We start from the raw sequence: 56617 nt of genomic DNA on the forward strand, positions 1-56617 counted from the left end.
TATTGGCGGGTTGACATTTACTGCTGCTAAAGATTTGACTGCAACAGAAGTTGCGCAAATGTTTGCAGATAAGACTGCTGCTTCAAGTCCCCATGATCCCCTGAATGGCGAAGGATCTTTTACGGGTTCATTGACAGGTTTTAATGGCACCAGCTCAAGCAATGCATTGACATTAACAGGTACCTCTTATGGCCCAATGAGTACGGTGAGCGTGAGTGGTAGTGTGACTGCTAGAGTTGCCTTAACTTCTTCAAATGTCACTACGCAAGCTGCTGGTTCTAATGGCACTGCGGGTGTCTACGCACAGCAAACAGTGAGCCTGAATGCATTAAACACTGGCGATGTTGCAACTATTGGCGGGTTGACATTTACTGCTGCTAAAGATTTGACTGCAACAGAAGTTGCGCAAATGTTTGCAGATAAGACTGCTGCTTCAAGTCCCCATGATCCCCTGAATGGCGAAGGATCTTTTACGGGTTCATTGACAGGTCTTAATGGCACCAGCTCAAGCAATGCATTGACATTAACAGGTACCTCTTATGGGCCAATGAGTACGGTGAGCGTGAGTGGTAGTGTGACTGCTAGAGTTGCCTTAACTTCTTCAAATGTCACTACGCAAGCTGCTGGTTCTAATGGTGTATTAGGTGTTCGTGCCGTTCAGACGGTCACCTTGTATGATCTCAATGCGGGTGATAGTGCAACAATTGGTGGTCTGACGCTGACTGCTAATACAAACTTAACGCCCTCTGAAGTCGCTTCATTATTTGCTAGCAAAATTACTGCGGGTAGAGAGCCAGGCTCAAATCTTGGAGCCTTCAGTGGCACATTCGTAGGTGGTTTTACTGGAGTCAGTACCGGAAGTACTTTGACCTTAACGGGAACCTCCTATGGACCAATGGCAACCGTGACTGCCAGTCAGATGGTTTCTGGGCAAGCCAATGCACCCAAAGCAATCGCTTTGATCAATCAATTTATTTCACAAATCTCTTCTACCCAAGCATCTTTGTCAGCTGCTAGTACAGATCTCAATAGCGCACTAGATAAGAGTACTAAATTGGTCACCAGTTCACAGAAAACAGTGGATGATATTCAGAATATTGATTTGACTGCCTTGCAAGCTAGCTTGCAGGCTTTAAGCACGCAACAAAGTCTAGATTTTCAGGTGATCTCGCAGATGAATAACGCGGCATCCTCCTTACTAGCGATTTTTAGATAATTCGCATCCAAAATTTTTGATGCACAAGAACTATTGATTTAGTTACTCAGTCTTATCTTCAGCATCTTCATCTTGATGGGCCTCAAATTGTTCGGGCAGGCCAGCAATCTTCAAAACCGCATTAGCAGTATGGTGCGAGAGTATTTTGCTATCTAAGGGGAAGTAGACACTGGTTACTGGTGAAAACCAAATATCGTGATTCCCTCTGTGAGCTGGCGCATGATAGTGGCAGCCAGCCTCTTTGAGTATTGCAACTAAATCTGTAGAAAAAGAGTTTCCCCGATAGGATCCGATGACTTTAGCCATGATTACGCCTCAGTTGGAATGTGAGCCGTAGCACATTTACGGGCCAGCACTTCATACACAATTTCAGCTTGATCCGTCAGTTTATTTAAGAGCATTAATTCTGGAAGCATGGAAGAGAGCTTATTAAAAAGGACTTCAATTGAATCAGCTTCGGTTGCTAATCCCACCACATCATCGGAGGTGGCCGACCAAATGCTGGCATCGCTGTCCCATTCTGCGCGGATGGTAAATACTTTTTGCATGTGATCTCCAGTAACTTGCATAGGGCAGCCTCAAAACGGCATCAAGGCAATGTAAAGATAATATAATAGATTGGCGCAGAAAATGAGCCCTCACACCATCTAAAATACCTATATAAATCAGTCACTAAGCTATGAAACCTACCAATATTCTAATCGTTGATGATACCGCTGAAAATATTGATTTACTAAAGGCTGTATTGGAGAGTCGTGACTATGCCGTCAAAACAGCCTCTAGTGGTGCAGAGGCTCTCAAGTTAATAGAAGAATCCATTCCCGACCTCGTGGTACTCGATGTCATGATGCCAGAGATGTCCGGATATGAAGTGTGCCAAGCCATTCGTAACAAACCACAAACTGCATTGTTGCCAGTGGTGATGCTGACAGCGCTTGATCCCACAACAGAGAAAGTCAAAGGTTTGGAGGCAGGTGCCGATGACTTTTTAAGTAAGCCCATCAATCAAGCAGAATTATTAGCCCGTGTAGATTCTTTGTTACGGATCGCTGGTTTACAAAAAGAGATCGCCGATAAAAATAGAGAACTGCTGCAACTGAATCAAGATTTAGAAAAAAAGGTTGCACAACAAGTTCAAGAAATTGAAAGCCTCAATAAGCTGAAGCGATCTTTACCTACTGATGTCGCTACCAAAATAGTTTCTGACAAGCAAGAGGGTCTGCTGCAGCCCCATCGCAAAGAAATTACTATTGCCTTTTTTGAGTTGCGTGGCTTTGGTAACTTAGTAATGGATAGAGAGCCAGAGGAAGTGATGATTATTTTGAGTGAGTTTCATCAAATCCTAGGTAAGCTCATTAGTCAATTTAATGGCACCGTACAGCGTTTTTCCTGCGATGAAATCGTCATCTTTTTCAACGATCCCATTCCAGTTGATAACGCTCCGATGCAGGCTATCAATCTCGCTAAACGCTTTCAAACCGCTTTTGCTAACCTCAAAGTACGATGGGGCCAAAAGGGCTATAACCCAGCCTTATCGCTAGGAGTTGGTGTTGCTACTGGTTTTGCAACTTTGGGTATGATGGGTTTTGAGGGTCGTGAAGACTATACCGCGATTGGGGCTGTCACTGAAATCGTTTCTCGCTTGTGTCGCGAAGCCAAGGCTGGTGAAATCCTCTTGGATATGCGCACTCAGTCCCGCTTAAATGCAGATTCTGGTGCTAAACCCCGTGGATCTATTATGTTTAAAGACATTGATAAGTCTATTGAAGCGTTCAAAATTTCTCAGTAGCCATCTTTTGCAATTTATCTCATTAGGAGTAATTGGTGCAGACACCTGAAAATCCAAAAAATGAGTCAGAAAGACTGGCTGGATTGCGTCAGCTTGAAATTTTGGATACTGAACCTGAAGAGCGTTTTGACCGAGTTACTAAATTAGCGCGCTCAGTATTTAATGTGCCTATCGCACTGGTTTCATTGGTTGATAAAGATCGGCAGTGGTTTAAGTCTAGCTGCGGCTTGGATGCCTCAGAAACTCCACGGGATATTTCCTTTTGTGGCCATGCAATTTTAGGTGAGGGTATTTTTCTCATTCCTAACGCGCTAGAGGATAGTCGTTTTAAAGATAATCCATTGGTCGTTGGCAAGCCATTTATTCGTTTCTACGCTGGTATCCCGCTTTATCTTCCTGGCGGTCTTGCTGCTGGCACGCTTTGCATTATTGATACTGAGCCGAGAACCTTTTCCGAAAAAGAGCAAGAGCATCTCAAAGATCTTGCGCTGGTAGTAGAGCAAGAACTCATAGCCCATTTTGGCAACTAGTGCGCTAGAGCTTGAGAATATTTCCCCTGATTGCAGCCGCCCAATTGAAAAATAATCGTTCAGTCATTATTGCCTCTGGCGTTGCGTTAGGCCTATTGGTTATTGCAATAGCGATTGCTGTTAGTTTTTATCTGAAGTTCAATGCTGAATCTGATTGGAAGCAGCAGACCGATAATATCTCTCTCACGTTGTCGGAGCATGCTGCGCAAACGTTTATTTCTGCAGAAGTCGCTCTCAATAGTATTTACAGTGCCTTACCGCAAAGTAGCTTTTCCAATGAAGCAACATTTAAGCAATATGCTGCACAGAAATCGGTTCATTTACTGCTTTCTGAAAAGATTGGCTCCAATCCCTTAATTGATGTGGCGTCTATTGCGCTCGATGATGGTCGTTTAGTGAACTTCTCGAGATCTTATCCGCCCCCTCCGATTAATTTATCTGAGCGTGATTATTTTCAGGAGCAAAGAGATAACCCAGCAGGTAAAATTTACTTCAGTCTACCTGTCAAAAATAAAGGCACTGGTAAGTGGGTGTTTTATCTTGCTAAAAGATTGCAAACCCCTAGCGGTGATTTTTTAGGCACCTTGCAGGTTGGCGTGTCAGCCGAAAACTTTTCTGAATTTTACAAAAAGGTGATTAGCAATCTAGGCGATGGCGCTTCTGTTTCATTGTATCGGGATGATTTTTCCTTAATGACGGCATACCCTTTCAAGGATGATTTAATCGGTAAAAAGATTTTGACTGGTAGTACTTATAAACTGCTGTCGGATCCAAAAATTGATCATGTAGTTGCAGAAGTAAATTCCCCAAGAGCCATTCAGGACAATCTTTCAGATACACGCATCGTAGCTCCAAGACGAGTGGCTAATTTCCCCTTCATCGTTACTCCAGTAGTTGCTGACAATATTTTTCTGAAGACTTGGCTGAGAGCACTTTCTGCAATTTGGTTCATTGCTATTCTTAATTTAGTCTTGCTATTCATTTTCATCAAAATGATTCTGAATCGCAATGAGCAAATTCATAATGAGTTACTACAAATTAGTAAGGCTGAAAGTGCCTTGAGGGAGTCCAATGAAATTATTGAGAAGCAGAATCGCGATTTAGATCACAAAGTACGTGAGCGTACTCAAGAGCTCGAGGATAAACAAATTCGCTTACAAGAAAGCAATCTTTTATTAGATAGTGCCAATCGGCATAAGTCTGAATTCTTAGCCAATATGTCGCATGAACTTAGAACACCTCTGAATTCTATTATTGGTTTCTCAGAACTTCTGAAAGAAAAGATTTTTGGTGAACTCAATACCAAGCAGTCAGAATATGTAAAGAATATTTTTAATTCCGGCAAACATCTGCTCGATTTAATTAACGATATTCTCGACTTATCTAAAATTGAATCCGGTGAAGTAGAAGTGTTTCGAGAGATCTTCTCGCTCAATAAAACGATTCAATCTTGCGTGGCTATAGTCTCAGAGCGAGTAAAGAAGAACAAGTTAAAGCTAAATGTCTTCATTAGCGAGGGTGAAAATCTTGTTTATGCAGATGAGCGCAAGATGAAGCAAATCTTGCTCAACTTACTGACCAATGCTGTCAAATTTACGCCTGAGGGTGGCGACATTACTGTACGAGCTGAATCTACTGATGCCGGCATCAAGATTGTTGTCAAGGACTCAGGTATTGGTATTGATCCTAAGGACCAGGAAAAGATCTTCGAAGAATTTAAGCAGGTTGAAAATGACTACACCAGAAAGATGGAAGGTACCGGTCTTGGCTTAGCGATCGTGAAGCGTCTCATTCATCTCCAAAATGGTTGGCTCAAGCTGGACTCTGTATTAGGAGAAGGTGCAAGCTTTACCTTCTTCATCCCCAAGGTAGAGTCGGGAGTTTCTGAATGAAGCATGTATTGATTGTGGATGATAGCCCTCTCAATTTAACCTTGACCAAAGATATTTTGCAGTCCTCTGGATATGAGACTAGTGAAATTGAGTGTGGCGAGGACTTGCAAGCACAACTTGAAAAGCAGCGCCCAGATTTGGTGTTGATGGATATCCAGCTACCAGGTATGAGTGGTTTTGATTGTTTGAAATGGATGCGTGCTGATGCTCGTTATGCCGCTATCCCCGTTGTTGCTTTTACAGCTTCAGTGATGCAAGATGACAAGCAGGCAATCATCGATTCTGGTTTTAATGGCCTGATTGAAAAACCTATCGGGTTTAAAGAGTTTCTCAATACTATTTCATCTACGCTGCAAAATTCGCTTGCTTAAGTTATACATTTCATTCGCCAGAATTTCTGCTCTAGAATGAAGTTTTGCCAAATCGGTGGGTAAATCTATAATTCGACCTTATGACTAGCTCCAATCATTCCCCCGATATTAGCAATCAAGCGGCGAAGTTACTCGAGGATCCCTCTTTCTCCATTGTTGATCGCGAGGAATTTGTCAGGTTGGCTGGCGTCGTGATTGCGAATACGAATGATATTGTCGTGATCACAGATATTCCCACTGACGATCAAGAGCCTCGCATTGTGTATGTGAATGAAGCTTTTGTACGCGAAACAGGTTATGCGCCACACGAAGTGTTAGGAAAAAATCCTCGCATGCTTCAAGGGCCAAGATCTGACCCGGAGACTAAAAACAGAATTTTTAAAGCTCTGGGAGAGTGGAAGCATATTCGTGAAGAAATCTTAAATTACAGAAAAAATGGTGAAGAGTTCTGGCAAGAGCTCAATATTTTTCCGATTGCCAATGAATCCGGTTGGTTTACCCATTGGGTTTCGATTCAGCGTGATATCACTGAGCGCAAAGTATCCGAAAAGATTATTTTTGAAACCAAGAATCGCTTAGAGCTAGCTGCTCGTGCGGGTGGTGTCGGTATTTGGGATTACGACTTCTTTAATAATCGCTTGGTTTGGGATGGGCAAATGCTCAAGCTCTACGGCATTACTCGGGATCAGTTTACGGGTACCTATGCTGACTGGGCTGAGAGGCTTCACCGGGACGATAGGGAGAGTGCGGAGTCGGCAATTACCAAAGCTCTCGAAGGGGCTAGTGAATTTAATACTCAATTTAGAACGATTTGGCCCGACGGTAGCATCCACTTTATTCGTGGTTTAGCACTTGTAGAAAGAGATGCTGACAATAAACCCCTGCGGATGGTCGGCACTAATTGGGAAATTACTGAGCTAGTGCAGGCAAAGACCGACGCTGAGTCTGCACTCAATATCAAAACCCAGTTTTTAATGAACATGTCTCATGAGATTCGCACTCCTATGACGGGGATTATTGGCTTATCTGCTTTGGCCTTGTATGAGCCCTTAAGCCCGGTAGTTCGAGAGTATTTGCAAGGCATTGAATCTTCAGCCAAGTTACTCCTTGAGATTGTGAACGACATTCTGGATTTCTCTAAATTAGAAGCCGATAAGGCGCATATTAATACTGCGCCATTCACCATTGAAGACCTCTTTACTAGGGTGCGTGCTTTATTTTTAGAAAGTGCAAAGGCTAAGGGCTTGCAATTGAATCTTATTTGCAACTTAGAACCTAAAACACAATTGATTGGTGATTTTTTTAATCTCAGTCTTGTAGTTAATAATCTGGTTGGTAACGCAATCAAGTTTACTGAGCAAGGTTCAGTAGATCTATCGATTCAGACGCTTAAGCTAGAGAATTCCACATTGACTTTGCGCTTTACCGTCAAAGATAGCGGGATTGGTATTTCACAAGAGGCTCAACAAAAAGTACTTGAGCCATTTGCTCAAGCCGACGGATCAATCTCTCGGCGCTTTGGAGGTACGGGCTTGGGCTTGACGATTGGCAATCGTATTTTGGAGCTGATGGGTAGTAAGCTCAATATCCACAGTATTGAAGGGCAGGGATCAAGCTTTAGTTTTGACCTGGTATTGGTCCAAGAGCGTCGTAAATAAAGAATGTCTAAACAAACTTGCTAGCTTATTTAGGTCTGCACAAATAAGTAAACGCTTTGAAATTTAATACATTGGGTGGAATGCTGATCCAATTTTCTGGTTTGTTAGATGAAAAGATGCGATCACCTTCCCCATTCTTTTCGGTATAGGCATATTTTTCTAGAAAACGGGCTTTATTTTCTGTGCAGTCATATTCGTAAAGCGCTACCCCAGAATAAAAATCTCTATCGCCTTCAAAGATTTGTTGTGGTTTCTTAAGGTCGTATAAAACCCAAGCTTGAATGGAGTAGGGGTTACGTTTAATCGTGCTGGTATCGATCTTGATCACGGCGGTATCGTTGCTACCCAGTTCTAACCAATTAGCCATAGCTACAGAACTAAAGCAACACAGCATGATGATGACTAATTTTTTCATTGAGGCGCTCTCATTCAATTGAAGAATTGGATACTTCAAAATATTTTATTCTGTATTTTATGATCAATGTAGTCCTCATCTTTGATTTGGGTCCAAGCCATTCCCTGGAAGAGGGTATCAAGCCAATCTGGATATGACCTCAAAGAGGAAAAGGGTTCGGATTTAGTGCAGATAAACGGCTAAATTATGAGCCAATTGTGGTAAAAATGAGGTTAATGCTTTACTCTTTTTTATTACTTTAGTTATGGCACTCTTCAAGAAAAAAGCGCAATCTGAACCAATTCAGGCTCCCAGGGGGCCTGAGAAAATTGCGCCTGAAAATCCTTATCTTGGACGTGAGCCCATCATCAATAGAGAACAAGCGATTATTGGGTATGAGCTTTTCTTTCGACCAGGTACCACACTCAAAGCTAAACGGCTGAACGATCGTAATGAGGTATTGGCACAAATTGCTAAACGCCTAGCTGAGGACCCTAAAGCCGAAGTAAGTTACCCAGAAGAGGTGACTGACGCCAACCTGAGAGATGACGATGGAAAAGAGGTGACCCAGGTCACTCTCCCCGAAATCTTTTATTCCCTCAAGACTAAGGGTGTCACCCAATCTCTAGGTCAGCATTTAGGTTTTATTGATATTCGCGTCGATCAACTAGGTGATGAACTCAGAGGTTTTCCGGCGATTAAGTTTCCGCTGCAAATTCATCTTGCAGAGATCTTAGAGGCAATCAAGACAGAAGCAAGTCAGGCTGCAGAAGCTGTAGAAGATCCTGAGGCCAAGAAAGATCTTGATGATTCTGGCGAGCCCCCCGTTCCTGAAATTTTGCAAAAGCTTGAGCGACTGAGAAGTGCTGGCTATAAATTCGTATTAACGGGACTGACCGAAGTCTTTGATGGCCTTGATGACATATTGCCCAAATTTCGTTATATCAAATTGGATCTACAAAAAGTCGCTAAGCCATCCAGTCTGATTGATTACTGCAAAGGCATTCCACTGCCGCGCGATGAAAAGTCTAAGGGTGCTACCAATATATTACAAATTATTGCAGTGAACGTTCATGAGCCAGAAGAATTTCATCAGGCGCGTGATGTAGGTTGTGATGCATTTGAAGGTTTTTACTTTGTTAAGCCCGATCCTGAGCTTTCTTTGCATCGAGGTGAGGAGTATCGCAAGTTATTACAGCTCTTGACCTTGTTACTTTCTTCTCCAGAGTTAAAAGACTTGGTGACTGCAATTGAGGCTAACCCAGTCGTTTCTAAGCATCTGATGGTGATTGCAGAGATTGACTCGCGTCGCAAGCGCGATAAGCCTGAGAATATCCGAGATGCTGCTGTGATCTCTGGGGTCAAGCGGATTACTCGCTGGACGCAGCTTTTGCTTTATGCAGATGCTAAGGCCAAGGTGGCTTTGGATGCTACACCTTTGTTGCAACTAGTTTGTGTGCGAGCGTTCTTTATGGAATCTCTGTCAACCAAGTTGGGTGCAGGTGGCGGTTTAGGCTCTAGCGATTTAGCCTTCTTGGTAGGCGGCTTATCCTTAATTGATAATCTGTTTGATGAGTCAGCACGTGAGTTGCTATCGCACTTCAATCTTCCCGGTGTGGTGGTTGACGCCATTGTCGATCGCTCAGGCATTTTGGGGCAATTGCTCTCTCTAGCTGAAGCGGCAGAAGTGGGTGATCTGGAAAAATGTCGCCACCTGTGCGCCGATGAGTTAAAGACGGTTACCTTGGATGATGTTGCCCAAGATTCATTATTGGCGATCAAAAACTTCGTTGCCCAAACCCAGTTTGCACCTGAAGAGGATGTTTGGGAAAACGCCAATTCGGTGCCTGAGGAATCAAGCCAAGAGCTATGAGGCCGTTGAACGCCCGATCACTCATGCTGAACCTAAAAATTGTCATCCAATTGAAATACTTGCATTGTGACAATTAGTGTATACACTATCCTAAGTTCATGATTGTTATGGGCAATGTGCAGCAGGATCCGGTTTTCCATATCCACTATTGATGGTCATGACTGCTATAAATTTGATTCGACATCAATTGATTTGGCGATGGCGTTGTTGGGCAAGCAATCGATGATTTGCTAACCCTTTAAGGAGATTTTGTTGTCCGACAAGCAGAAAAATCCATTGCCCAAAATACTGGGAGAGCGTTTTAAGGATGCTAGAGAAACTCTAGGCTTGTCGGTCGAGGAGTTAGCAAAAAAAGCCATTCTGTCGAATAGTCAAATTCGTCAAATTGAAGGTAAAGAGCAGGGCGCATTTTATTCACCGCTCATCAAGTATTCGAGCGCTCAAAAGGTTGCCAAAATTCTGGGGCTACCTGAAGATCAAGCATTTGATGCAAGCCAAGCAGTGCTAGAAGATGAGCAAACACTGCAAGAGCAAAAAGAGCTGAAAGAGATTGAAGCTATGTTGGCTCAAAAAATGATCAATGAGCTTAAATTTGAGAGACCTAGCTTGATTCAAAAGATCATTGGCAAGCAAACCTCTGCGCAATTGCCAATCCAAGGCATTGAGGTGCCCAAAACTACTCCATCTAAATCATTTATTAAGCTCGCCGTCTTTATAGTATTGTTGATTGCAGCGCTGGGATTTGGATATTGGTTTCTCAACCCCTACTTAAATATCTCTTAAGCAAAAACTCATGCTAGGTATCTTCAATACATTAGGGAGTCATTTCTGCGAAGGGTTGGCACGTGATTAAACGATTTTTGTTGCTTGTATTGATGATGTTTGCTGGCCTGGCCTACGCTGATTGGACTAAGGTGACCGCCAATCAAGATATTTCTGTTTATATAGATGCTCAGGCTATACAAAGGAATAAAGGCCTAGTCAAGGTCAAAGTATTAGTCAATGAAGCTAAGGAATTAGTTGTCGATAAAGACAAGTATTCCTACCAATCTTTTAGAACTTACATTGAGTACAACTGCAAAAAAGACCTCCAAAGAGCGCTTTCGACTAAATGGTTTTCTGAGCCAATGGGGGAGGGCAATATGATTTATCAAGATAAGCACCCTTATCCCTTTGCGCCTGTAGCTGAAGGCACCCTTGGCCTAGTTGTAATGAAGCGTGTTTGTAAGGGAAGTTGATGCGTAATCCCTTGCCAGTTGAACTCCAGACTGCTCTGATATTTAATCCATTAACATCTTCTGATTCTTTTTATTTCTGCTAAAACATGCAAACACCAGTCAATCTATACCTCCCCATTGGCATTGCAATTGGAATTCTTCTCATCGCTGCCTTTTTGTATTGGTCTTGGTCAAAGGTTATTTCTCAATCTAGCACTGAAATTAAAGATCTTGCTACTGGGCTTAATGGCAAGGATGCCGCCGGCAGGGATATTTTCACAACAGCTATTGGGTCGACAAGCAATACGCGTATCATCGATTTACTCCAAGAGAGTCAAAGAAATCTCATTACGATTCGAGGGGATTTGGGGTCTAAACAATACTGCCTGAAACCCTACTCAGATATTTGGACGGCCAGAAACATTCTAGCGGGAAAAATTAATCTCTCGCTCTATGAAACCATGCCCAATATTTTGATTGGTGTGGGCTTGATGTTTACCTTCATATTCCTGGCATTAGCATTAAATGATGCAGGTCAGGCAATGACAGGCAATCAAGAATCTCGCGATGCAGCGCTCAAGGGCTTGATTGCCACAGCTGGTGGAAAATTCATTACCTCGATTGCTGGCTTGCTGTCTTCCTTAGTCTGGAACTGGGCTGCCAAGCTCACGCTGGAAAAGTTAGAAGCATCGATTGATGATTTACAGACTCAGCTTAGAACAATCGTTCCTGATAATGCCCCGCAAGCAGTCATTCAAGCACAGCTAGGCATGTTCCATGAAATGCTGCAGCAAAACCGTGAACAAGTAAATCAATTAAAACGTTTTGAAACAGATTTTGCACTCTCGATCTCTAAAGCAATCGGTAATGCTCTCGAGCCTTTATTTAACGATCTCAGTGTCAAGCTGATTGACGCTTTTGATAACTTAACAGAGCGGATTAGTCGCATTAATGAAGAAGCTCTGAAAAATATTATGGAGAAATTCTTAGAGGCGATTAAGGGTGACTCTGCAAAAGAGATGGAGCAGTTCAGAAAAACCTTGGTTGAAGTGACTGAAAAACTCAATACTGCTGGGGTAGGCGCTGGAGTCTCGCTTGCCCAGGCTGGCGATTCTTTTGGAAGCGCCATTAATGCCCTCGAAAAAACGGTTACTAAGACTAATGAAACCATGCTTGGCTTAGAGTCTGGTTTGCAAAGAGCAAAAGAGTTCACCAGTGAAGGGGCTACCAAATTAGAGTTTGTCTTGGGTGGATTAATCGGTTCGGTAAACGGCATTGATAAAGTCATTGTGAATGTCGACTCTTTTGTGCAAAAAATTCAGTCGAGTACAGAGTCTCTTGGTTTAATAGCTCGCAGTTTAGATGGCACAGTGGCCTCGCAAGAAGTCATTAGCAAAGAGTTTGGGGTGGGTATTCCTGCGATGTCGAGTGCCCTTAAAGATGCTGTTAATGAAATTAAGCTAGGCACTGACGCTTCTCGTGCGGCGCTCAGTTCTTTGCGCACCGAGTTTGAATCGACTAAGAGTTCGATTGATCAAACCGTCAATCATTTAACTAGCGGAGTATCAGATTATTCCAATAAGGTAGTGCAGCTGCACTTTAAGTTAGATGAAAAATTAGCCCAGGCCATTACATCGATCCACACCACCATTACGACCCTAGAGCAAACGATGGACGATTTTGTTGAATCATTGCCCAAAACCTAATCAAATCTAAAGTAAAGTTAGAGTATCGCAATGATCTTTTTGCCATCTAGTCATAATAAGCAAGCTGAACGGGTTGAAGAGGCGGGTTATCTCGCCTCTGCGAGTGATTTGATGATCGGTCTATTGTTTGTGTTCATCATCATGGTAGTGATGCTCTCTCAAAGAGTGGATTCTATTCAAAGAGGTGAGAGTGTGAATGATCCGCTGGCTAGTGCTGTGCTGATCATTGGGCAAAAGTTTAAAGAAGCAGGTTTGAATGTGGTGATTGACCCGCAATCAGGCGTTATTGGTCTACCAGCAGATGCCTTGTTTGGATTTAATAGTGCTGTCCTGAATGACAATTCAACTCAAACCTTAAAAAAGGCTAGAGAGTCCCTCATTAAGATTCTGCCTTGCTATGTTCACTCTGAAAGAGCGGCTAGACCACTAGACTGCCCACCCAATGATGAGCAAGCCGAAATTGAAACTATATTCATTGAAGGGCACACTGACTCTAAGCCACTTCAACAAGGCAATTACACTAACTGGCACTTAGGCCTAGATCGTGCGCGGGCGGTATACGAAGTTCTTACTGAAGGTAAGCCTCAGTCCTATCAAAATGAACGCAAGTTAGATGTCTTTGGTATTAGCTCTTATGCCGATAAGCGGGTAGTCAAAAGCTTTGGTTTAGAAGATGCAGAAAAAAGCCGGCGGGTAGAGTTGCGCTTTATCTTGGCGTTCAAACCCGATTCTAAAAAAGGCAAAGCGGCGAGAGATGCTTTGGATGCTGCTAGCAGTCCATCGACTCCCCTAACTCAAACAGCGCCCATCATGCCTGCAGCTACTGTTGCTCCAAGCTCTAACAGTAAGCCCATTGCTTTGCCAAAATGAACTTAGCAGCATTACCAGAAGATTTTCCTCTGCTAGCTAGTGCTGCACAAAGTATTGCTTCACAAAAAATATCAATCGAAAGAATTGGTCTGCCACCGGATATTTTTGCAGTGGGTGAGCGCACTTTTATTCGTTTTTCCTTAGCGCAGCTCTCGGGCCATCAAGTCGATCAACGCTATTGGCGTTATTTTCCCTATGCGATTTGGCTGGAGCCAGAGCGCAGCTTATCCACCCGAGCTGATTATTTAAACGAATACTTCGAGATGCATCTTCCTCGTTCTCTGAAGATTGCCAAAAGAGCGATGAAATGGGCTGAGCCCCTATTCTATGTTTATCTCTATCACTTTAAGCTAAATGATCCCGTGTTTGAAAAGCTGGCTCAAACAGCACAGCGTTTTTTTACCAGCGGTGCCATTAAATCTGGTTCTCCACTGAAATCCTTAGCGCATGAGTTAAATTGTTTTAATACTGCTGATGGCCCGCGTTTGGTAGCTGAGTCGATCCTTAAAACAAAACGCGGATTAATGGGGTGGATCAATCAATTTGATCTCTGGCCCGGATTTACAACCACTCCCTTTGCTAAAAGTGCCTTCATTGAATTGCTGAAATTTCCTAAAGAAAAAAGACGGCAAACAGACTATATCCATCTAGCATTTGATTGGGGCATTGATGCACAAAATCAATTTCGCTATCCTGAAGTGAAAGCACTCTTTACTGATGCCTTGCTATTAGCTTGGAAGGGAGTAAAGCCGCCAGAGGATTTGAAGATAGCGATGAGTGCAAAACTGACCAGTGTGATTGGTGACCCCAGGGTTGATCAAGAAGCCTGGCTTGGTACTAGTAATGAGGCAGTGCAGGTACTCGTGGGCTGGGTGAATACGAAAACAAGCTAAGAATCTTCAGTAAGTAGTCAAAATTGATTCATGATGATGATTTAAATCACATGCTGACATGATTTCTCCGCATACTAGAGGTATGCTGAGCTAGTTACTTTTAATCAATTGTGGAGAGCGTTATGACAAAAGCATCAAAATCGGAATCAAAATCAGAGTTAGGCCCTGATGGCCTGCCAGGTCACGATTATTTCCTAGATGCCGTCAATCATATTGATGAAGCAGTAGCCAACCAGTCGATTGCAATTGGTGCTGCAAAGGGCATTGTATTTAGTCTAGTGGAAACATTGGGTGCCATGGTTGGAGACCCTGATTTACCAGCTCACCTCAAGTCTGGTTACATGGGAGCTCTTGATTTGGCTGTTGAGTTAGAGGCAAAACTTTCTAAATAAGTTGTAACTAATCTGCGAGGATTTTAGAGTTAGGGCAGCTTCGGCTGCCCTGATACATTTAAAATCGAGAATATAGCCATTTAATTAAAGTTAATGATCAACATTCCAAAACGCCTAGCAGTTGCTCCCATGATGGAGTGGACTGATCGTCACTGCCGATCTTTTCATCGGACGCTCACTCAAGAGGCAGTTTTATATACCGAAATGGTCACAACAGGAGCGCTGATGCATGGCGATGTGCCACGTCACTTGGATTATTCACAGGATCAACATCCAGTGGTACTTCAGTTAGGTGGTTCAGAGCCTAATGATTTAGCAAGGTCAGCTGAGTTGGCACAGCAGTGGGGCTATGATGAGATTGATCTCAATTGCGGTTGTCCCTCAGAGCGAGTGCAACGCGGAGCCTTTGGTGCTTGCTTGATGGCTGAGCCTAATTTAGTAGCTGAGTGCGTTAAAGCAATGAAGAACGCGGTGGATATTCCGATCTCAGTGAAGCATCGCTTGGGTTTGGATACGATGGATGCAGCAAGTTCACAAAAAGATTACCAATTTGCCTTAGATTTTATATTGGCAGTAGCTGCCGCAGGTGCTAGTCAAGTCACCATTCATGCACGTAATGCGGTGCTCAAGGGACTTTCGCCGAAAGAGAATCGCAGCAAACCACCGCTACATTATGAAGTGGCTGCCAAACTCAGATTGGATGCTCAAAAACAATTTCCTGATCTTAAAGTCTTGCTGAATGGCGGCCTAGAAACCAATGAACAGATTGCTGGACATTGGGATGACTTTGATGGCTTCATGGTGGGTAGGGCGGCGTATCACTTCCCGGCAATGTTGTTGGGTTGGGATGATCTGATAAATACGAATGGAGATGCCGCTGGTTATCTCTTTAGTGAAACTGAATGGCATCGTATACAGATTGCGTTGGTAAGACAAGTACAGTCATGGTTTGAGGAATGCCAAGCAAAACAAAAACCGTTTTATATAGGCGCATTCACAAGACATATTTTGGGTTTAGCTCACGGCAGAGCAGGGTCGCGCTACTGGCGTCAACGCCTCTCGGATCATCATGCTTTAGCTAAAGTGCAGAGCAAAGCAGCCATTGCAGATTTCTTTCTAGATGCCAGCTTATGCCTTGGCGATTGGGCTGCTTTTGACTTAGAAACCGCAGATTAAGGCTGTTTTAGTGGGATTTCTCCTAAAAAGGATATAATTTCCTCTTCTACAACGGCGGACGTAGCTCAGTTGGTAGAGTCCCAGATTGTGATTCTGGTTGTCGCGGGTTCGAGCCCCGTCGTTCGCCCCAAAAAATTCCCTGAGAGCCTCCATGAGGAGTTTTATTCAAAAGGGTGACCTAATCAGTATTGGCTAGCCTTTCATTTTCTGGCATCAAATAGTTGATTCGCTCATATGCAAGTCGTTGCTATCAACTGATCATTTGATTTTTAAATTTTGAATGCATCCACGATTTTTTGGCTACCGTCTAAAAAAACTGAGCGTTGACGAACAGGCGCTAAATCTGTTTTTAATTTGGATGCGGTACGGGCATCAATCAGAACTTCTCCTGCTTCTGCCTCATGGCATAACTTCAAAGCAAATTCTCTGACATCTCCAAGTACGGTATAAAACTCTTTATCATGAATTTTTGTCATCTTTAGCGTGGCATAACCTGTGGCTATACCTATGCTCAAAAATAAAGGCTCACTATAGCCCTTTTGAGCCCAGCGCATTTTGAGATTGGTGAATGCAGTATTAAACCGTTTGGCTAAACTTGCTGCATTTAACATGGGGTTATCGATGGGGGTAGGATCATTAAAAAGGATCACGAATTCATCGCATGAGAAGCGTTGAACTTTACCAAAAAACTGACCAATCAGTTTACCGAGAACTTGATGCACCTCACTTAAAATGATTGCCACTTCTTCGGTTTGCCTACCTGTTACAAACTGACCGAAGTTGTGTAACTCAATGACAACCATCGTCACCTCACTCCGATGCGATTCCTCGGTATTTACTTGGTTTTCATCAACCATGATATCTGAGATTTCGGGTGACAAAGATAGCTTGAGGTTATTCAAATTTTCAATTTCATTTCCCTGTAGTACAACTTTTTGCTCTAATTCTTTGCGTATATTAGAAATTCTGAGTAAGGAGTCAATCCTGGCAAATAATTCAGCTTGGTTTAGGGGCTTACCTAAAAAATCATCTGCTCCAGCCTCCAAACCTTTGACTTTTTCAAGGACTGGATCGAGCGCTGATAGCATGACTACCGGCAGTAACATCGTCGTTGGGTCTTGTCGAATGGCTTGGCATACCTCATAGCCGGACATCTCCGGCATCATCACATCGAGCACCACTAAGTCGGGAATGGATTCTTTAATGGATGCAAGTGCTTGGAGGCCGCTGGAGGCTGTTTTGATTTCATAGCTGTGACTTTCCAATACCGCTTTTAGTAAATCGATATTTTCAGGTGTGTCATCGACTATTAAAATAGTGCCAAGCTTCATGCCGTATCCGTTCTTTGTTTAAAAATTCAAATTAGGCAGCAATTTGATTGCGACCATTTTGTTTCGCTGCATACATGGACATATCAGCCTGATTAACTAGATCACTAAGCAGAACATCTTGAGCTGTATTTAGATGATGATGTGGATTGAGCATTGCTAATCCAATACTCATCGTAATTTGCATTGGTATGGATAAGCTTGTTTTAAATGTTGCTTTAGCGACATCAGATCTAAGGCGCTCAGCAATTTCTATTGCACCCTCAATATTGGTTTCTGGCAAAAGAATGAGAAACTCTTCTCCACCAATACGGCCCATGGAATCAGTAGAGCGAAGGGTTGTGTGGATATGTCTCACGAGGCTAACTAAAACTTCGTCTCCTACTTGATGTCCATATTGATCATTTATATTTTTAAAGTAATCAATATCCATGACCATTAAAGATAAATAGTGTTTATTTCTTTGTGAGCGATCAATCTCAATAGAGAGTTGATGAAGGATTTCGGTGCGACTGAAGGATTTTGTTAATGGATCGTATTTGGTCAGGGTTTCCAAAAGATTTAGATTTTTTTCGGATTCTCTATGGATGTTGGCAATTCTGAGTAAGGAATTAATCTTGGCGAACAATTCCGCTTGACGAATTGGTTTACTTAAAAAGTCATCTGCGCCAGCCTCTAGGCCCTTGACCTTTTCAAGGTCTGGATCAAGCGCTGATAGCATGACCACTGGCAATAACATTGTCTTTGGGTCTTGCCGAATGGCTTGGCATACCTCGTAGCCCGACATTTCTGGCATCATCACATCGAGCACTACCAAATCTGGTATCGAGTCTTTAATTGCTGCAAGAGCTTGAGCACCACTAGAGGCTGTTATGACTTTATAGTGACGACTTTCCAGTAAGGCTTTTAATAATTCAAGATTTGCAGGGGCATCATCGACTATCAGAATTGAAGCGTTTTGCATATATTTAACACCGCTTCTCATTACATATACTTACTTGATTGATACTAACTTATATATGTATTAAATAGTTTTATATTTTTGTAATACCGGCTTATTTTTTTACGTAGGTAATCAATAACCCTTTGTTTTAGGCTTTAAAGAGCATTTAAACCATCTTTAGGGAATTTTTGTTCGGCTTTAGGACGGTTTGCTATCAAATCCCAAGCAGCTTAATCAGGCTGAGGTTTATTGTTTAAAACGACAAAACAAGATCATAAAGTAGTATTCTCGATGATTATAAATTTTTGATGGAATGCTTTTGTATTTTTCAGTTAAGAGCAAGTTTTTCTTAGCCCTCATTTTTGCCCTATCTTGGATGGGTTTTTCCTTTTGGTATTCCCAGCCCTGGTATTCGGATCTTAGTAATGAAATAGGTAGCATATCTGCTTATTTCCTGATTACTTTTATTGCCATTATTCCTGGATTTATGAATGCCTTTGTATCGATTGCCTTGTTCTTGGATAAAAGACCAAAAGTCATTGATCAGCAAAAGTATCCACCTGTAACGGTATTGATCGCTGCATATAACGAAGAAAAATCAATTGCCTCAACCTTATCAGGAATTTTTTTACAGGATTATCCAGAGAGTATTCGCATTATTGTTATTAATGATGGCTCAAGTGATAAAACCGTTGATTCTGTTCGCAATCTTCAGGCTTCGCACCAAAATTTAGAATTGATTGATTTAGGTCACAATGGGGGTAAGGCTTCTGCACTTAATCATGGTTTAAGAGAATGCAAAACAGACATCATTATTTCTATTGATGCAGATAGCTATATTCTGCAAGATGGAGTGAGGAATCTGGTTGGTCGCTATCTTTCTGATCCAGTGAATACCAAAGCAGTTGCTGGCGAGATCTTAATAAGAAACTCTCGAGAAAATTGGATTACCAAGGCGCAGGAGTGGGATTATTTTTTGGGGATTGCTACGATCAAGCGAATTCAGTCCTTATTTCAGGGGACCTTGGTGGCCCAAGGCGCATTTTCTTTGTATGACCGAGAAACAGTGATGGACTTGGGTGGGTGGCCTGAAATGGTTGGTGAGGATATTGTGCTTACCTGGAAAATCCTTGCTGCTGGCTATAGGGTAGGGCATGCCGAGAATGCCCTAGCATTTACGGATTGCCCAGATACCTTAAGTAAATTTATTCATCAACGGCGCCGTTGGTCTAGAGGCTTAATTGAAGCTTTCAAAGAAAATCCATCTATCTTATTTAAGCCAAGATATTCAACTCTTTACGTGTGGTGGAACACCTTATTTCCATTGATGGATATTGCCTTTACCTTTGGATTTATACCCGGAATTATATTGGCTTGTTTTGGTGTTTACTGGATTGTTGGCCCGATGACTTTGTCTCTCTTGCCGATGGCATTTCTTCTTAACTGGCAAATGTATTTGAAGGGAAAGACAATGTTCAACGAACAGAACCTTAAAGTGAGGGCTAATATTTTAGGTTTTATGTTCTATGTATTAGCCTACGGCTTAATTTTGCAGCCAGCATGTGTGTACGGCTATTTTTCTGAAATTTTTAAGCTGCGTAAATCTTGGGGAACCAAATGAAATCTTTTGTAATGGTTGCCCAGTCATCTTTAAGTATCTTATTAATCATATCTGTTGCTAATGCTGAAGGGTTGCCTTCAGCTAAGATGGCAATATCAGCTCCTAATACTTATATTGCCTCAGATAGTGAAGGCTTCTCTACCTATAAATACAATGCTGGTTTACTACCGCTTTATGAGCATGGTGAAAAATATACTGGGATTAGCTACCAACATAATTACTTTACGCAAGGTGGCTGGGATTCTTCAGCAGAGGTGTACACCATACTCACTAAAGCGATTAACCCAAGAACGGGACTTGGTTATAACGTTAATCTTGGCTACAACCTAGAGAATGGTCATAAACTCATTACCACTGATAGTAATTACGGATTTAGGGTGACTGATTCTACCAAGACAGAACTAATAATTAACCGAGATCGCGTTGAGACACAGAATTCTCTCAATAATGGCATCTACTACACTATGGGTGCTGTTAGTGTCGAGCAGCAAGTAATTGAGCGTGTCACAGCGACTGCGATGGTTGGTAATATGTATTTCTCAGACACCAATACAAGACCTATGGTTCGTGCCAAGCTCATCTATGATTTAGTGCCGGATTACGGCTTAACTGCACAATTGCGCTATAGGCAATATCGGGATAGCAACACAACAGTGCCGAATAACTATTTCAATCCAGATCATTACAGTGAAACTATGGTAGCTTTTGGCGCAAGAAAAAGAATCTCTGGCTGGATGCTGAGTGGTACAGCAGGGGTTGGTCGGCAAAAGGTGAGTCAAGATTCCAGTACTACTACTCAGCTATATGAGTTAGCAGCAACTAGTCCTGTAGCTTCAAATAACTTCTACTTTAAGACTAGGGCGGGTTATGGAAAATCGGCTGGCTTTTTAGGGCCCAACTATTTTTATCGCTACTTCATGGAAGAGTTAATTTTTCCGTTCTAAGCCGATTTAACTTCTGAAATAGCAAATCTTTTTTCTGCAAACAGCTTAAATAGACAGCTACTAACTTTGTATCATAGAGCGTACCATGACGCTGTTTGATTTTAGTAACAGCAGTATCAATCACATCTGAGAAAGTAATAATTATTGATATAAGTCAAAATTCTCATGAGAATAAGATTTAAACTTAAATAATAACTGCCACCCTATGATTAAGTTTCAAATGAAAAAAATAGTAACGACTGATGATGAGATAGCACATATGGCTGCTGATCTTGTTATTGCCAATAAAGAGCTACTTTTCCAAAACGAAGAGAAGGCTAAACGTGTAGCTGAATTGGTTCTTGCCAATATCGAAAAGGCTAAGCGTGTGGCGGAGCTTGTGATTGCGAATAGTGAGAAAGCGAAAAGAGCTGCAGAATTAGTGATTGCCAACGAAGAGCTCGCCTTTCAAAATAAAGAAAAAGCTAAACGAGTAGCAGAGCTAATTATTGCCAATGAAGAGAAGGCTAAACGTGCAGCAGAGTTAGTCATTGCTAACGAAGAGAAAGCCAGGAGAGCAGCTGAGTTAGTAGTCATTATGGATGATAAGGCCAAAATTGTTACTGAATTAGTAATCTCTAAACTTGAAGCTATCCACAATGAAAAGCTACAACTGTCTTTAATGGAAACCATAGACATCACAAGACAGTTAGTGGAATTACGAGATCCCTATACTGCTGGACACGAAAAGCATGTAGGTGATTTGGCTAAAGCTATTGCTCAGGAGATGGGTTTAGATAGCATTCATCAAGAGGGTCTCATGGTGGCTGGTTACTTGCATGATCTTGGCAAGATTATTGTTCCTGTTGAGATCCTATGTAAGCCTACCAAGATTTCGCCGGAAGAATATAATTTGGTGAAAAATCATGTTCAAGCGGGCTATGACTTACTGAAAAATGTAACTTTCCCTTGGCCTATTGCTCACTCTGTATTGGAGCATCACGAAAGGCTTGATGGTAGTGGTTATCCCAATGGATTGAAGGGAGATCAAATCAGTATAGAAGGCCGCATCTTAGCTGTATCTGATGTCATGGACGCAATGTCCTGCAACCGTCCTTACCGTACTTCGCCTGGAATTGAAGAGGCATTGGCCGAAATTGAAGGGGGTAGTGGCAGAATCTATGACGAGAGGGTCGTCCATGCTTGCCTGACCTTGTTTCGCGAGAAGGGTTACAAAATTCCGACTGCTTTAGCTTAACCTTTTAATTAGAGTCAGACATTCTGATTTCTGGTTGATTCCATCAAGGCCCGCTAGGAATCACGATACTTGCATTACAGTGTTAGTAAGCGGTCTTCATAAAATTAATATGACCCAATTCCACATCGGTCGATACCAGCTTCACGCGTAACTTGTTCCCGATCGAGGCATCTCGTGGAAGCTTTAATAACATGCCTTCTGCTGGCGGATTAAAAATTCTGACCCAGCCATAATTGGGAGTAATCCCAGTTATCACGCCATCAAAATCTTTGCCAATATAGGGTTCCAGAAAGAGAGCTGCCTCAGATTTTCGAACTCTGCGCTCGACTTTGCGGATAGCATCTTCTTGGGTCGTGCAGTGAAGTGCTAAGGAATACAGTTCCTGATGATCATAAGGGCTGGGGCGATTGGCAATAGCATGCTTGAGCATACGCAAAGTAATCAGGTCAGGATAGCGGCGATTTGGAGCGGTGGAGTGCATGTAGTCTTGCACTGCGAGTCCAAAATGACCTATCGGTTCGGTACCAGGGTTCTCAAGAACATATTCACCAGGACCCATGAGTTTGACTACGATTAATGAAAGATCAGGAAAGCGTAGGGGGTCAGCAAGATGCCGCTTCGCTAAAAACTCAGAGAGGGCCTTAGAGTCTGGATCGTTTGGGAGCGCCTCTCCATATTGCTTCGCAAGCTCAACAATTCTGAGCCAACGATCTGGGCTACGGACAATTCTGCGCAGGGATGGAATCCCCTTTTTTTGCAGAAAATGAGCAGTCGATTCATTCGTGGCAATCATGAATTCTTCAATCAGTTGTCTGCCACGGTTATGTTCTTGCTCTGCGATGCCAATAATTCTTTCACCTTCAAAAATGGCCTTAGGTTGAAATATTTCCAATTGCAATGATCCCGCTTGATGTCGCTTGACTCTCAGTTTTTGCGCAATCTGGTCTTGGTTTTTGATCTGGATATCCATACCTGGCACAGAGGTGATGCCTAGGGGTGCAGGTGCGTTTCCGATAATCCAACTAGAGACAGCATCATAGGCCAACTTCGCTTTGTTCAATACTTTGGCGCGATAAATGGTAGAACCCTGTACATCACCATCATTACCAATCACTATCTCTGTAACCAGGGCTAAGCGAGGCTCATTAAAATTCAGTGAAGTTAAATTGGTTGACAGCTTTTCCGGAAGCATCGGGAAAATACGTGCTGATGTATAGACTGATGCGGTATTAAATCGCGCATGCTCATCGATGGGCGTATTCTTCTTAATGAGCACATCGACATCAGCGATTGCGATGAATATTTTATAAGAGCCATTACCGATTTCAGTACAGGTGGTCAGCTGGTCTAGATCTCGAGAGTCATCGTTATCCAGGGAGCACCATAGCAGGTGAGTCAGATCTTGTATCTTCGGGTCATCATCAACGCCAGGTGCATTGATAGTGCTTAATTGAGCATGTACTTCTTTTGAAAAATCAGGCTCAAGACCTTTCTCTTTCATCACAATGACAGAAATTCTGGATAAATCAGAGCGTGTATATTGTTTTTGCTGATGCATCTCTTATGAGTATATTAATGATGTGTTATAGGACACAGCTGCAATTTCTACCAGAGTCCTTTGCCAGATACATAGCTTGATCTGCTTTGTGAACTAATTCTTTTAAGAGTTCTTGCTTATTGCTGCCAATACAAGCAGAAATTTTAAAGCTAGTAATACCAATACTCACCGTGATTTGTATGGGCTCGCTCCAGCTGGTGTGATGTGAGATGCTAGCTATATGGGCACGAATGCGTTCGGCTACCTGTAGAGCTTCAATTTCTTTCGTTTCAGGCAGCAAGATTAAGAATTCTTCCCCCCCAATTCTGCCCAGAATATCCAGGTCACGCAATGATTCTTGAATATGCTTGACTAGGCTAATTAGTATCTCATCGCCAACTTGATGGCCAAACTGATCATTCACTTTTTTAAAATAATCAATATCAATCTCCAGGATTGAAAAAGTATTACCCGTTCTAAGAGTGCGCTCAATCTCATTGGCAATTTTTGAAAATATTTCCGTACGAGAAAGACAATTCGTCAGGGGATCTAAAGCAGACAGTAATGAAAGGACTTGATTTTTAGTTTTTTCTGATTCAATGAGTTTGGTGATGCCGTATATGCCACCAGATATGCAAATTGAGATTGCTAATGCAAAAAAGGCGTCTATTAGCTTGAAGTTACCGCTTGTATAGATATCAATCACCGGGAATATCCTTCTTGATAGCATCAAGGTAAGTCCAATCGTAAGGCAGACCCATGCCCAACGAAACGCCCCAGCAATCTTAAAGGTGAGGGTAATGCAGATATAAACCGCAACTATTTGAAACAGAAAGGACAGTGCGTAGCATAAAAATGCCAATAATTGCATTAGCCCCCCCCTTTTTTTACCTGACAGTGATTGATCATGTTGCGTAAGTTTTATTTATATCACTGGGTTTATTGAATTTACATGCTCACTTATAAATATTGAAATCAGTTTGATATAGATCAAAAAAGATTAGATAGCACTTGAAATTTCTGAAGCTAGGCTTTGTGTTGCGGACAAAAAGATTATACTTTTCTTTTTTCAAAGCCCTCAGGATAGGTAGGTGCTGCCCCCTTTTTAGAATTATGCTTTTCTCTTAGGAAGGCAGAATCTAAAAACTCAAATATCGGCTTTCTGGAGACGAATTCAATATGACGATTAGTGGATTTGATGGCGCCCACTTTTTCTAATTGGGTAATAGAGCGACTCAGAGTTTCAATTTTGACACCCAGGTAACTTGCTAAATCAACCCGATTCATTGGTAAGGTGAAATTATCGCGATCAAAGCCAACGGTGCTAATTCGGTTGGCATATTCAATTAAGAAATCAGCCAACTTTTCTGTGGCATTCAGATTCACTAGATCAAAAATATGGACATTAGTGGTATTGAGTAGGGCGCTTAAAGAATTCTCGAGATTATTCATCAGCGCTGGAAATTCGCTAGTCAATTTTTTCAAGTTGGTATACGTTATTGAACACACTTCACTATTACTAATGCTCACTGTATCTACTTGATGCTTACCATTGGCAATCCCATCTAGTCCAAGAAGCTCACCAGGTAATGAAAAATGGGTGACTTGTCTCATGCCATTGGACATAATCATTTCGCTCTTTAACGATCCAAATCTCAAGTTATAAACATGAGTGAGGGATTCTCCTTTGCGATAGAGAAATTGCCCCTCCAGTAAGGTTGAACGGATGATAAAATTTGCTGGCAGACTATTGACTTCCTCTGTAGTCAATTTGCCATTCAGACACTGGCTTCGAGTGCTGCAGTTCACGCACACCGCCTTTGGGTGTTGGGAGACTTTAGAGAGACCATTGAGTGCAGAGTTCATAGTTCATTATAGTTTTTAAATTAAATAATCTTTAATTATTTTTACCACTGGTGTGCTGTATAGGAATTTAGTTTTGGGGTATGAAATAAATGGCCCTGGAACTGCGAAATACCGATGCTGGTCAAATATTGAAAGTCTTTTTCATGTTCAACGCCTTCAGCTACTACCGAAATCGCTAAACTATCAGCGCAGTCATGTATGGCTCTGACAATAGACTGCTTAGGACCGCTTGATGAGATTGATCCGATCAGACCACTATCGATTTTTAGTATGTCTGGTTGAAATTGAGCTAAAAGTGAGAGACCCGCATAACCGGCGCCAAAATCATCTACCGCTAATTCAACACCACTGGCCCTTAATTTTGCAATGATATTTGGTGCTAGATGATGATTTCCAATGAAGTCTGACTCTGTAATCTCAACTACCAATTGATTAGGATTAAACCCATACCGCTCAAGCATTGCTCCTAGCTTATCTACGGTATCAATCGATTGAAAGATGGTATTTGGGCTAAAGTTCACTGAGAGTTTCTCAATGCCAAGCTGCGCGGCAAGACTGATGGCATCTTCGGTTGAGTGCATGTCATAGTGTGCGAATTCAGCCTGACTCATGCTAGAGAGATACTCTTTAGCGCCCTGACCATCAGGCCCTCTAGCAAGTGCTTCTACGAATACTGTTTTTCGTTGACGGCAGTCGATCACTGACTGGAAGGCAAATACATATCCATTTGGAGGCTCTGCTGTACAGTTTGAATGTTCTTGTATAACGGGATAAGAAAATTGCTTCAATCCGTTAGCGATTGCATGACGCAGATTGCTTTTGTATTTGTACTCTATGAACTGGCAAATAAATTTCTCAATTTTAGAATCAAAATTATTATTTGCTGGATTCAAATGATTTTTCTCGCGATATTCTGCTAACGACAAATCGATACTTTTTATCTTCTCAATATCCAGGAAATGCATTCCCAGGTTCGGATATTGACGTGCTTTAATCGTTTCATCTACAAGTAACACCACATTGCTGTGTCTTGGGTCTTGCAAGATTTTCCTGTACAAGGCTTTGATGGATTCTTGAGGGCCTTCAAGCACCTGAAAGAAAAAAGGCGCATCAAAAAAAAGCAGACCTGAAATCTCCCGCTTTTTATTGCGATGATTAGCATTTTTAACCACTTCCATAATCATCTCTTTATCTACATTCTCGATAATTTGGCTGCGGTATATCAAGCTAGCTAGCATGTTTTTCCTGATCTTTTGAATTTAGTCGTTGATTGGTAAATGCTGGCGTTAATACTGTTTAATGCTCGTTAATGCTCACTGTCTAAGGATGCATTTTCTAACGAGAAATAGACCCGTTTTTGATTTAAATCAAAAAAGGTTCAGTAATTACCAATAGACTGCACTGGTGTGATGAAGGAGGGTTGTATCAACCCATCATGAATCACTGTATATCAGAGCATTGCTATTTATTTTGGAGTGAAGTTATGCATACAAACCATGCAGTCATCTGGGTTGATCATCATGAAGCCCATGTCTTATTTTATGATCCAGAGCACAATCAGATCATTCGTAGTAATGCCAAGCAAGCGCACTTACACCATAAAGCCAATGTTATAGGCAGCGGTAATGCGCCCGAGGATCGTCATTTTTTCGACGAAATCCTTGCTCAAGTCGCTGATGTTAGTGAAATCTTGCTTGTGGGGCCTGGGTTTGCGAAGGGCGAGCTACAAAAATATGCTACTGAACATCATGCTGCGATAGCTAAAAAAATCATTGGCGTTAAAACGGTTGATCATCCAACCGATGGCCAGGTATTAGCCTATGCTAAGGAATGCTTTCAGCGCTTTGAGCAACTCAAAGGCTATACATAATAGCTGGGATGACATGATGAAACTGCGCATTACTCAAGGGACCTTATCCCGCAAACATGGAGCAGATGGTCAAGACCTTGGCTTCATGGTGCTATTTGCTGGAGAGTACCCTGCATCCATAGACGATTCTGGAGAGCTAGAGATCAAGATTGGCGAAGAGCAGCGTGCCTATCTTTCCTTGCGCAAGATGGAAAAGAAGATTGAGCAAGGTGAGTTGGTTGTGATTGAAGCTTAATGACTCTTGATCTCCATGATTAGTAAGTAAACAATAGACTAGGAAAATATTATGAAAATACTTGTAGCTGTGGATGGTTCATCGAATTCTTTAAGGGCTGTGAAGTTTGCAGTCAATTTAGTTAAAGATCTACGCTCTAAATCCTCTATTACCTTGATTAATGTGCATGACGATGATCCGCTAGGTATGGTGAAGCGCTATGTCGGCAGTCAAGTGGTGAAAGATTATTTAATTGAGATGAGTCAAAAGGAATTGAAGTCTGCACTTAAAATTCTAGATAAATCTCAAGTTAAGCATAGCGGCATCATCGAATTAGGGCATGTTCCCACGATGATTTGTAACATCGCCAAAGCTGAAAAGTCTGACATGATTATTATGGGCGCCAAAGGCCGTTCCAGCGTTAGTGATATCGTCCTTGGTTCTGTTTCTCAAAGAGTCTCTGTTTTAGCCAAGCAAGCAGTGCTACTGGTCAAATAAATGCGCGCTAAAAAATACTGGTGTTGTCATTGAGCGTGTAATGGGTCTTCATCGGTATTAACCTTCATTAAATTACCCTAACTAGTGCGTTTTGGAAGGCTTAACTACTTCCTACAACTTAAATGGTTATTTCGCAAAGGTTTCGGCGAGCATTGGGGTCGCTATTTATCTGGTAGATAATGTCAGCTCTGCCTATGAATTAATTGCCCATGCAGATGAGGCGATGTATAAGGCTAAAGAATTGGGTAAAAATCGCTCTTATTTTTATTGCTAAACATTGAGCTAATGCGTTGGAATACCGGTGCACAAGCTATTTTCTTTGATGATCACTTGATGTGCTAACGAGATTCTTTCATTAGAATAGTTTCTTTGCCCTAGCTCACATTCCTATATGAAAAAGTTTGATATTTACCAAATCCTTTTTGGACTATTGCTCACAATCATTGCTCTGTATTTCATGCTGCGTCCCTCTAGTGGTCAAAGTACTCCTGCATCCTCTATTCCTACTGTGCAAATTGGCAATCTCATTTGGGATCAAACCGAGATGAATATCGCTGATGTCAAAGGCTTTGCTGCTAATGGGTTTGTGAGTGCTGCCGAGAAGAATGGTGGGGGTCTTACTTATGAAGGTGGCTTTGTGCAAAAGCTAGGGTGGACTTGGAAGACACCTTATGGTGTTCCTGCAGGAGATTTTGAGCCTGCAGTGCATCTCAATCAAAAAGAAGCAGAGTCAATTTGTCGTTACTACGGCAAACGTTTGCCAACAGAGGCTGAGTGGATTTCAGCGGCATTCCTAGAGCAAAGAGCGAATCCGCCTGCTGGATATACCAAAGGACAGCGTTACCCATTTCCAGGTGGCAGTACACCAGCAGTTTCTCATTGCCTAAGCGGCTGTGGTGACTATAAGGGTTTAGCTCCTGCTGGGGCTCTGAATCGCGGTACAGGGCATGTCACCACTAAAACGACTAACCCTGGTGTCAATGGTATGTATGACATGGGCGGTAACGTTTGGGAGTGGACTGCTACTGAGCGTAACGGTGGATACATCACCCGCGGTGCTTCATGGTGGTATGGCCCAGAAAGACAGCAAGAGTCTGATATCGAATCTAAATCAGGTGATATTGCCGTGGTGTATATCGGATTTCGGTGTGTAGCCGATGCCGTGAAACAATAGGGGATGACTAGTCCTGTAGTAGATTCATCCGAAATTGAAGTTACCCCCGATTACGAGGCGGTAATAGAGGCCATTGAGCGTCATGATCCTTATATCTTTGTCAGCGGTAAAGCCGGCACTGGTAAGACAACTCTGATTGGTTACCTCCGAGAAACGATTTCTGGCAACGTTGTCGTGGTGGCGCCAACAGGCGTTGCAGCACTCCAGGTAAAAGGAGTGACGATTCATTCCTTCTTTCGTTTACCACCCCGTTTAATTTTTCCAGAAGAAGATATCAAGCCATTGCGTGATAAGCGTCTTTATAAAGATATCCGCTTACTCATTATTGATGAGATTTCAATGGTACGCGCCGATGTGGTCGATGCGATGGACTTGTTCTTACGTGAGAACGGTCCACAAAAAGGCAAACCTTTTGGGGGTATTCAGGTGATGTTTGTCGGGGACTTATTTCAATTGCCGCCAGTCGTATCGAGCGGTGATATGCAAGTCCTGGCTGATCGTGGCTACGAGGGGCCTTATTTCTTTTGCGCAATGGCTCTGCATCGCAAAGAAGTCACCATGGTGGAATTGTCGAAGATCTTTCGTCAAAAAGATGAGCACTTTGCCAGTCTTTTGAATCGCATCCGCATTAATCAAGATGTCGATGAAGCTATCGATACGCTCAATGCTCAGTGTTATCGAGCAAATCAAGCAGTAGATGAAGAAACGATCACACTGACCACCACCAATGCAAGAGCAGATCAAATCAATGGAGCAGGATTGCGTGCCATTGATTCAGATATTAAGGTGTATGCCGGTAAAACGACCGGCAAGTTTAATGTTGATGAGCGTAACTTACCTTCAGCAAATAACCTAGCGCTAAAGGTAGGCGCTAAGGTGATGTTCACTGCAACTGACCCAGGTTTTCCGAAGCGTTGGGTGAATGGCACGATTGGGGTTGTTAGAGAATTGCTTGCCGATAAAGTCAAGGTGATGGTTAAAAACGGACCATATTCCAATACGGTTGAAGTTACTGTTCATCAATGGGAATCATATCGCTACGATCATGACATGATGTCTGGCAAGATCTCTCCCAGCATTATTGGTACCTATGTACAGATTCCCTTAATGCTCGCTTGGGCAGTCACTATTCATAAAAGCCAGGGTAAGACGCTTGATAAGGTGAAGGTGGACTTATCTTCTGGCGCCTTTGCATCAGGGCAGGTCTACGTAGCACTCAGTCGCTGTAAAACGATTGAAGGGATTTCTCTGCAAAGACCGATTGAGCCCAGAGACGTCAGCTGTGATCAAGAGATCAAACGGTTTTATATGAACTGCTTACCCTCTAAATAGGGGTATTCGCTCTTATTTGACCTCTTTCGGTTTATGTAATAACATTGTTATTACTATGAATAAAAGCTATAAATCTAATGTTGCAACCAGAGTACCACTACAGGTGGCTATTAGGGCTATTGGCAACTCTAAAGGTGTGGTCATTCCAAAGATTATTCTTGAGCAATCTGGAATACAGGAGCTCGTTGAGATGTCGGTCGATGGAGAAAAAATCATTCTAAGCAAGCCAAAAAATACCGTGAGAGAAAATTGGTCTCAGGATGCGCAAAGTCTTGCAAAATCTGGCGAGGATAAATTAGTGCTTGGAGATTTTTCTAATGATGAAGATGGAGATTGGGTTTGGTAAGAAGCATTGTTTCTCGTGGAGAAATTTGGCTTATCAATTTAGACCCAACAATTGGGAGTGAAATTAAAAAAACACGCCCATGTATCGTGGTGTCACCCCAAGAGTTAAATGACCATTTGCGAACAGTCATTATTGCTCCCATAACAAGCAAGGGCAGGGCGGCAGGATTTCGAGTGCCTATTACGCATGATGGCAAGAAGGGTCTTATTCTTTTGGATCAAATTAGAGCTGTTGATAAAGCACGCTTAGTCAAAAAGGTGGGGAAGGCTAACCCTAAAACCTTAACAGCTAGTCTTGGCGTACTGCAAGAGGCTTTTGCGATTTAGTGAGAACTTAAAAACCAGCTGCTAATCCATCTCGGCGGTGGTCACTACCAGCGATATAGGCAGAGTCAATCTCTTCGCTTAACTTCGCAATTGCTTGAGCGCTGCCAAAGTCCAAGCTATTAGCGGGCTGTATAGCAACTTCATGACCCATTGCGATTAGTCCATCTACTATGCTTTGAGGCATGGATGCTTCAACAGTGAGTTTTCCTAAGTCATCTATACGCCATCGTGGAGCATCAGAACAAGCTTGGGGATTGAGGTATTCATCGACAAAGCGCATGACAAATTGAATATGACCTTGTGGTTGCATATTGCCACCCATCACCCCAAATGCCATGCTAGGTTTACCAGCCTTGGTGAGGAATGCAGGCAAGATCGTATGGAAAGGGCGCTTACCAGGTGCCACTTGATTGGGGTGACCAGCAACCAAGCTAAAGCTCATACCGCGATTATGAAAGGCAATACCACCAGGAGCAACAACACCAGAACCAAAGCCTTTAAAGTTCGACTGAATATAAGAAATCATCATGCCCGATTCATCAGCAGCGCAAAGATAGACTGTACCTCCACAGTGCGGGTCACCAGCACCATAACTACCAGCTTTAGTGTGATCAATCATGGCGGCACGGCTTGCGAGGTAATCTCTATCTAATAGGCTAGATACCGGCACCTCCATTGAGCGTGCATCTGATACATAGGCATAAGCATCGGCAAATGCCAGGCGCATAGCTTCAATCTGTAGATGAATGCGCTGTGCTGAATTGGCGGGATATTGCTTGACATTGGCAGCTTGCAAAATTCCTAAAGCCATTTGTGCGGCAATGCCAGAACCATTTGGTGGAATTTCTAAGAGCGTGTAGTCACCATAATCAAAGGTGAGGGGCTCAACCCATTCTGGTCGGTTATCAGCAAAGTCTTGCATGGAAAAGCATCCGCCGGTTGCCTTAGCAAAGTCGACCATGCTTTGGGCGAGAGGGCCCTTATAAAAAGATTCACCTTCGGTTGCGGCAATGTCTTTTAAGGTTTTTGCTTGAGCGGGGTATTTCCAAATTTGTCCTGCTGCAGGTGCTTTGCCATTGATTAAAAATGATTCACTAAATCCCGGTTGATTTTTCAGAATCGGAATGGCTTCGCGCCATTGACGCGCAATTACTGGAGAAACCGGAAAACCGTTTTCTGCGTAATTTATGGCGCGCTTAAATAATTGTGCAAAGGGGAGCTTGCCAAATTTTCTAGAGAGTTCAATCCAGCCAGCGACCATGCCTGGCACTGTGACCGTATTCCAGCCAATGAGATCCATCGCAGTCTTACCTGCAAAATATTCTGGAGTCCATGCTGCAGGAGCACGACCTGAAGCATTGAGGCCGTGAATTTTTGTGCCATCCCACAAAATTGCGAAGCTGTCACCACCAAGACCGTTCATAGTAGGCTCAACAACGGTCAGCGTAATAGCAGTTGCTAGAGCGGCATCAACGGCGTTGCCGCCATTTTGTAGCGCCTCAATACCTGCTTGAGTGGCTAAGGGCTGAGAGCTTGCAACAGTATTTCTGGCGAGAACAGGGGCGCGGCCGCCACCAAAAGGAGGAGAAATAAGCATGGATTTAGTAGTCAGAATAAAAGGTCAATCAACTTTGATATTGGCTGACTTTACTACTTTCCCCCACTTATTCGCTTCGTTGGCGGTAATTTCAGCGAGTTTTTCTGAGTTAGCAAACTCTGGATGAATACCTTGTGCCGCCATACGCGCCTTAAAGTCAGGGTTAGTCAGAATCTTGCGAATCTCTCTTTCTAACTTAGCAACAATGGCTGGGGACGTTCCTTTCGGCACATAAACAGCATAGAAATTTTCCACGTCAAATTGCTTCATACCGTCTTGCCCTAGTGTTGGGACATTGGGCATCAATGGTGAGCGCTCTGCAGCAGCAATGGCAATGGGGCGCAGTTTGCCACTCTGAATATGGGGCAAAGAAGCCGTGACACTGTCAAACATCATGAGTGTGTTACCAGCAATCAAGTCGGGCAGAGCAAAGCTGCTGCCTTTATATGGAATATGGGTACCCGTAGCACCAATGCGTTGCATAAACAAAGTGGACTCTAAATGCGAGAGGCTGCCATTACCTTGCGAGGCGTAATTGAAGTCACCCTTCTTGGATTTAATGTAGGCAATTAACTCAGGCAGATTTTTTGCAGGAACAGTTGGGTTGATGACGATTAAGTGAGGCACCGTTCCAATCAAAGCTACTGGTACAAAATCCTTTTGTAAATCAGCAGGCGGGTTTTTAAATAGCGCCGAAGAAATCGATTGGTTGGTGAGAGCGCTAATGTGAATCGTGTAGCCATCTGGCACTGCTTTAGAGGCGGCTTGTAAGCCAATCATGCCGCCAGCACCAGGTTTGTTTTCTACTACGATAGATTGGCCAAGCGCTTCAGCTAAAGGGGCGGTTACGCTGCGTGCAAAGATATCTGTAGAGCCGCCAGCTGGAAAAGCGAGAATAGCGACGATCGGTTTTTTAGGCCAATCGGTCTCTGGAGCCGCGAAAGCAGAGCTGAGAAAGCCAAGCAGGGTACAACTGATCAACAGAAGGGATTTAAAGATAGTCATTTCATGGTCCGCAAGGAGTCTATGGTGTTAATGGGTAATATAGTATGGGATATTCAAATAATGTTTCAACCAGACTCTAAGAGACGCTCATGACAGCAGCAAATCAAACTGTAAATGGTGTAGATATGTCAGCTTACTGGCTGCCGTTTACACCAAATCGCTATTTTCATCAGCATCCCAAGATCATGCAGTCTGCCAAGGGAGCTTACTACTATGACGACCATGGGCGGAAGCTGTTTGATGGCCTTTCTGGGTTGTGGTGCTCCCCCTTGGGGCATGCTGATCCACGTATTGGTGCAGCGATCTCCAAACAATATGAAACCATGGACTATTGCCCAGCTTTTCAGATGGCAAGTGAGGCTACATTCAGTCTGGCCACTCGCATTGCCAAAATGGCACCAGCCGGCTTAGATAAAGTCTTTTTTACGAACTCCGGTTCTGAGGCAGTAGATACTGCACTCAAAATTGCGATCGGCTATCACCGGGTGATGGGAAATGCCTCACGCATTCGGATGATCGGTCGTGATCGTGCCTATCACGGTGTTGGTATCGGTGGCATCTCTGTTGGTGGGATGGTATCGAATCGCAAAATGTTTGCGAGCATGATGATGCCCGGTGTCGATCATTTGCCACACACCCTCAATCTCTCACAAATGGCTTTTTCAAAAGGTCAGCCCACTTGGGGCGCGCACCTCGCAGATGAATTAGAAAAGATCGTAGCTTTGCAGGATGCCAATACGATTGCTGCCGTCATTCTTGAGCCGGTGCAAGGATCTACTGGTGTGATCGTTCCGCCAGAAGGCTACTTACAAAAAATCCGTGAGATCTGTACTAAGCATGGCATCTTGTTGATCTTTGATGAGGTCATTACTGGCTTTGGCCGTCTAGGTGCGAATTTTGGCGCTGATCGATTTGGCGTAGTCCCTGACATGATTACCTTTGCCAAAGCCATTACGAATGGTGTGATTCCATTGGGTGGTGTGATCGTCCGCGGTGATATCTATGACAGCATTATTGCCGCTGGTGGACAAGATCAAGCGATTGAATTTTTTCATGGCTATACCTATTCAGGGCACCCCATTCCAACGGCTGCTGGTCACGCAGTGCTGGATATTTTTGAATCAGATGATTTAGTCAATCGCGCAAAAGCATTGGAACCCATTTTAGAAAATGGCCTACATGCCATGAAAGGCAAAACAGGGTTGCTCGATATTCGTAACTTTGGTTTATCTGGTGCAGTAGAGCTAGACCCCATCCCAGGTAAGCCTGGACTGCGCGCTCTTAAAGTCCTGGAAGCCTGTATCGAAAGAGGCGCCTTAGTGCGCGTTGCAGGAGACGTTATTGCAGTAGGCCCCCCATTCATATCAGAGCCTAAAGAAGTGGAGTTCTTGTGTAGTGTATTGGGTGATGCAGTTGATGCTGCCATGAAGATCAATGCTTAACAATCAATTGGCAATGAGACCAATATAGAAATCGGGAGATACATGACTACGCAAAGAGCTTTATTTAATGAGCGATTAAGCAAACCAGGCTTAATTGTTGCACCTGGAGTTTATGAGATGGTTTCATTGAGGCTTGCTGATCGTATGAACTTTGATGCTCTCTACATGACAGGTTATGGCACCGTTGCCTCATTATTGGGTTTGCCAGATGCTGGCTTGGCAACCTACACCGAGATGGTTGGTCGAGTCACTGCAATGGCTGGTATGGCAAAGACTCCCTTAATCGCGGATGGCGATACTGGTTACGGTGGATTACTTAATGTGCGTCACACCATTCATGGATATGAAGCTGCTGGCGCAGTTGCTATTCAACTTGAAGATCAAGAGTTCCCTAAGAAATGTGGACATACGCCTGGTCGTCGAGTCATTCCGTTAGAGGACATGGTAAAGAAGATCGAGGTTGCAGTCGCAACGCGCACTGACCCTCATTTCAAAATTATTGCCAGGACAGACGCAAGAACTACCCTCGGATTGGATGAGGCGCTAAGACGTGGCGAGGCTTATGCACGTGCTGGTGCTGATATCTTATTTATTGAGTCTCCTGAGACCCAAGAAGAAATGCAACAGATAGGGAAAACTTTCCCTAACCATCCTTTGATTGCGAATATGGTGGAAAAGGGTAGAACACCCGTCTTGTCTAAAGCGGAATTAGAGCAATTAGGCTACAAGATTGCTATCTTTCCAGTCACTGCTTTGCTCGCTTCTGTGCAAGCAATGACCCAGGTTTATGAGCACTTTAAAGACTCAGGATCATCTATCAATAATCCAGTAGATTTATATGACTTTGGAGATTTATCAAAGTTAATGGGCTTTGAGGACGTTTGGGAATTCGAAAAACGTTTTGTAGAAACGAAGTAAAACTCAATAAAGGGTCAGCATGAAATTGCATCGTTACCTATCATCAGCTATTTTTTTACTTACAGTACTTGTTTCGACTGCTAGCTTTGCTCAATTGAATTACCCCAATCGCCCGATACGCTTAATCATTCCCTTTACTCCGGGCGGTGTCACCGATACCTCGGGCCGTTTTATTGCTGAGCAACTTTCATTAAAGCTAGGCCAGCAAGTGATTGCGGATAACAAGCCAGGCGCCTCTGGAAATATCGGCTCACAAATGGTTGCATCCGCCGAGCCTGATGGTTACACCTTGTTGTTGGGATATGCCGGTACGTTGTCGATTAATCCCTCGCTCTTTGATAAGGTCCCTTTTGATAGCGTCAAAGACTTTGCGCCAATTGGAAAAATTGGTGATGCTATTTTGATCGTGGTCGCTAACAATGATTTCCAAGGTAAAACTTTGGCCGATGTCATTGCCATCTCTAAAAAGGATCCCAACGGCCTTTCCTATGGGACCTCAGGATCAGGTGGTACACCCCATATTGCTGGCGAGCTATTTAAGCAAAAGACTGGCGCCAATTTAGTTCATGTCCCTTACAAAGGGGGAGGTCAAGCTTTATTAGATTTATTGGGTGGCAATATTCCTTTGGTCTACACAGCAGTTGCAGGAGCAAATCAATATGTTGCGACAGGGCGTATTAAAGCGATTGCAGTCTCTAGCGCAAAGAGAAGTCCCAGCATGCCCGACGTGCCTACTTTTATCGAGAGTGGCGTGAAAGACTTTGTGATTGATGATTGGGTGGGTTTACTGGCTCCAGCAAAAACGCCTAAACCAATCATTGCCAAATTGAACCAAGCATTAAATGAGGTATTGAATTCACCAGAAGGTAAAGCCAAGCTTCTATCGATGGGCATCTTTCCATCTCCTGGTACTCCCGAGAAATTTGGTGAGCAAATTAAGGGTGATTTAATTCGCTTTGCACCAATTGTGAAAGCCGCTCAAATCAAGTCTGAATAATTAACCATTGTTGTTTTGTGTGCATATATTGCTATTTAATAGTGTAACGTTATGCTATACAATATGGTATGATCAAATCGTTCCGTCACAAAGGGTTGCAGCTATTTTTTGAAACGGGCAGTAGGGCTGGCATCCAAAGTTCGCATGCGTCACGTTTAGCTAGACAGCTTGCAAGATTGAATGAGTCAAGAACCTGGGAGGATATGAATTTACCTGGCTGGCGCCTTCATTCTCTTCAGGGAAAGTCTGTGGGCCATTACTCAATTGTTGTTAGTGGGAATTGGCGAATCACATTTAGATTTGAAGGAGAAGATGCAATACTGGTGAATTATCAGGATTACCATTGATGATAAAAATGAGAAAAATGCACAACCCACCTCATCCAGGGCTCACATTACGAGATGATGTCTTGCCTGCTCTTGAGTTGACTGTTACAGCTGCAGCTGAGCAGTTAGGGGTGACTCGTCCTGCCTTATCACGTGTATTGAATGGTAGAGCCGCAATATCCCCAGAGATGGCTTTGCGCATTGAGGCTTGGTTAGGTGTTGAGAATGGCGGTAGCGCCACCGTTTGGTTAGCTCAACAAACTGCTTATGACTTATGGAGAGCAAGAAAGACTATCAAGCCCAAAGTAAAACATGCCCGAATTCCTTTACTACTTGTTAATTAGACTCACTGATTAAATAAGCGATAAACCATCGGGATTGCAACAGCGCTAATGACACCGTTCATTCCCATTGTCAGGTTTCATAGGTGCTGAATGCTAAATGCACGTGAGATGCCGATCCCGATGTCAAAACCTCTTCCCACTAAGCTTTCATCCCTAATACATCCAAAATAAACAAGGTCTTGAAATAGGTTGATCTGGACAAGGCCTTAAATCATCTTCAGCCTTGATTTTATGTTGCATCGCAATATATCGATTCTTGTTTAATATAAGCACAACATAAGTAGGGTATAAAAAAACAGAGGACTTATTCTGAGAAGAAAATTTCCTGCGATCTAACACTAATAGGAGACCGCTCATGGCTGAGTTAAATGTCAATGGTAAGAAGTACAAAGTAGATGTAGATCCAGATACCCCATTGCTGTGGGTCATCCGTGAGCAAGTTGGACTCACTGGCACTAAGTATGGATGCGGTATCGGTGTTTGCGGCGCTTGTACTGTCCTATTTGAAGGTCAAGCTTTACGTAGTTGCTCACTCCCTGTTTCTGCAGCCTTTGGCAAAAAAATTGAGACCATTGAGAGCCTAGAAAAGAGTGGTCAGCTTTCAAAAGTACAAAAAGCATGGGTTGATAACCAAGTGCCACAGTGTGGCTACTGCCAGTCCGGCATGGTCATGGCAACTACTGCTTTGTTACGTAACAACCCCAAGCCAACGGATGCGCAAATCGATGAGTCGATTACCAATATCTGCCGTTGTGGCACATTCCAACAAGTGCGTGCAGCGATTCATGCTGCTAGCAAGGCTTAAGGAGGCATCATGACTACTACTATTAATACCTCCCGCCGCCACTTTGTGGTTGGCTCCAGTGCAATTGCAACAGGTCTTGCAATTGGTTTTGATCTGACATTGATGTCTTCGGCTAATGCTGCTGTAGGAACAGGTACTACCGCTATGGCACCGCTGGCCAACCCTGAGATTGGTGTTTGGGTTGTGGTGAAGCCGAACGATGATGTGATCGTCCGTATTGTTCGCTCAGAAATGGGTCAGGGCACGATTACTGGTTTGGCACAAATGGTCGCTGAAGAACTCGAGTGCGATTGGAAAAAAGTGTCATATGACTACCCATCTCCAGCTGAGAATCTAAAACGAAACAAAGTATGGGGTAGTTACTCCACCGGTGGTAGCCGCGGTATTCGCACCTCCGAACAGTACGTTCGTAAAGGTGGTGCAGCGGCACGCATGATGCTGATTCAGGCGGCGGCCAATCAGTGGAATGTGCCAGTAACAGAGTGCGTAGCAGCCAATAGCGTGATTACGCATACTCCTTCTGGCCGTAAGACCACTTTCGGTAAAGTTTCTGTTGCGGCATCGCAATTACCTGTACCTACTGAAGTTCCATTGAAAGATCCTAAAGAGTGGAAGCTCATTGGCAAATCAGTTAATCGTATTGATGGAACAGCTGATAAGGTGACTGGCCGTCAGGTCTATGCCATCGACTTGAAGATGCCTGGCATGTTGGTTGCCAACATTAAAGAATCACCTGTGTTTGGTGGTAAGGTCAAAAGCTACGACGCCGCTAAAGCACAGAGTATGAAGGGTGTTAAAAAAGTGGTTCAGGTTGGTGACTCTGCTGTTGCGGTTGTAGCAGAAACTTTCTGGCAGGCTAAGACTGCATTAGATCAAGTCAATATCGTTTGGGATAACGGCGCCAATGGCAATGTTTCAAGTGCCTCTATTAAGAAGATGCTTGAAGACGGTCTGAATGCGGATGACGCCTTTGTTCACAATAGTAATGGTGATGTCAGCACAGCTTTTTCTAGTGCATCTAAAAAAATCGAAGCCACTTATTTCTATCCGTTCTTGAATCATGCCACTCTAGAGCCACAAACGGCTACTGCTAAGTGGACTGCAGACTCTTGCGAAGCATGGGTACCCACTCAAGACGGTGAGGCATCATTAGCAGCAGTTATTGCAGCCTCTGGTTTACCTAGTGAGAAATGCAATGTGTACAAGGTGAACTTAGGTGGTGGCTTTGGTCGTCGCGGTGCATTCCAGGATTACACCACTCAGGCCGTCAATATTGCCAAGCAAATGCCTGGCACACCTATTAAGTTGATCTGGACTCGCGACGAGGATATGACGCAAGGTCGTTACCATCCTGTGATGATGTGCAAGATGTCCGCAGCCATTGATGACAAGAAAAATGTCACCGGCTTGAATATGCGTTTATCTGGTCAGTCGATTTTGGCTGCAGTACGTCCTGCGGTGGTGGCTGCAAATAAAGGTAAAGATCCTTTGGCATTCCAAGGTGTTGAGCCTACTGGTGAGCATGGCATTACGTATAGCTTCCCTAATCTCAATATTGATCACGCTATGCGGAATACGCATGTGCCTCCAGGATTTTGGCGTGGTGTGAACGTTAACCAAAATGCTGTCTTTATTGAAACATTTATGGATGAGTTAGCTGAAGCTACTGGCATGGATGCTGTAGAGTTCCGTCGTAAGCATATGAAAGAGTTCCCGCGCGCGGTGGCTGTACTGAATGCGGTTGCAGATGGCATTGGCTGGACTAAACCTGCTGCACCAGGTGTATATCGTGGGGTTGCGCAGATGCGCTCCTTCGGTAGTTATGTTGCTGCTGCGTGCGAACTCTCTGTAAAAAATGGTAACGAGGTAAAGATTCATCGCATTGTTGCTGCTACTGATCCAGGCTATATTGTCAATCCTGCTCAGGTAAGTCGTCAGGTTTCTGGTTCATTTGTATATGGCCTTTCTGCCTTGTTCGAAGAAGAGATCACGATTGAAAAAGGTGCAGTAGTGCAGAAGAACTTTGATACCTTTGGTTCTATCCGCCTTGCGCAAATGCCCCCTGTTGAAACCATTGTTATTCAAGGTGGTGGTAAGGACTGGGGTGGAGTGGGCGAGCCTACGATTGCCGTTGCAGCACCAGCAGTACTCAATGCGTTCTACCGCGCTACCGGCAAACGTTTGCGCACTGTGCCATTGAAAAACAGCGGTATTAAGTTGGTCTAATTTGAGTTTAGTGACTCGACGTTTATGAGAAAGAGGTGCGCACTAGCAATGCTGTTGCTAGTCGCCCTCAATTCCCATTGGGTAGTAGCGCAAACAATTGTGAATGGCGTCATTGCTGAGCCACTCACTTCAACACCAGGGGATTCGATGCGGGGACGCGCTATTGTGGCGAGTCGTCAATCGGGTTTGTGCCTCTTATGTCATAGTGGGCCGTTTCCAGAGGAGCGCTTTCAGGGTAATTTAGCCCCTGAACTCGGTAGCAGCGTTGCTCGATATACAGCACCTCAACTGAGAGCCAGAATTGTGGATGCAAGTTACTTTAATTCCAAGACCATCATGCCAGCGTATTACCGTACCGATCATTTAAATCGAGTAGCTCCGAAATTTGCAGGTCAGACTATCCTCAATGGACAAGAGATTGAGGATGTTGTGGCCTTTTTACTGACCTTAAATACCACGGTCCAATGATGCGTAAAGATTTCATCGTTCAAAAGAGTCGGCGTGCTTGGCTTAAGAAACTTCAAAAGTTTACTTTTTTAACTCTCGGTGCTTGGTTTAGTCCCTTCACTGTATTTGCTAAACCTGAAGATGCAACGAAGGCGATTACAGAGATTACGGGTGGCAAGCCAGTAATCAATGGAAAAGTGAATTTGGTTATTCCCCCGCTCGTTGAGAACGGTAATTTGGTGGTACTCAAGGTGAGTGTTGAGAGCCCCATGACGCCTAATGATTACGTAAAGGCAATTCATGTCATCGCTGAAGGTAATCCATTGCCTAATATCTTCACTGTCTACTTAACACCCCGTTCAGGTTCTGCCAATATTACGACTCGTGTGCGTCTAGCAGATAGTCAAATTGTCAGAGCGATTGCGCAGATGAGTAATGGAAGTTTTTATCAAGGGCAAGCTGAGACTTTAGTTACTCTCTCCGCATGTACTGAAATGGTGTGAGGAAAGATTATGAGTAAAACTTCCCGTACATCCATCTCTATGCCATCGAGCGCTAAGAAAGGCTCAATCATTGAGATCCGGGCGATTGCCCAGCACGACATGGAATCAGGCTTTCGTTATACAGAGGGTGGTAAGTTAATTCCACGTGACATTATTCGTGTCTTTACTTGCACCTATAACAATGTCGAAGTCTTCAAAGCAGATTTTTATTCTGGCATCGGCGCTAACCCATTAATTATTTTCACTACGCTTGCTACGGAAACAGGTACTCTAGAATTTAAGTGGACTGGTGATGATGGATATGAGGCGGTAAATCAAGCGAATCTCACTGTTACATGAAGCAGTGGCAGCTTCTATTCACTGGCTGTTTAATCTTTAGTGCACCGATTGTTTTTGCAGCAACGGATGCTGGAAAGCAAAAACTACAGTCAAGCTATGAGCTCATGTCTGCTGAAAATAAGGCTATGCAGGATGATCCCAGTCTAAACCCAGCGATGTTTTGGGTGGGTGATGGCGAAGCTCTTTGGAATAAACCTTCTGCTCAAAACAACAAATCTTGTGCTAGTTGTCATGGGAATGTTCAGAAGTCAATGCGTGGCGTTGCAACAGCATTCCCGAAAATGATCAAAGGACGGTTGCAGACGCTCGAGGGTCAAATCAATCAATGTAGAGTTGGTGCGCAGGGTGCTCCAGTACTTCCCTATGACAGTAAGGAGCTTCTATCGCTAACAGCCGTGATTGCAAATCAATCCAAAGGAATGCCGATTACTGTTAGAGAAACACCTGAAAATAAAGCAGCCATGCAAAAAGGGCGCCAATCTTTTTACGAGAGAATGGGTCAGTTAAATTTGTCCTGCGCCCAATGTCATGAAGAGAGAGCTGGCTTGAAATTAGGTGGTAGTTTCATTCCCCAAGGTCATCCGAACGCTTATCCCATCTATCGCCTAGAGTGGCAAACCTTGGGTTCACTTCAGCGTCGCTTACGAAACTGCATGAGCGGTGTCAGGGCGCAGCAATACGAATATGGCTCGCCAGAAATGGCTCAACTCGAATTATTCCTGATGTGGCGCGCGCGCGGGCTCCCTATGGAGTCCCCAGGGGTCAGACCTTAATTAGTCAGAGAAAACGACAGAAGTAGTGCCGTTAATTAAAACCCGATCGTGCAAGTAATAGCGCAGAGCGCGTGAGAGAACTGTGCGCTCTAAATCACGTCCTTTGCGTACTAAATCATCTGGCGTATCGCCATGAGTAACGCGAGTCACGTCTTGTTCAATAATTGGACCCTCATCTAAATCGCTCGTAACAAAATGCGAGGTCGCCCCAATTAACTTAATACCGCGGGCATGGGCTTGATGATAGGGCTTAGCTCCCTTAAAGCTAGGCAGGAAAGAGTGGTGTACGTTAATGCAACGTCCTGATAATTTGGTAGACAAGTCATCTGATAAGATTTGCATGTAGCGCGCCAAAATGACCATATCTACTTTAGAGTCAGCCATGATTTCTAAAAGCTTGGCTTCTTGCGCTGGCTTAGTTTCTGGCGTTACTGGCAAGTGATAAAAAGGAATGTCTGCAAAATCAATTCTGGCATAAACCTCTTGAGGATGATTAGAGACAATGCCGCAGATGCTCATTGGTAATTCACCAATCCGCCAGCGATACAGCAGATCAACTAGGCAGTGATCCAATTTAGAAGCCATGATCAATACCCGCTTCAAGTCTTTCACCGCACGCAGATTCCAGGTGAGCTCAAAACGTTTTGCAATCTCCACAAAACCAGAGCACAAGGTATTGCCATCAGTCGGGCAGCTAAAGCTCACGCGCATAAAAAATCGTTTGGAAGCCTTATCGTCAAATTGCTGGGCTTCCTCAATATCGCCGCCTGCCTGAAAGATATAAGTTGAAACTGCAGCTACGATGCCAGGTTTATTAGGGCAAGTAAGGGTGAGGTAATAGTTTTCTATAGTCATTACTTAAATCATTCATATTGCTGGTAATCCACCATTTTAGTCTGTGATGGCCGGTATTTAGATAATGCGATTACTGTTTGGCAGTCTCTTTAATCTTTTCTTGGGGACCTAGTAGCGGACTACTGTTATCAATAATCTTGGGCAGAACTACCTCTTCACAGATGGGCTTAGGTCCTACTATATTCATAAAGTTACATTCTTTTTTAGTGGCTGCAGAGGCAGCATGTTCTAAAGGGGATTTACCGGTAGTGGCGGTAGAGGCAATACTGGTTGCCGTTACTGGGTTTGCTACTGCAGCACTTGTTACTGCACCACCTGCTGAACTAGCTGCGGCAGTTCCGGTGCTACCGAGAGCAGCTAAGGGAGCCGCACATCCTTGCAGTAAAGCAAGGTTAAGAGATAAACAAATCCAAATCCAGGGCTGTGATGACATTCAAGAGGGAGTTACTTTGCCTTGCACACAGAATTAAATACGCCTGCCGTCCAAGTTTCACTTAATACGGCCTCAAACTTGCTATCGGGCGTATTGTTATCGGACACCACTTTACCCGTCCCTTTGCTACCAGAAAATTCTTTAAAAGCGATTGGGCGATAACTCACCGTAGGACAGTCATATTCATTCAGACCAATGATGGAACTGACGGGTTGCTTATTGTTTGGATTAACGCCAGGCTTTTTGAAATCTAACATCGACAGGATTTGTGTTTTTTCACCCTGAGTCTGAACAGTTTCCAGATCTACATACACCACCATTAATTCATTTGCACCCAATTCTTTCCATGCAGCATTGGCATTGCTATGAGCACATAGGAGGGTTGAAGCGGTGATGCTAGCAAGCAGAATTTTTTTCATTGGATGTCTTTCAAAAAGAGCTTTCAGGTGCTTTGGAATATTTTATACGCCTCATGACTTATGCAATCATTTATTGTTGAGCTCTAGTGTGCGTTTACTGGTTTCAGGTTTCATTTGCAAAGGGAGGTATTCATTCTTAGCCCACAGCGGGTTCATATTGCGATACAGCTTGCTCTGGACCCATCCAGATTGGCCTGCCTGATAGATAAATAGCGATTTTTCAAGATCAGAAAAGTCGTAAATGGCTCGTAGGCTTGGGGCTTGCAAGGTTTGATAGGGATTGTTTGAGCGTAATAATTCTAACCTGCCGACGTTAATTGAATTACTGTCCCCTGGAAATGGCGTTTCTATATTAAATAACTTACCAAGAACGGGAATTTTGCTCAAGGGGCGATGCTCTGAGATAGCAATATGCGCTTTGCCCCATGACCATTTTTTAGGATCATTGCCATATTGATTGCTGATATAGTCAAGTGCTTTGTTAAAGGCATCATTAGAAGACTCAAGGCAGGTTTCGATCGCATCCGTTTTTGCATTGTCACACCATGGGCTATTGGGGTTCTGAACTTGGGCAATTAAGGCGCCTCGATAATTGCGCTCACCATAATTTTCAGAGAATAAATAGCTCAATCGAGAAAAGAGATTGCGTGTTAATTGATCAGCCCAGGCATTGAATATGAGTGCGGCAGCACTATCTATTTGCATGTCACCATTAAAGTCTTTTGAGATCTCCAATGCTTGTGCTGCCAATGGATGAGTTGGCGCGCTAGATTTAAATAGCTCTAAGAGTGGTGTGGCACCCAAAGAAACAGTATCCGCCTGCATTGTTTTCATGTAATCAGCATCATGCGAATTGCGAGCTTTAATTAAATCTACGATGCGGTCATAACGTGCTGATAAATCCCAGTCAGCTGTTAAGGGGTTTGGATCATTGGTGGCAATGATCCGTTGATTGGCTGTCGCTATCCAACCTTGTTCTGGATTATTGCTGGCGGGTAATTGTTCAAAAGGTACGTAGCCATTCCAGTCATACTGTTTTTCCCATCCCGGGGCTGGAGCAACGCCATATAGACCTTGATGTAATAGGCGCTTTGGAGCAATGCCAGCCGCTTGGTAGGCAATATTGCCATCGCTATCCGCCATCACTACGTTTTGCATGGGCGCATAATTTTTACGTAGTGCTTGCTTAAAAGCATCTATATCTTTAGCGCGATTTATTTCCAATAAACCAGCGACCGATTGATTTTCAATGTCGAGAGCAGTCCAACGTAATGCCAGGGCATAGCGACTGGTATCAATGGCGCGTTTAGCCCGTGCATATGAATCAGAAATCACTGGACCATGACGTGTCTCTTTCACAATGAAATGGAGGGGTGGCGCACCTTTGATATCAATAATCTCTTGACGAACTTTAAATGGTAGCAAGCCATCAGGTCCGCGATACATGCCAGGATTTTTTTCATCGATCTGCTCAATATACAAATCTTGTACGTCGGGATTAGTGTTTGTAAAACTCCAAGCAAATTTATCGGTCCTCCCTAAAACTACCGCCGGAATTCCAGGCAGGGTTGCGCCCAGGACATTTAAGCCGGGGGCGTCTAGATGGGCAAAGTACCAAATGGCAGGTGCTGATAAGCCTAAATGGGGGTCATTTGCTAATAATGGTTTGCCACTGGCAGTGAGTTTGCCGCTAAGAGCCCAGTTGTTTGAGCCAACACCATCTTTCCCTCCCATTAGGTCAACATGACTTAACTCTGTTGCTGGAAGATTTTTAGATCTACTGTTGATGGGTCCAGCCTTGGGGTTAAAGACCTTGAGGTCCTGATAGATCTTGGCAAAATCCATATTGGTCACAGGCTCACCAACTTCAAATGGTGGCATGACCTCCCAAATCTGTTTAGTCGTCAAAAATTGAGATAGCTCGAGCCTTTGTAATTCTTTATGCCAGTTGCCTCCAAGATCGTAGGCCATCATCAGCATCCAGGCGACACTATCGGTCGGAGACCAGTGACCTGGCTTGGAACCAGTTAAGTAGTACTCCACTGGGAGTACCCAGCCAAGTTGTGTATTGCCAGCATTGACACCATCAGCATAGGCTTGCAGTAAGCGCTTTGCGGTCACTGGGTATTTATCGAATTGCTGTTCAGCAGCGTGCTTGACTCCAAGTGTGCGAATGAATCGATCAATGCTGACAGTTTCGCTACCTAAGATTTCAGAGAGGCGACCACTGGCGATGCGACGATTCATTTCCATTTGCCACGACCGCTCGGTAGCATGTAAATATCCTAGAGCAAATAGCGCATCGGATTGACTATTGGCTTTGATATGAGGAATATCCGCCTCATCAAAAGTGATCACCACGCCATCCCCAAGACTCTTAATGACACGTTTACCCGATGGATTCGATTGTGCGAGATAAAGGTAACTGAGCGTGATGGCTAAAACGATCAGTAGGACGGTTGCAAGCGTCCACAGAATAGGGCGTAAGAATCGACGTGGTCCGGTTGAATTACCAATGGGCTTCATTTGGATATTTTAGTATTTTTGGGGTGGGCTGCCCTTAGTCTTCAGCGATATGGGCTTCCCAAGGGCATTTAGGGTGTACATGCTAAAATTTCGTTTGTCTTGATTTATATAGCGCGGCAGTGACTGCTAGTGCGAGCCCGAGTGGTGAAATCGGTAGACACAGCAGATTTAAAATCTGCCGACTCAAAAAAGTCGTGCCGGTTCGATTCCGGCCTCGGGCACCAATCGTCTTCAGTTCTTATTTCAAAGGGCAATCACTATTTTGCTTCGCACGCCTAAATTTGATCAAGCTGTTAGCTTTGTACTCATAGACAGTATCAACATGAATTTACTCAAACTCCTACTGTGCTTTTGCCTGACTTTTTCATCTCTTACTGCATGGGGTGTTGATGTTCTGGAATTTCATTGCAAACGTTCAGAAAAAGGATATACAGAAGAGTATGAGATGAAGATCACTCTTGCATCCGGAGCTCAAAAAGCAAGAGTATTTCTAGATGATCGTGACCTAGATCAGTCGGACGCGTATGGCAAGCAAGTGGTAAAGAGTGTGACTCTAGCTCGCCCCAATATTTTTATATTGATCGAAGCCAATTTTGAGCCAGAAAATCTGATGGGCGTAGCTTACTCTGCTGGAACGGTCTCTACACACATGACGCTTGACCCAGTCACTGGCAAGTTAAAGAAGGTGGAGAAAATTCAGGGTGGGATCTTGGGTGAGACGATGGGCGATGGCACTTACATTACCGAAGAAACATGCTTGCCCTCTAAGATGCCCTATAAGTCAAAATAGAATCGCAATAAAGTTTAATCAGGCTCAGTCACAAATCCTAGCTTAGTCAGGCCAGCGCGACGCGAAGCCGCCAGGACTTGAGCAACATATTCATATTTCACGGATTTATCAGCCCGCAAATTAATCTCTGGTTGGGGATTTTTCTGTGCTGCCTTCTCAGCATAGCCATCAAATGTCTTTAAATCAATCGGTGTGCTATTCCAGAAGATTTGACCCTTGGCATCAATGCTGAGCTGAACAGACTCGGGTTTGATTTCATTACGAACACTATTGGCTTTGGGTAGTTCAACTTTGACTGCTTGCTGAATCACGGGCAGGGTGATGATAAAAATAATCAGTAACACCAACATAACGTCTACCATCGGCGTCATGTTGATTTCCGCCATGATGGCGTCTTCGTTCTGATCGTCTGACATATGGAAAGACATCTTATTCTCCAGACTTCACACGTGCACCAGTCACAAAATAGGCAAGCAAGTCATTGCCAAAGTGATTGAGCTCTGCAACCAGTAATTTATTAGCGCGATTAATCGCGTTAAATCCAAGTACCGCAGGGATAGCTACTGCAAGGCCTAAGGCAGTCATGATCAAGGCTTCCCCGATTGGTCCTGCTACTTGATCGATTTGCGCGCTCCCTGAGCTGCTAATGGAGATCAGTGCATGATAGATGCCCCAGACGGTACCGAATAAACCAATAAAAGGGGCAACTGCTCCAGTTGATCCTAAAAAAGTGAGGCCTTTCTGAAGACTGGCAGCTATATTATCAATGCCATTCTTAATGCTTCTAGCCATCCACTCTGAATAATTCAAAGTTTGCAAAAGCTCACGGCGATCACTCGATTGACTCTGATGGTGAATGGAAGCATCAGTAGCTGATTTAGCAATCTGATAGTAAGGGTTCATGCTCGGATTGCTAAAGGATTGCAGTCCTTGTTCATAGGAGCTTGCATGCCAGAACTGATCAAGCTCAGGTCTCAATTTGCGCAGGTTGCGCAGTTCCCAAAAGCGGGTGAGCAAGATCACCCAAGTCACGATTGAGCAAGTGAGCAACACAATCGCCACAAAGCGAGTGATGGCATCGCCCTCAAGCCATAGATTTGCAATTCCAAATGGTGTATTCATAGTCCTTAATTCTTGAGATTAAATTTAATTAAAAGATTAGTAGAAATTCTTTGGGGTGAGCCATTGACTAAAAAAGGTTTAAACCGGTAACGTCTGCCAATATCGGTTGCCGCACGGTCCAGTCTGGGAAAAGCGCTTGATTGCAATATAGCAACATCTTCTACTTCTCCCGCCTCAGAAATAATTAATCGGACAACTACGGTACCTTGTTCACCAGATCGTTTGGAGAACGAAGGGTAATAAGCATCAGCATCAGGTTGATATACAACGACCAGTTTACCAATGTCCGTCTGTATGGGCGTGCCGCTAGCACCCCCTGTCGTAGAAGGGGCAACAGCCGCATTTTGCATCTGGGCTTCACTCTTGGTTTGCTGCTGAGTTTGTTGGCTAGTGTTCTGAGTCTGTGGAGGCGTTGGTTTTTGTGATGATTTATCCTCCACAGTTTTTTTCTTAGGCTCTTCCTTGGGTTTGGGTGGCGGTGTAGCAGGAGCTTGCTGACTTTTATTGGCAGCGGTATCAGGGCTGACTAAATTAGCCATGACCCGTGCATCATCCATTTTGGGCGGACGTGATGAAAAATGTAAAAACTCTAAAGCCGGCAGGGCATGCAATAGCAGCACGATGCCAATAATGATGCGTTCCGTTTTTGTAAACGGAAGACGTGCATCGATCTTCTCCAAAAAAGTGCTCATTGAATGCTACCCAATAAACTTGAGCTGACATCGTGAGAATCGAGATCACTCTGCATTAAATCTTGCGCCATCTTGAGTAAGGTAAGCTCATCTTTGCTGCTCACAAAGTGCACTGCCCCATGATCTCTTAAGGATGCACCTTTCGTTAATTTACTAGCGGAGTCTATTTGCTCTAATTGACGCTTTAATTGTCGAACGACGGCTTCGCTCGTATCGATTAGGGTGATCGTGTCACCTAATAATTTACGAATCGCGTTTCTCAAGAATGGATAATGAGTGCAACCTAAAACCAAAGTATCTGAACCTGCATCTTGAATGGGCTCCAGATGCTTTGCAAGCAGCTCCAAGGTTTCTTCACTATCCGCTTTGCCAGCTTCAATCAATGGCACTAGTCCAGCGCCAGCTTGTTTGATGAAACGACAATGATTGGGGAGGGTGGCTAATAATGCATTGAATTTATCGCTCTTGAGAGTGGCTTCAGTTGCCAAGACACCCACAATGCCATTTTCAGATTGCATGGCAGCAGGCTTGATGCCTGGTTCAACACCGATGACGGGCACTAGCACTTCAGCTCGAATATGTTTGATGGCTTCAGCAGTAGCAGTATTGCAAGCAACCACAATGGCATCACATCCGGCATCGGCTAAATATTTGCAAAGACTTAAGCTACGCGCAGAAATCCATTCACTGGATTTTTCACCATATGGTGCGTTTACAGAATCTGCTAAATAAATATAGTCATGTTGCGGAAGCTGGCGTAGGGCTTCATCCAAAATGGATAAGCCACCCACGCCAGAATCAAAAACGCCTATAAGCGACAATTCGGTGCCAATTCAAAAGCCAACATGTATTACGCAATCGTGACTGGAATATTGCCAATCTTCGCTTGCCATTCTTTCGGGCCAGTCTCATGCATTGAGATACCTTCGGAGTTCACGGCAACGGTTACCGGCATATCTTTGACATCAAACTCATAAATTGCTTCCATGCCGAGATCAGCAAAGCCAACTACTTTAGAAGTTTGTATTGCCTTAGATACTAAGTAAGCAGCACCTCCTACAGCCATGAGATAAGCAGATTTATGTTTCTTGATCGCTTCAATTGCTGCAGGACCACGCTCAGCTTTTCCAATCATAGAAATCAAGCCCGTTTTAGCTAACATCATCTCAGTGAACTTATCCATGCGGGTAGAAGTGGTGGGACCTGCTGGACCAACCACTTCATTGCCAACTGGATCAACTGGACCAACATAGTAGATCACGCGATTCTTAAAGCTGACTGGCAATTCTTCGCCTTTAGCCAACATATCCTGAATGCGTTTATGAGCGGCATCGCGTCCCGTCAAGATTTTGCCGTTTAACAATAGTGTCTGTCCCGGTTTCCAGCTCGCTACTTCCTCGGCGGTTAATGTATCTAAATTGATGCGTTTGGATTTTTGTACATCAGGTGTCCAGGTAACATCTGGCCAATCGGACAGTGAGGGCATCTCTAATTTTGCTGGGCCATCGCCGTGTAAATGGAAATGCACGTGACGAGTTGCCGCACAGTTAGGAATCATGGCGACGGGTAAGGAAGCTGCGTGGGTTGGGTAGTCCAAGATCTTAATATCAAGCACAGTAGCTAAGCCACCTAAGCCTTGCGCACCGATACCTAATTTATTGACCTTCTCGTAAATCTCGAGACGCAATTCTTCTACGCGATTTTTTGCTCCACGCACAATCAGCTCTTGAATGTCGACTGGACCCATCAGAGCTTCTTTAGCCATCAACATCGCTTTTTCTGGAGTACCGCCAATACCAATACCGAGGATGCCGGGAGGGCACCAACCGGCGCCCATCGTCGGAACAGTCTTCACTACCCAGTCAACGATAGAGTCGGAAGGATTAAGCATGACCATCTTGGCTTTGTTTTCTGAACCACCACCTTTAGCGGCGCATATCACTTCAACATCATCGCCCGGAACGATTTCATAATGAATCACTGCTGGGGTGTTATCGCCAGTATTTTTGCGTTTGCCTGCAGGGTCAGCTAACACTGAAGCACGCAAAGTGTTTTCTGGATTGAGGTAGGCACGACGAACACCTTCGTTGACCATGTCAGTGACGCTCATCGTGGCATCTGACCACTGTACATTCATACCAATCTTGAGGAAGACCACAGCAATACCGGTATCTTGGCAAAGTGGGCGATGACCTTCAGCGCACATCCGGCTATTGGTCAAAATTTGGGCAATCGCATCCTTGGCAGCTTCGCCTTTTTCAAGGGAGTAAGCCTTGCCCATCGCATCAATGAAATCTTTGGGGTGGTAGTAAGAAATGAACTGGAATGCGTCTGCAACGCTTTGAATGAGATCGTTTTGTTTGATATTTGTCATGGCTTTCTAGCTTATTTCCACATTAATAGTAAGGTTTGGCCTATTTTAAGGGTTTGCCATAGAGCAAATCCCGAGTGTTTTCACTTATCTTTGAAGGTTCAGAAGGTCTAAACCCGCCATTTTGCGACATTTTGCGCATTTTGAGATGTAAAGGCCATTGATTGTTAGATAGAGGGCTGCGAAGCATGGAACCATTAAAGCAAGAAAACCGCGTATTTCACCCACCTGCAGATTTTGTAAAGGGTGCGGCAATTCCAGGTATGGATGCCTATACCAAGCTTTGTGCTGAAGCGGAAAAAGATTATGACGGTTTCTGGGGGCGTCTTGCAAAAGAAAATATTTATTGGAAAAAGCCGTTTACCAAAGTTTTAGATGAATCTAAAGCGCCTTTCTATAAATGGTTTGAAGATGGCACAACAAACGCTTCTTATAACTGCTTAGATCGTCAAGTCGAAGCCGGCTTAGGCGATAAAACTGCCATCATTTTTGAGTCTGATGACGGTAGCGTTACTAAGGTCACTTACAAAGAGTTGCTTGAGCGCGTGTGCAAAATGGCAAACGCACTGCGCAAAATGGGCGTCAAGTCTGGTGACAGTGTCATTATTTATATGGCAATGACTATCGAGGGCATTGTAGCCATGCAAGCATGTGCTCGTATCGGTGCAATTCACTCTGTAGTGTTTGGTGGATTCTCGGCGCAAGCCTTGCGCGATCGCATTATGGATGTTGGTGCAGTTGCAGTGATTACTGCTGATGGCCAGTTCCGTGGTGGCAAAGCATTACCTTTAAAGGCAATTTGCGATGAAGCCCTTTCCACTGGCGAATGTCCTAAGGTAAAGCACGTGATTGTGAGCAAGCGTACTGGTGCTGATATTGCCATGACGGCAGGGCGTGATGTTTGGATGCAAGACATCATGGCTCAGGAAGCGACGACTTGTGAGCCGGAGTGGGTCAGTGCTGAGCACCCATTGTTTATTCTGTATACATCAGGCTCTACTGGTAAACCTAAGGGTGTGCAACACTCTACAGGGGGCTACCTCTTGTGGGCGATCCTCACAATGAAGTGGACCTTTGATATCAAACCTAGCGATGTGTTCTGGTGTACCGCTGACATTGGTTGGGTAACAGGACACTCTTATATTACTTATGGTCCACTCGCAGTGGGTGCCACCGAGATTGTGTTTGAAGGTGTGCCAACCTATCCTAATGCGGGTCGCTTCTGGGACATGATTCAAAAGCACAATGCCACTATTTTTTACACAGCACCAACTGCAATTCGGTCTTTGATCAAAGCGTCGAGCAATGATGAGGCCGTTCATCCAAAGAGCTACAACTTAACTTCCTTACGCCTCTTGGGTTCTGTTGGTGAACCAATCAATCCAGAAGCGTGGATCTGGTACTACGAGAATGTGGGTGGTTCACGTTGTCCAATCGCAGATACGTTCTGGCAAACCGAAACTGGTGGTCATATGATTTCTCCATTGCCAGGTGCAACGCCAATGGTTCCAGGTTCATGTACCTTGCCATTGCCAGGCATTCAAGCAGCTATTGTGGATGAAGCGGGTGTAGACGTGCCTAATGGTCAAGGCGGTATTTTGGTTGTGAAGCGTCCATGGCCTTCCATGATCCGCAACATTTGGGGTGATCCAGATCGCTTTGTGAAGTCTTACTTCCCTGAAGAATTGGGCGGCACTTTATATCTCGCTGGTGACGGTGCTATTCGTAATAAAGATACTGGTTACTTCACTATTACTGGCCGTATTGATGATGTCTTGAACGTTTCTGGTCACCGCATGGGAACTATGGAAATCGAATCTTGCTTGGTGGCTAATCCATTAGTTGCTGAAGCCGCAGTGGTTGGTCGTCCAGATGAGCTCACTGGTGAAGCGATTTGCGTATTCGTGGTTCTAAAAGGCGGTCGCCCAACAGGTGATGAGGCTAAAAAGCTTGCAACGGAATTACGTAACTGGGTTGGTAAAGAGATTGGTCCAATTGCTAAGCCAAAAGATGTACGTTTTGGTGATAACTTACCTAAGACCCGTTCGGGCAAGATCATGCGCCGTCTATTGCGTGTAATCGCGAAGGGCGAGGAAGTCACTCAAGATACCTCTACGCTAGAAAACCCAGCGATTTTGGATCAACTCAAAGAGTCTCTCTAAGCTGTCTTCATGGGGGTTTGAGACGAACCCCTTTCGGCAATCGTATAATCAACGGTTCCGGAAGGGTGGATGAGCGGTTTAAGTCACACGCCTGGAAAGCGTGCGTAGGTTAATAGCCTACCGCGGGTTCGAATCCCGCCCCTTCCGCCATTTATCACGAAAACCACCTGCGGGTGGTTTTTGCTTGATGGTTTACCGTAATATCCGAGTGACTAAGGTAAATAAAGTTAATAAGCTTAATAAAATATTTGGAGGCAATATGATTTTTGCAATTCTATTAATGGATCGTCCTGGTACATCAGAGCTGCGAGTACAAATACGTCCAGAGCATCGTGCTTACTTGGCACAACAAGCAGAGCGCATGGCTTTTGCTGGACCCCTCACTTCTGAAGATGGCAATACCGTAGTAGGTAGTTTGCTGGCAATGGATTTTCCAAGTAGGGCAGCTGTGGATGCATGGTTGAAAGATGAGCCTTTCACTAAAGCAGGCGTATATGAAAAACCGGTGATTCATGTGTTTAATAACATGTGGGCACAGAAGGCTGGATTTCCACCTGCATAAAAAGATCCCTATATTGAGGATGGGTTGTTACTTTTGGTATATCATTAGCTGATATAGTTTGGAGATGAAGAATGTCGGCATCTCCACATTACTAGACCTGCATCAACAGGTGATAGATCAAGAGGATGGTTACTGGGTGAAGATTGAGGCTTGGCAGGTTGAGGTTACAACTGCAATTCCACATGGTGTCCGGTATTCGTTGACACTCCATGATCCTCAGGGCTTGAGGATCATGGGCTATGACAATGCCCATGCCCTAAAGACTAGATCTGGTTATGCTGGAAGAAAATTACCATATGACCATAAGCATCGAAGTTCTCATGATCAAGGGGTTTACTATGTATTTAAAGATGCATATCAGCTACTAGGCGTATCTTCCTTGATGTTGATAGAGCATTAAAGGCGGCTAAAGGGAAATGAAAGTTATCAAAATTGGCATTGCATCACAAGAAGAAATTCGAAAACGCATACTTGCAATTGCAAGAGGCGATTTGAAGGCTAAGTCGAGTGATCCTAAAATATGGTTTACCTCTATGCGCTCTTTAGCTCAGGTTTTAAGTGATGAAAACCGGGCCCTGTTGGAAGTCATTAGATCATCTAAGCCCGTGTCGATCTCTGAGTTAGCAGACCTCACTGGTCGCAAGCAAGGTAATTTATCTAGAACACTAAAAACGATGTCGAATTACGGGCTTGTAAAAATGAAAAAGCAGGATAGGGCATTAAAACCCATAGCCTGCGGCGATCGTATTGAGATTTTTGTATAAATCTTAAATTGGCTTGATCTGAACTTTCCTGAACTTGATCGTTCCGCCTGCAGATTGCAGGGCAATGGGGCCTTCAGCAAAGCGACTGTCTTGCGCATCGGCGACAGTAACAACCCCATTCATCGTCACTTTGAAATGCGACCCATTGGCAACGATCTCCATCGTGTTCCAACGTCCACCAGCTTTATGAATCGGATCCACTTTTGCGACATCCACAATTGCGCCGGTAGCATAAGCTTGTTCCGGGCGAGTGTCCCAGATATTGATTTCATAAGAGTTATTTGCAGAGACTTTATTGGGGTCTTGGCAGCGAATAAAGATACCGCTATTAGTATTGGATTCAGCCCAAAATTCTGCTTTGATAACAAAGTTCTTATAAGTTTTGGTGCTTACCAAAAAACCGCTGGGCTTATTGCCTTCAACAATTCCATTGCCAATGACCCAACTCGCGTTACCCACAATATTCCAGCCGTTGAGGCTCACCCCATCAATCATGTCTACAAAACCATCTTGATTTTGTGCATGAGCAACGCTGCTAAAAAGAATGGTTTGAGCACAAAGAAAGAGTGCGGCTAGGAATTTCAAGGTTGATTTCATAGGAGGTCTCCACTGAAGTTATATTATTTATTTGGAACCTGTTGATTGTTGCTGATAATGGTGGCGAAGTGCAAGTAGCGGCTTTCCCTGAAAGTTCTAAGACAAAACTTGATCTACTACGTCTATATTGACCTCAGAATCAAGTAGACTTGCATTATGAATTTGACAAAATCGCGCCTTCTCCTCATTTTTACTATTTTTGCTGCTTTAAACCTTACAGCCTGTGGCTCGATTGAGTCTGCCGCTCAGGATGACTGCACCTCCATTGGTTGGCAAATCGGTAGTAAAGGCTATCAAGACTGCTATAAGGCACGTCTTTACGAGCGGAAGCTAGACTACTCTCTACCCCCAGGCGATAAGCCATCTCCATCCCTTCTCTAATATCAGGG

Annotated in this window: 63 protein-coding genes and 3 tRNA genes; 45 read left to right on the forward strand and 21 right to left on the reverse strand. The window is 43.8% G+C overall.

Annotation, left to right across the window (positions count from 1 at the left end):
* Positions 1 to 1216 (forward strand): hypothetical protein (locus tag VC178_RS04395; RefSeq protein WP_323481712.1); only part of this gene is annotated, 1216 nt, incomplete at its 5' end.
* A 42-nt stretch (positions 1217 to 1258) separates the two neighbouring features.
* On the opposite strand, the gene VC178_RS04400 is transcribed toward VC178_RS04395, so the two are convergent.
* Both VC178_RS04400 and VC178_RS04405 read right to left on the reverse strand, forming a co-directional pair.
* Positions 1259 to 1522: a hypothetical protein gene (locus VC178_RS04400; RefSeq protein ID WP_088525984.1), complete on the reverse strand. Its 264-nt coding sequence runs from the start codon at positions 1520 to 1522 to the stop codon at positions 1259 to 1261.
* Positions 1523 to 1524: 2 nt separating this feature from the next.
* A complete protein-coding gene (locus VC178_RS04405; RefSeq protein ID WP_216127269.1) occupies positions 1525 to 1764 on the reverse strand; it encodes a DUF1902 domain-containing protein in 240 nt (79 codons plus the stop codon).
* A gap of 131 nt (positions 1765 to 1895) precedes the next feature.
* Between VC178_RS04405 and VC178_RS04410 the strand changes: the two genes are divergently transcribed.
* From VC178_RS04410 to VC178_RS04430, 5 genes are all read left to right on the forward strand, one after another.
* The gene (locus VC178_RS04410; RefSeq protein ID WP_323481713.1) at positions 1896 to 3005 is read left to right on the forward strand and encodes a response regulator; all 1110 of its coding nucleotides are present in this window, start codon (positions 1896 to 1898) and stop codon (positions 3003 to 3005) included.
* A 35-nt stretch (positions 3006 to 3040) separates the two neighbouring features.
* Entirely contained in the window at positions 3041 to 3535 is a 495-nt protein-coding gene (locus tag VC178_RS04415) for a GAF domain-containing protein (protein WP_215320245.1), read from the forward strand.
* An 11-nt stretch (positions 3536 to 3546) separates the two neighbouring features.
* On the forward strand, positions 3547 to 5427 hold the full coding sequence (locus VC178_RS04420) for an ATP-binding protein (RefSeq protein ID WP_323481714.1): 1881 nt from the start codon (positions 3547 to 3549) through the stop codon (positions 5425 to 5427).
* The gene (locus tag VC178_RS04425) at positions 5424 to 5798 is read left to right on the forward strand and encodes a response regulator (RefSeq protein WP_323481715.1); all 375 of its coding nucleotides are present in this window, start codon (positions 5424 to 5426) and stop codon (positions 5796 to 5798) included. The genes VC178_RS04420 and VC178_RS04425 overlap by 4 nt, the downstream gene beginning before the upstream one ends.
* Positions 5799 to 5878: 80 nt before the next feature.
* On the forward strand, positions 5879 to 7456 hold the full coding sequence (locus VC178_RS04430; RefSeq protein WP_323481716.1) for a PAS domain-containing protein: 1578 nt from the start codon (positions 5879 to 5881) through the stop codon (positions 7454 to 7456).
* A 25-nt stretch (positions 7457 to 7481) separates the two neighbouring features.
* On the opposite strand, the gene VC178_RS04435 is transcribed toward VC178_RS04430, so the two are convergent.
* Positions 7482 to 7871, reverse strand: a complete 390-nt coding sequence (locus VC178_RS04435; RefSeq protein WP_215296795.1) for a surface-adhesin E family protein — start codon at positions 7869 to 7871, stop codon at positions 7482 to 7484.
* Between the two features lie 244 nt (positions 7872 to 8115).
* On the opposite strand from VC178_RS04435, the gene VC178_RS04440 reads away from it, so the two are divergent.
* The 9 genes from VC178_RS04440 to VC178_RS04480 all read left to right on the forward strand — a co-directional run bounded on the left by VC178_RS04440 (position 8116) and on the right by VC178_RS04480 (position 16107).
* Positions 8116 to 9723: a hypothetical protein gene (locus tag VC178_RS04440; RefSeq protein WP_323481717.1), complete on the forward strand. Its 1608-nt coding sequence runs from the start codon at positions 8116 to 8118 to the stop codon at positions 9721 to 9723.
* A 252-nt stretch (positions 9724 to 9975) separates the two neighbouring features.
* The gene (locus VC178_RS04445; protein ID WP_323481718.1) at positions 9976 to 10506 is read left to right on the forward strand and encodes a helix-turn-helix domain-containing protein; all 531 of its coding nucleotides are present in this window, start codon (positions 9976 to 9978) and stop codon (positions 10504 to 10506) included.
* Positions 10507 to 10568: 62 nt separating this feature from the next.
* Positions 10569 to 10961: a surface-adhesin E family protein gene (locus VC178_RS04450; RefSeq protein ID WP_215320259.1), complete on the forward strand. Its 393-nt coding sequence runs from the start codon at positions 10569 to 10571 to the stop codon at positions 10959 to 10961.
* A gap of 86 nt (positions 10962 to 11047) precedes the next feature.
* Positions 11048 to 12646 (forward strand): hypothetical protein, encoded by a 1599-nt coding sequence (locus VC178_RS04455; protein ID WP_323481719.1) that lies wholly within the window; start codon positions 11048 to 11050, stop codon positions 12644 to 12646.
* 30 nt (positions 12647 to 12676) lie between these two features.
* A complete protein-coding gene (locus VC178_RS04460) occupies positions 12677 to 13516 on the forward strand; it encodes an OmpA/MotB family protein (RefSeq protein ID WP_215320265.1) in 840 nt (279 codons plus the stop codon).
* Positions 13513 to 14409: an EH signature domain-containing protein gene (locus VC178_RS04465; protein WP_323481720.1), complete on the forward strand. Its 897-nt coding sequence runs from the start codon at positions 13513 to 13515 to the stop codon at positions 14407 to 14409. Before VC178_RS04460 ends, VC178_RS04465 begins: the two co-directional genes overlap by 4 nt.
* A gap of 122 nt (positions 14410 to 14531) precedes the next feature.
* Positions 14532 to 14801, forward strand: coding sequence for a hypothetical protein (locus VC178_RS04470; protein WP_215296808.1), 270 nt, complete (start codon positions 14532 to 14534; stop codon positions 14799 to 14801).
* Between the two features lie 93 nt (positions 14802 to 14894).
* Positions 14895 to 15977: a tRNA dihydrouridine(20/20a) synthase DusA gene (gene dusA, locus VC178_RS04475; RefSeq protein WP_323481721.1), complete on the forward strand. Its 1083-nt coding sequence runs from the start codon at positions 14895 to 14897 to the stop codon at positions 15975 to 15977.
* 54 nt (positions 15978 to 16031) lie between these two features.
* Positions 16032 to 16107, forward strand: a tRNA-His gene (locus VC178_RS04480).
* Positions 16108 to 16246: 139 nt separating this feature from the next.
* On the opposite strand, the gene VC178_RS04485 is transcribed toward VC178_RS04480, so the two are convergent.
* Positions 16247 to 17308, reverse strand: a complete 1062-nt coding sequence (locus tag VC178_RS04485) for a response regulator (protein ID WP_323481722.1) — start codon at positions 17306 to 17308, stop codon at positions 16247 to 16249.
* Between the two features lie 31 nt (positions 17309 to 17339).
* Entirely contained in the window at positions 17340 to 18269 is a 930-nt protein-coding gene (locus tag VC178_RS04490; protein ID WP_323481723.1) for a diguanylate cyclase, read from the reverse strand.
* Positions 18270 to 18561: 292 nt separating this feature from the next.
* Between VC178_RS04490 and VC178_RS04495 the strand changes: the two genes are divergently transcribed.
* The 3 genes from VC178_RS04495 (at position 18562) to VC178_RS04505 (ending at position 22050) form a co-directional block, all read left to right on the forward strand.
* Positions 18562 to 19869, forward strand: coding sequence for a glycosyltransferase (locus VC178_RS04495; RefSeq protein WP_323481724.1), 1308 nt, complete (start codon positions 18562 to 18564; stop codon positions 19867 to 19869).
* Positions 19866 to 20813, forward strand: a complete 948-nt coding sequence (locus VC178_RS04500) for a hypothetical protein (RefSeq protein ID WP_215296816.1) — start codon at positions 19866 to 19868, stop codon at positions 20811 to 20813. Before VC178_RS04495 ends, VC178_RS04500 begins: the two co-directional genes overlap by 4 nt.
* A gap of 220 nt (positions 20814 to 21033) precedes the next feature.
* Entirely contained in the window at positions 21034 to 22050 is a 1017-nt protein-coding gene (locus VC178_RS04505) for an HD-GYP domain-containing protein (RefSeq protein WP_323481725.1), read from the forward strand.
* Between the two features lie 82 nt (positions 22051 to 22132).
* Here VC178_RS04505 and VC178_RS04510 read toward each other — a convergent pair whose 3' ends face one another.
* From VC178_RS04510 to VC178_RS04525, 4 genes are all read right to left on the reverse strand, one after another.
* The gene (locus VC178_RS04510; RefSeq protein WP_215296820.1) at positions 22133 to 23608 is read right to left on the reverse strand and encodes an RNB domain-containing ribonuclease; all 1476 of its coding nucleotides are present in this window, start codon (positions 23606 to 23608) and stop codon (positions 22133 to 22135) included.
* 25 nt (positions 23609 to 23633) lie between these two features.
* Entirely contained in the window at positions 23634 to 24458 is an 825-nt protein-coding gene (locus VC178_RS04515) for a GGDEF domain-containing protein (RefSeq protein WP_323481726.1), read from the reverse strand.
* A gap of 182 nt (positions 24459 to 24640) precedes the next feature.
* A complete protein-coding gene (locus tag VC178_RS04520; RefSeq protein ID WP_323481727.1) occupies positions 24641 to 25453 on the reverse strand; it encodes a Crp/Fnr family transcriptional regulator in 813 nt (270 codons plus the stop codon).
* A 41-nt stretch (positions 25454 to 25494) separates the two neighbouring features.
* The gene (locus VC178_RS04525; RefSeq protein ID WP_323481728.1) at positions 25495 to 26691 is read right to left on the reverse strand and encodes a diguanylate phosphodiesterase; all 1197 of its coding nucleotides are present in this window, start codon (positions 26689 to 26691) and stop codon (positions 25495 to 25497) included.
* 245 nt (positions 26692 to 26936) lie between these two features.
* Here VC178_RS04525 and VC178_RS04530 point away from each other — a divergent pair, with 245 nt between their 5' ends.
* The 8 genes from VC178_RS04530 (at position 26937) to VC178_RS04565 (ending at position 31213) form a co-directional block, all read left to right on the forward strand.
* Positions 26937 to 27323, forward strand: a complete 387-nt coding sequence (locus tag VC178_RS04530) for a translational machinery protein (protein WP_215296828.1) — start codon at positions 26937 to 26939, stop codon at positions 27321 to 27323.
* A gap of 13 nt (positions 27324 to 27336) precedes the next feature.
* The gene (locus tag VC178_RS04535; RefSeq protein WP_323481729.1) at positions 27337 to 27558 is read left to right on the forward strand and encodes a hypothetical protein; all 222 of its coding nucleotides are present in this window, start codon (positions 27337 to 27339) and stop codon (positions 27556 to 27558) included.
* Positions 27559 to 27609: 51 nt separating this feature from the next.
* A complete protein-coding gene (locus tag VC178_RS04540; RefSeq protein ID WP_323481730.1) occupies positions 27610 to 28035 on the forward strand; it encodes a universal stress protein in 426 nt (141 codons plus the stop codon).
* Between the two features lie 91 nt (positions 28036 to 28126).
* On the forward strand, positions 28127 to 28309 hold the full coding sequence (locus tag VC178_RS04545) for a GGDEF domain-containing protein (RefSeq protein ID WP_323481731.1): 183 nt from the start codon (positions 28127 to 28129) through the stop codon (positions 28307 to 28309).
* Between the two features lie 117 nt (positions 28310 to 28426).
* A complete protein-coding gene (locus VC178_RS04550) occupies positions 28427 to 29209 on the forward strand; it encodes a formylglycine-generating enzyme family protein (protein ID WP_323481732.1) in 783 nt (260 codons plus the stop codon).
* A 3-nt stretch (positions 29210 to 29212) separates the two neighbouring features.
* Positions 29213 to 30541: a DEAD/DEAH box helicase gene (locus tag VC178_RS04555; protein WP_323481733.1), complete on the forward strand. Its 1329-nt coding sequence runs from the start codon at positions 29213 to 29215 to the stop codon at positions 30539 to 30541.
* A gap of 55 nt (positions 30542 to 30596) precedes the next feature.
* Positions 30597 to 30887 carry an AbrB/MazE/SpoVT family DNA-binding domain-containing protein gene (locus VC178_RS04560; protein ID WP_216127360.1) on the forward strand — a complete coding sequence of 97 codons (291 nt, stop codon included), beginning with the start codon at positions 30597 to 30599 and terminating at the stop codon, positions 30885 to 30887.
* A 5-nt stretch (positions 30888 to 30892) separates the two neighbouring features.
* Positions 30893 to 31213: a type II toxin-antitoxin system PemK/MazF family toxin gene (locus VC178_RS04565; RefSeq protein WP_323481822.1), complete on the forward strand. Its 321-nt coding sequence runs from the start codon at positions 30893 to 30895 to the stop codon at positions 31211 to 31213.
* A 7-nt stretch (positions 31214 to 31220) separates the two neighbouring features.
* Here VC178_RS04565 and VC178_RS04570 read toward each other — a convergent pair whose 3' ends face one another.
* Positions 31221 to 32810, reverse strand: coding sequence for a gamma-glutamyltransferase family protein (locus tag VC178_RS04570; RefSeq protein ID WP_323481734.1), 1590 nt, complete (start codon positions 32808 to 32810; stop codon positions 31221 to 31223).
* Positions 32811 to 32834: 24 nt separating this feature from the next.
* Positions 32835 to 33815 carry a tripartite tricarboxylate transporter substrate binding protein gene (locus VC178_RS04575; RefSeq protein WP_323481735.1) on the reverse strand — a complete coding sequence of 327 codons (981 nt, stop codon included), beginning with the start codon at positions 33813 to 33815 and terminating at the stop codon, positions 32835 to 32837.
* Between the two features lie 89 nt (positions 33816 to 33904).
* Between VC178_RS04575 and VC178_RS04580 the strand changes: the two genes are divergently transcribed.
* The 11 genes from VC178_RS04580 (at position 33905) to soxA (ending at position 42935) form a co-directional block, all read left to right on the forward strand.
* Positions 33905 to 35257, forward strand: coding sequence for an aminotransferase class III-fold pyridoxal phosphate-dependent enzyme (locus VC178_RS04580; protein WP_215296844.1), 1353 nt, complete (start codon positions 33905 to 33907; stop codon positions 35255 to 35257).
* Positions 35258 to 35299: 42 nt separating this feature from the next.
* The gene (locus tag VC178_RS04585; RefSeq protein ID WP_215320287.1) at positions 35300 to 36175 is read left to right on the forward strand and encodes an isocitrate lyase/PEP mutase family protein; all 876 of its coding nucleotides are present in this window, start codon (positions 35300 to 35302) and stop codon (positions 36173 to 36175) included.
* Between the two features lie 19 nt (positions 36176 to 36194).
* Positions 36195 to 37172: a tripartite tricarboxylate transporter substrate binding protein gene (locus VC178_RS04590; protein ID WP_323481736.1), complete on the forward strand. Its 978-nt coding sequence runs from the start codon at positions 36195 to 36197 to the stop codon at positions 37170 to 37172.
* Between the two features lie 68 nt (positions 37173 to 37240).
* Positions 37241 to 37519 (forward strand): type II toxin-antitoxin system RelE/ParE family toxin, encoded by a 279-nt coding sequence (locus VC178_RS04595; protein ID WP_215320291.1) that lies wholly within the window; start codon positions 37241 to 37243, stop codon positions 37517 to 37519.
* Positions 37520 to 37527: 8 nt separating this feature from the next.
* Positions 37528 to 37842 (forward strand): HigA family addiction module antitoxin, encoded by a 315-nt coding sequence (locus tag VC178_RS04600; protein WP_323481737.1) that lies wholly within the window; start codon positions 37528 to 37530, stop codon positions 37840 to 37842.
* Positions 37843 to 38197: 355 nt separating this feature from the next.
* The gene (locus VC178_RS04605) at positions 38198 to 38647 is read left to right on the forward strand and encodes a (2Fe-2S)-binding protein (RefSeq protein ID WP_215296849.1); all 450 of its coding nucleotides are present in this window, start codon (positions 38198 to 38200) and stop codon (positions 38645 to 38647) included.
* Between the two features lie 9 nt (positions 38648 to 38656).
* Positions 38657 to 40873 (forward strand): xanthine dehydrogenase family protein molybdopterin-binding subunit, encoded by a 2217-nt coding sequence (locus VC178_RS04610; RefSeq protein WP_323481738.1) that lies wholly within the window; start codon positions 38657 to 38659, stop codon positions 40871 to 40873.
* 48 nt (positions 40874 to 40921) lie between these two features.
* Entirely contained in the window at positions 40922 to 41341 is a 420-nt protein-coding gene (soxX, locus tag VC178_RS04615) for a sulfur oxidation c-type cytochrome SoxX (RefSeq protein ID WP_255535805.1), read from the forward strand.
* Entirely contained in the window at positions 41338 to 41823 is a 486-nt protein-coding gene (locus VC178_RS04620) for a SoxY-related AACIE arm protein (RefSeq protein WP_323481739.1), read from the forward strand. Before soxX ends, VC178_RS04620 begins: the two co-directional genes overlap by 4 nt.
* Positions 41824 to 41832: 9 nt before the next feature.
* Positions 41833 to 42162 (forward strand): thiosulfate oxidation carrier complex protein SoxZ, encoded by a 330-nt coding sequence (locus tag VC178_RS04625; RefSeq protein ID WP_215296856.1) that lies wholly within the window; start codon positions 41833 to 41835, stop codon positions 42160 to 42162.
* Positions 42159 to 42935 carry a sulfur oxidation c-type cytochrome SoxA gene (soxA, locus tag VC178_RS04630; RefSeq protein WP_323481740.1) on the forward strand — a complete coding sequence of 259 codons (777 nt, stop codon included), beginning with the start codon at positions 42159 to 42161 and terminating at the stop codon, positions 42933 to 42935. Before VC178_RS04625 ends, soxA begins: the two co-directional genes overlap by 4 nt.
* Here soxA and purU read toward each other — a convergent pair whose 3' ends face one another.
* The 4 genes from purU to VC178_RS04650 all read right to left on the reverse strand — a co-directional run bounded on the left by purU (position 42936) and on the right by VC178_RS04650 (position 47168).
* Positions 42936 to 43790, reverse strand: coding sequence for a formyltetrahydrofolate deformylase (gene purU / locus VC178_RS04635; RefSeq protein WP_323481741.1), 855 nt, complete (start codon positions 43788 to 43790; stop codon positions 42936 to 42938).
* A 70-nt stretch (positions 43791 to 43860) separates the two neighbouring features.
* Positions 43861 to 44223, reverse strand: a complete 363-nt coding sequence (locus VC178_RS04640) for a hypothetical protein (RefSeq protein ID WP_215296862.1) — start codon at positions 44221 to 44223, stop codon at positions 43861 to 43863.
* 11 nt (positions 44224 to 44234) lie between these two features.
* Positions 44235 to 44642 carry a surface-adhesin E family protein gene (locus VC178_RS04645; RefSeq protein WP_215320309.1) on the reverse strand — a complete coding sequence of 136 codons (408 nt, stop codon included), beginning with the start codon at positions 44640 to 44642 and terminating at the stop codon, positions 44235 to 44237.
* Positions 44643 to 44708: 66 nt separating this feature from the next.
* On the reverse strand, positions 44709 to 47168 hold the full coding sequence (locus tag VC178_RS04650) for a penicillin acylase family protein (RefSeq protein WP_323481742.1): 2460 nt from the start codon (positions 47166 to 47168) through the stop codon (positions 44709 to 44711).
* Between the two features lie 135 nt (positions 47169 to 47303).
* Here VC178_RS04650 and VC178_RS04655 point away from each other — a divergent pair.
* Positions 47304 to 47392: transfer RNA gene (locus VC178_RS04655), tRNA-Leu, on the forward strand.
* Positions 47393 to 47490: 98 nt separating this feature from the next.
* On the forward strand, positions 47491 to 47958 hold the full coding sequence (locus tag VC178_RS04660; protein WP_323481743.1) for a hypothetical protein: 468 nt from the start codon (positions 47491 to 47493) through the stop codon (positions 47956 to 47958).
* A gap of 14 nt (positions 47959 to 47972) precedes the next feature.
* Here VC178_RS04660 and VC178_RS04665 read toward each other — a convergent pair whose 3' ends face one another.
* Genes VC178_RS04665 through VC178_RS04685 form a run of 5 tightly spaced genes read right to left on the reverse strand, consistent with a single transcriptional unit; the run spans position 47973 to position 52146 of the window.
* Positions 47973 to 48386 carry an ExbD/TolR family protein gene (locus VC178_RS04665; protein WP_215296868.1) on the reverse strand — a complete coding sequence of 138 codons (414 nt, stop codon included), beginning with the start codon at positions 48384 to 48386 and terminating at the stop codon, positions 47973 to 47975.
* Position 48387: 1 nt separating this feature from the next.
* Positions 48388 to 49080 (reverse strand): MotA/TolQ/ExbB proton channel family protein, encoded by a 693-nt coding sequence (locus VC178_RS04670; RefSeq protein WP_323481744.1) that lies wholly within the window; start codon positions 49078 to 49080, stop codon positions 48388 to 48390.
* Between the two features lie 5 nt (positions 49081 to 49085).
* Positions 49086 to 49772: an energy transducer TonB gene (locus VC178_RS04675; RefSeq protein WP_215296872.1), complete on the reverse strand. Its 687-nt coding sequence runs from the start codon at positions 49770 to 49772 to the stop codon at positions 49086 to 49088.
* A complete protein-coding gene (murI, locus tag VC178_RS04680; protein WP_323481745.1) occupies positions 49769 to 50593 on the reverse strand; it encodes a glutamate racemase in 825 nt (274 codons plus the stop codon). Before murI ends, VC178_RS04675 begins: the two co-directional genes overlap by 4 nt.
* A 29-nt stretch (positions 50594 to 50622) precedes the next feature.
* A complete protein-coding gene (locus tag VC178_RS04685) occupies positions 50623 to 52146 on the reverse strand; it encodes a fumarate hydratase (RefSeq protein WP_323481746.1) in 1524 nt (507 codons plus the stop codon).
* Between the two features lie 185 nt (positions 52147 to 52331).
* On the opposite strand from VC178_RS04685, the gene acs reads away from it, so the two are divergent.
* The 5 genes from acs to VC178_RS04710 all read left to right on the forward strand — a co-directional run bounded on the left by acs (position 52332) and on the right by VC178_RS04710 (position 55631).
* On the forward strand, positions 52332 to 54305 hold the full coding sequence (acs, locus tag VC178_RS04690; RefSeq protein ID WP_215296877.1) for an acetate--CoA ligase: 1974 nt from the start codon (positions 52332 to 52334) through the stop codon (positions 54303 to 54305).
* A gap of 59 nt (positions 54306 to 54364) precedes the next feature.
* Positions 54365 to 54455: transfer RNA gene (locus VC178_RS04695), tRNA-Ser, on the forward strand.
* 109 nt (positions 54456 to 54564) lie between these two features.
* A complete protein-coding gene (locus VC178_RS04700) occupies positions 54565 to 54867 on the forward strand; it encodes a YciI family protein (protein ID WP_216177824.1) in 303 nt (100 codons plus the stop codon).
* 64 nt (positions 54868 to 54931) lie between these two features.
* Positions 54932 to 55267, forward strand: coding sequence for a toxin-antitoxin system TumE family protein (locus VC178_RS04705; protein ID WP_323481747.1), 336 nt, complete (start codon positions 54932 to 54934; stop codon positions 55265 to 55267).
* Between the two features lie 16 nt (positions 55268 to 55283).
* Positions 55284 to 55631, forward strand: a complete 348-nt coding sequence (locus tag VC178_RS04710) for a winged helix DNA-binding protein (protein WP_215296882.1) — start codon at positions 55284 to 55286, stop codon at positions 55629 to 55631.
* Positions 55632 to 55634: 3 nt separating this feature from the next.
* Here VC178_RS04710 and VC178_RS04715 read toward each other — a convergent pair whose 3' ends face one another.
* Positions 55635 to 56228: a 3-keto-disaccharide hydrolase gene (locus VC178_RS04715; protein ID WP_215296884.1), complete on the reverse strand. Its 594-nt coding sequence runs from the start codon at positions 56226 to 56228 to the stop codon at positions 55635 to 55637.
* A gap of 156 nt (positions 56229 to 56384) precedes the next feature.
* Here VC178_RS04715 and VC178_RS04720 point away from each other — a divergent pair, with 156 nt between their 5' ends.
* Positions 56385 to 56609 (forward strand): hypothetical protein, encoded by a 225-nt coding sequence (locus VC178_RS04720; RefSeq protein WP_216127391.1) that lies wholly within the window; start codon positions 56385 to 56387, stop codon positions 56607 to 56609.
* Positions 56610 to 56617: the final 8 nt, after the last annotated feature.

Source organism: Polynucleobacter sp. AP-Sanab-80-C2, from assembly GCF_035012965.1.
Classification (GTDB): Bacteria; Pseudomonadota; Gammaproteobacteria; order Burkholderiales; family Burkholderiaceae; genus Polynucleobacter.

Coding starts and splice junctions, on each gene's coding strand:
- VC178_RS04400 (WP_088525984.1), bottom strand. CDS start 1,522: ATGGCTAAAGTCATCGGATCCTATCGGGGAAACTCTTTTTCTACAGAT.
- VC178_RS04405 (WP_216127269.1), bottom strand. CDS start 1,764: ATGCAAAAAGTATTTACCATCCGCGCAGAATGGGACAGCGATGCCAGC.
- VC178_RS04410 (WP_323481713.1), top strand. CDS start 1,896: ATGAAACCTACCAATATTCTAATCGTTGATGATACCGCTGAAAATATT.
- VC178_RS04425 (WP_323481715.1), top strand. CDS start 5,424: ATGAAGCATGTATTGATTGTGGATGATAGCCCTCTCAATTTAACCTTG.
- VC178_RS04430 (WP_323481716.1), top strand. CDS start 5,879: ATGACTAGCTCCAATCATTCCCCCGATATTAGCAATCAAGCGGCGAAG.
- VC178_RS04435 (WP_215296795.1), bottom strand. CDS start 7,871: ATGAAAAAATTAGTCATCATCATGCTGTGTTGCTTTAGTTCTGTAGCT.
- VC178_RS04440 (WP_323481717.1), top strand. CDS start 8,116: ATGGCACTCTTCAAGAAAAAAGCGCAATCTGAACCAATTCAGGCTCCC.
- VC178_RS04455 (WP_323481719.1), top strand. CDS start 11,048: ATGCAAACACCAGTCAATCTATACCTCCCCATTGGCATTGCAATTGGA.
- VC178_RS04460 (WP_215320265.1), top strand. CDS start 12,677: ATGATCTTTTTGCCATCTAGTCATAATAAGCAAGCTGAACGGGTTGAA.
- VC178_RS04465 (WP_323481720.1), top strand. CDS start 13,513: ATGAACTTAGCAGCATTACCAGAAGATTTTCCTCTGCTAGCTAGTGCT.
- VC178_RS04470 (WP_215296808.1), top strand. CDS start 14,532: ATGACAAAAGCATCAAAATCGGAATCAAAATCAGAGTTAGGCCCTGAT.
- dusA (WP_323481721.1), top strand. CDS start 14,895: ATGATCAACATTCCAAAACGCCTAGCAGTTGCTCCCATGATGGAGTGG.
- VC178_RS04485 (WP_323481722.1), bottom strand. CDS start 17,308: ATGAAGCTTGGCACTATTTTAATAGTCGATGACACACCTGAAAATATC.
- VC178_RS04490 (WP_323481723.1), bottom strand. CDS start 18,269: ATGCAAAACGCTTCAATTCTGATAGTCGATGATGCCCCTGCAAATCTT.
- VC178_RS04495 (WP_323481724.1), top strand. CDS start 18,562: ATGCTTTTGTATTTTTCAGTTAAGAGCAAGTTTTTCTTAGCCCTCATT.
- VC178_RS04500 (WP_215296816.1), top strand. CDS start 19,866: ATGAAATCTTTTGTAATGGTTGCCCAGTCATCTTTAAGTATCTTATTA.
- VC178_RS04505 (WP_323481725.1), top strand. CDS start 21,034: ATGAAAAAAATAGTAACGACTGATGATGAGATAGCACATATGGCTGCT.
- VC178_RS04510 (WP_215296820.1), bottom strand. CDS start 23,608: ATGCATCAGCAAAAACAATATACACGCTCTGATTTATCCAGAATTTCT.
- VC178_RS04515 (WP_323481726.1), bottom strand. CDS start 24,458: ATGCAATTATTGGCATTTTTATGCTACGCACTGTCCTTTCTGTTTCAA.
- VC178_RS04520 (WP_323481727.1), bottom strand. CDS start 25,453: ATGAACTCTGCACTCAATGGTCTCTCTAAAGTCTCCCAACACCCAAAG.
- VC178_RS04525 (WP_323481728.1), bottom strand. CDS start 26,691: ATGCTAGCTAGCTTGATATACCGCAGCCAAATTATCGAGAATGTAGAT.
- VC178_RS04530 (WP_215296828.1), top strand. CDS start 26,937: ATGCATACAAACCATGCAGTCATCTGGGTTGATCATCATGAAGCCCAT.
- VC178_RS04535 (WP_323481729.1), top strand. CDS start 27,337: ATGATGAAACTGCGCATTACTCAAGGGACCTTATCCCGCAAACATGGA.
- VC178_RS04540 (WP_323481730.1), top strand. CDS start 27,610: ATGAAAATACTTGTAGCTGTGGATGGTTCATCGAATTCTTTAAGGGCT.
- VC178_RS04550 (WP_323481732.1), top strand. CDS start 28,427: ATGAAAAAGTTTGATATTTACCAAATCCTTTTTGGACTATTGCTCACA.
- VC178_RS04555 (WP_323481733.1), top strand. CDS start 29,213: ATGACTAGTCCTGTAGTAGATTCATCCGAAATTGAAGTTACCCCCGAT.
- VC178_RS04560 (WP_216127360.1), top strand. CDS start 30,597: ATGAATAAAAGCTATAAATCTAATGTTGCAACCAGAGTACCACTACAG.
- VC178_RS04570 (WP_323481734.1), bottom strand. CDS start 32,810: ATGCTTATTTCTCCTCCTTTTGGTGGCGGCCGCGCCCCTGTTCTCGCC.
- VC178_RS04575 (WP_323481735.1), bottom strand. CDS start 33,815: ATGACTATCTTTAAATCCCTTCTGTTGATCAGTTGTACCCTGCTTGGC.
- VC178_RS04580 (WP_215296844.1), top strand. CDS start 33,905: ATGACAGCAGCAAATCAAACTGTAAATGGTGTAGATATGTCAGCTTAC.
- VC178_RS04585 (WP_215320287.1), top strand. CDS start 35,300: ATGACTACGCAAAGAGCTTTATTTAATGAGCGATTAAGCAAACCAGGC.
- VC178_RS04590 (WP_323481736.1), top strand. CDS start 36,195: ATGAAATTGCATCGTTACCTATCATCAGCTATTTTTTTACTTACAGTA.
- VC178_RS04595 (WP_215320291.1), top strand. CDS start 37,241: ATGATCAAATCGTTCCGTCACAAAGGGTTGCAGCTATTTTTTGAAACG.
- VC178_RS04600 (WP_323481737.1), top strand. CDS start 37,528: ATGAGAAAAATGCACAACCCACCTCATCCAGGGCTCACATTACGAGAT.
- VC178_RS04605 (WP_215296849.1), top strand. CDS start 38,198: ATGGCTGAGTTAAATGTCAATGGTAAGAAGTACAAAGTAGATGTAGAT.
- VC178_RS04610 (WP_323481738.1), top strand. CDS start 38,657: ATGACTACTACTATTAATACCTCCCGCCGCCACTTTGTGGTTGGCTCC.
- soxX (WP_255535805.1), top strand. CDS start 40,922: ATGCTGTTGCTAGTCGCCCTCAATTCCCATTGGGTAGTAGCGCAAACA.
- VC178_RS04620 (WP_323481739.1), top strand. CDS start 41,338: ATGATGCGTAAAGATTTCATCGTTCAAAAGAGTCGGCGTGCTTGGCTT.
- VC178_RS04625 (WP_215296856.1), top strand. CDS start 41,833: ATGAGTAAAACTTCCCGTACATCCATCTCTATGCCATCGAGCGCTAAG.
- soxA (WP_323481740.1), top strand. CDS start 42,159: ATGAAGCAGTGGCAGCTTCTATTCACTGGCTGTTTAATCTTTAGTGCA.
- purU (WP_323481741.1), bottom strand. CDS start 43,790: ATGACTATAGAAAACTATTACCTCACCCTTACTTGCCCTAATAAACCT.
- VC178_RS04640 (WP_215296862.1), bottom strand. CDS start 44,223: ATGTCATCACAGCCCTGGATTTGGATTTGTTTATCTCTTAACCTTGCT.
- VC178_RS04645 (WP_215320309.1), bottom strand. CDS start 44,642: ATGAAAAAAATTCTGCTTGCTAGCATCACCGCTTCAACCCTCCTATGT.
- VC178_RS04650 (WP_323481742.1), bottom strand. CDS start 47,168: ATGAAGCCCATTGGTAATTCAACCGGACCACGTCGATTCTTACGCCCT.
- VC178_RS04660 (WP_323481743.1), top strand. CDS start 47,491: ATGAATTTACTCAAACTCCTACTGTGCTTTTGCCTGACTTTTTCATCT.
- VC178_RS04665 (WP_215296868.1), bottom strand. CDS start 48,386: ATGTCTTTCCATATGTCAGACGATCAGAACGAAGACGCCATCATGGCG.
- VC178_RS04670 (WP_323481744.1), bottom strand. CDS start 49,080: ATGAATACACCATTTGGAATTGCAAATCTATGGCTTGAGGGCGATGCC.
- VC178_RS04675 (WP_215296872.1), bottom strand. CDS start 49,772: ATGAGCACTTTTTTGGAGAAGATCGATGCACGTCTTCCGTTTACAAAA.
- VC178_RS04685 (WP_323481746.1), bottom strand. CDS start 52,146: ATGACAAATATCAAACAAAACGATCTCATTCAAAGCGTTGCAGACGCA.
- acs (WP_215296877.1), top strand. CDS start 52,332: ATGGAACCATTAAAGCAAGAAAACCGCGTATTTCACCCACCTGCAGAT.
- VC178_RS04700 (WP_216177824.1), top strand. CDS start 54,565: ATGATTTTTGCAATTCTATTAATGGATCGTCCTGGTACATCAGAGCTG.
- VC178_RS04705 (WP_323481747.1), top strand. CDS start 54,932: ATGAAGAATGTCGGCATCTCCACATTACTAGACCTGCATCAACAGGTG.
- VC178_RS04710 (WP_215296882.1), top strand. CDS start 55,284: ATGAAAGTTATCAAAATTGGCATTGCATCACAAGAAGAAATTCGAAAA.
- VC178_RS04715 (WP_215296884.1), bottom strand. CDS start 56,228: ATGAAATCAACCTTGAAATTCCTAGCCGCACTCTTTCTTTGTGCTCAA.
- VC178_RS04720 (WP_216127391.1), top strand. CDS start 56,385: ATGAATTTGACAAAATCGCGCCTTCTCCTCATTTTTACTATTTTTGCT.